Consider the following 54,923-nt stretch of genomic DNA (forward strand, 5'->3'; position numbering starts at 1 on the left):
AATCCATCCGGCCATTCGTCCAGATCACCGAACTCACTTAGCTTCAGAGTGCGCGTCCTCGCGCCCCCACTCTTCGACTCGATGAAGGTGATATCTACATCCGAGGTATCGATACTTCCCTCAGCAGCGCGCCGTCGTATTCGCGTAATGAACGCATCGCTATGCGTTTCGATGATGAGGGAGACGTCAGGGCGCGCCGACAGCATGAAATCAGCGAGCCTCGCCTGCACTGCAGGGTGAAGGTGTAGTTCGGGCTGCTCCACGATGAACACCGAATCGTGCGGTGCGGACAGCAGTCCCACGAGGAGCGGGAGTGTTTGGCTGACGCCAACTCCCACCGATGTGAGGTCTCGAATGTGACCGTCCAAATGAAGCTCGAAGCCCACCCCCAGCTTTCCCCGACTGCGAGCGTTGATACGGTCGCCTATCTGTAGGTACTCAAGCCATCGGTTTACTGCGGTCGAAAGACGGTCGACCGTTCTGGCCTGACCGGGAGGGCAATACTGGACGGCATCGTTTGCCGACCGTGACAATACGGCAGCGCTGAACTCGCCACGCGTGCCCACGGGGAGGCCTCTGGCGAGCTCGTTCCAGTGATTCCACACCACGCGTGGTTCGTCGCGTAGGGGGCCGAGATACTGGACGCGCCGGCTTAACTCGTCCAGGCTGCTGTTCAGCGCACCAAGCGCGTCGAAACTTGTTCCTAGAGCATTGCCTAACGCGCTTTCGAGAAGGCCGACGACTGGTGACCCGTACGCCAAAACGGGTCCCTTTATTGGTAGGAGAGAGTAGGCACGACGTGCACGTTGGGCCGCAACTGCACCAATGGCATCAGACCGCTCGGAGGTCGTTAGATCGCTCCAGACGGAGTCGAACAGGTAGGGATTTCCGGATCGGGCATGACTGAAACGTTTGCTGATGTCGACGAGTTTCTTGTCCTCATGAGCAGCTTCCGCTAGTAGGCGGACGAACTCCCTGGCCACTTGTGGCGTGATGCCAGACCGCTTCATCTCTAACTGCTCGTCGCGACCGCTTTCGCTGAGGATGGACTCGAATTCGGCGCGATAGATGCTCGCGACGCGCTCTGGTGCCATTAGCTGCACGAGCCCGATCGGGCGCAGACCTTGCATTACCGCATATGTGCGTAGCTGCCGCTTGTCACTTCCGAGAAGGGCCTTCACATGGAGTACCTCGCGAGGCCCGAAATGGCGAGTCGCTTGCATCGCGAGTTCTACATCCGATCCGCGGGAATTGGCGCGGGCGAGTTCTAGATCTTGGCCGGGAAAGCTCGGCGAGGTGAACCCGATCCGCTTGGCTCGCAACGAAGAACGATCTTCCGTTGCCACTAGCTCGTACTCGGCACTCAACGGCTCGTCGTGCAGAGCGCCGTCGGTGAGGTGAGTGTCGACGCTGAGCCGTATTCCGATATGACCTGTCGAAGACGACTCTCTGACGAGGTCTTGTGCATCACCGAGTCTGACAAGTGGGCCGTTCAGGACAACCGGTCCCTCGTTGTAGAGGCTTTGTGCAGCAAGGAGAAGGGACTGTAGCGTTGATGACTTGCCACTGCTGTTGACGCCCGTAAGAATTGTGGCCTTGCCAGGGCGAATGTCTAAGTGAGCAGACTCAATACCCTTGAAGTCACTGATTTCCCAAAGCAAGTTTTTCCCTCCGCAGTTCGAACGACAGTAGCAGTGCGTGCGCGTGGGGGCGGCCGATGAGCGGGAGCGGATGAGCTGGATTCTCGACGAAAATCGGGCGCGCGATGCGACCTTCCGGCTAGCAATCAACCGAGGCACGTACGGTATGGCAGCGCGTCACGGCCGACGCGCGGCAGGTACAGATTAGGGCTTGCCCGAATGACGGCCCCTTTATGCCACCGCCGAGCAGTGATGCGTCCCTGCCGGAGGCGCCTCCGGCAGGGGAGCCGCATCCGTTGCGTCGTGCGCGATCTCGCCCGCGACGATCGTGAGGTCGGGGCGCTCCGTGAGGAGCCGGGCGGGATCGGGCTCGAGGTCGTAAAGGTTCATCGACCAGGTCACGAGGTCGGCGCGAGCGCCAACCCGCACGACGCCGAGCGAGTCCGCCGCGTGCCACGCCCAAGCGCCCTCGGCCGTGTAGCCGCGCAACGCCGCGTCCAAGCTCGAGCGCTCCCAAGAAGTCCACGAGGAGCGACCATCGAGACCCGCCCGCGTCAGCGCTGAGTAGAGACCGACCAGCGGGTCCATCTCGCCGACCTGCCAGTCGCTCGACAACGCGACGTGCGCGCCCGACTCGATGAGGGAGCGGAATCGCCAGGCGCGGCTCCAGCGCTGCTCGCCGACGTTGTCCATCCAGGTGCCGCCGACGAGATCGGGGGAGCAGTGGCGAGGCTGCATCGCCGCCGTCACACCGAGCTGCGCGAAACGGGGCAGGTCGTTGGGGTGCAAGCACTCGACGTGCACGATGCCGTGGCGGCGGTCGCGGGTGCCGTTGGTGCGGGCGGCGTGCTCGATGGCGTCGAGGGCGATGCGGATGCCGCCGTCTCCCGTCGCGTGCGTGTGGGTTTGGAAGCCCAGTCGATCGAGCTCGGTCACGATGCGGGTGAGCTCGCCCACCGGCGCGCTCGGGTGGCCGCGGTGGCCCGGACGGTGTCAACTCGTGATTGCGGGGCGGGGTCCGGCATAAACCTCGGAGCGGCGCTGCCAACCAGCAACGTGTCCGGACACATGCCGCGAAGCCCCGGCGACATGACACGACCTTTGATCCAAGGTGACACGCGACTGGGCGCCGTGCGCGAGCGCGTCGACGCGGCATCGGTCGCTCAGGCGACGCAAATCGGTCTCTATCCGGGGTGTTGGAGTTCGATGGTGCCCGAGCACGCAACCGGAATGCTCCCTCCCATGCGAGCGGCGAACCCCTACGGTTGTCGTGTGCGCGCCTGGGTCTACGAACGATACGGTTCCGTCGATGAACTGCAGCTCCGCGAGGTGCCGACGCCGGTGCCCGGCGAGGGCGAGGTTCTCGTGGAGGTCGTCGCGACCTCGGTGAACCTGTCGGACTGGGAGGCGTTGCGGGGCAGCCCCGGCTACGCCCGCTTCGACGGGCTGCGACGCCCCCGAACCAAGATCCTCGGATCCGACATCGCTGGCCGCATCGTCGCGGTCGGCGACGGCGTCACCGGATTCCGGGTCGGCGATGAGGTGTACGGCGACAACATCCGAGGCCGTGGCGGATTCGCCGAGTACGCGGTGATGCCGGTGACGGCACTCTCGCCCAAGCCGCCTGCCTTGACGTTCGCCGAGGCATCGACCATCCCGCAGGCGGGGGCAATCGCCCAGCAGGCCATCGCGACCGGGCGACCGGGGCAGCGGTTGTTGATCAATGGCGCCGGTGGCGGCTCGGGCAGCTTCATGATCCAGCTCGCGGTCGCGAAGGGCATGCACGTCACCGCGGTCGACAACGCGGAGAAGCTCCAATTCATGAAAGGGCTGGGGGCGCACGAGACGATCGACTATCGGCGCACCGACTTCACGCGCACGGGCCCTTACGACCTCATCATCGACCTCGTCGCACGGCGATCGGTGTTCGCGTACAGGCGAGCGCTCGGCAGGCACGGACGATGTCTGATGGTCGGTGGCACCCTGCGCACGATGCTCCGGATGGTCACGGTCGGCACGCTCCTCGGAGCCCTCACCCGTGCACGTTTCGGAGTGCTCTTCGTCCACGAGGGAGCCGGAAACTTCGACCAGCTCGCCGCCCACCGCGCCGCGGGGTCGATCGACATCCACATTGACCGCACGTTCCCGTTCGTGGAAGTGCCCGCTGCTCTCGCCTTCCATGGTGAAGGGAGGGCGCTCGGCAAGGTCGTCGTCATCGTGCGCGACAGCTGAGGCGCCCGGGCCCCTACGCCGCCGCCGAGCAGTGGTGCGTGCCTGCAGGCGGCGCCTACGGTAGAGGCGCGGCATCCGTCGCGCCGTGCACGATCTCACCGGCAACGATCGTGTGGTCGGCGCGCTCGCCCAGTAACCGCGAAGGGCCGGGCTCGAGGTCGTAGAGGTTCGACGACCAGGTGACGAGGTCGGCGCGAGCACCGACGCGCACAACGCCGAGGGAATCCTCGGCGTGGAGATCCGTCGGGCGATACTCGACCAGCAGAGTCTCATTCGCCCTCCGTTCACCTTCCCGTTCACCCGCGTACCGGCGGCGTCAGTAGGTTTCGGCGCATGAGTCGTTCCTTCTCCCGCGCCGTCGCGGCCGTTGCAGCCACCGCCACCGCCACCGTCGGCGCCGCGCTCGCGCTCGCACTGCCCGCCACCGCCCAGGCCGCCGATGCGGCATCCATCAGGATCACCGAATGGATGTACAACCCGGTGAACTCGTCGGGGGAGTACATCGAGTTCACGAACCTCGGCTCGGCACCGGTGAGCCTCGCCGGCTGGTCGTTCGACGACGACAGCAGGGCGCCCGGCACGGTTCCGCTCGACAGCCTCGGCACTCTCGCCGTCGGCCAGTCCGCGATCATCACCGAATCGGCGGATGCCACCTTCCGCAGCGACTGGGCCCTCGGCGCCGACGTGAAGATCCTCGCGGGCAACGTCACCAACCTCGGCCGGGCCGACGAGATCAACCTCTTCAGCGGCACGGATGCCGTCGCGAACCTCGTCGACCGCCTCAGCTACAACGACCAGGGCACCGGCCCCGTGAAGGGACCGCGCACGCAGGGCGTCGCGGGCATCCCGAAAACTGAAGCCGCACTCGGCGCGAACGACGCCTCGCAGTGGCAGCTGTCCGCAGTGGGCGACGCCGAGGCGTCGTGGACGTCGACCACCGGCGACATCGGATCGCCCGGGAAGAGCCGCTTCGCCCCGGCAGCGCCGACGGAGCCGACGGACCCGACGACGCCCGCCGACTGGACCAGCATCCGTATCAACGAGGTCTCCTCCGACAACGGGGCGACCCCCGTCGGCGATGCGATCGAGCTGTACAACAGCGGAGCGACCGCCGTCAGCATCGCCGGCTGGCTGCAGATCGACAGCGGGGCAGCCACGGCGGCGACGGCGTTCTCGGCGAAGCTCGCCGACGGCACGGCGACGACCACGATTCCCGCCAAGGGCTTCGCCTACTTCGGCTCGGGCAAGGGCCTCGGCAGCGGCGGCGACAGCGTGAAGCTCTACCTGCCCGACGGCGCCAACGGCACCGCGGGCACTCTCGTCGACTCGGTCGACTACACCGCTGGCGAGTCTGGTGCCGACGAGGGCAACAACTTCGGCGCCGGCGCCTTCGCGCGCTGCCCCGACGGCAGCGGCGCGTTCGCATCCGTGAAGGACAAGAGCTTCGGCGCCTCCAACGCCGCAGCCTGCGCGACCCAGCTGACCAACCCGGCCGACGTTCCCGCGCCGACCCTGAACTGCCAGCCCGAGGCGCCGTCGGGCACGGGAACCCTGCCGGCGACCGCCCTCACGCCCGCCGCGTGGCCGGGTAACGCATCCGTCGCCGTAGCCGACACGCAGTGCGCCTGGACGACGACGACCGGACCCGAGGGTCGCGACGTCAGCGGCATCATCTTCGACCCGAGCAACGCGAACGTGCTCTACAGCGTCAAGAACAAGAGCTGGGTGTTCCGCATGGTCAAGCAGGGCGAGACCTGGGTGCCCGACACGAGCAACGGATGGGGCGCCGGCAAGGAGATCTTCTTCCCGGGCAGCACCGACGCGGCGACCAACCAGCCCGACACCGAGGGACTCACCATCGGAGCGGATGGCGCCCTCTACGTCACGACCGAGCGCAACAACGCCGCCAACACCATCCCGCTGAACTCGATCCTGCGCTTCGACCCGACTCAGGCCGGCACCCAGCTCGTCGCGACGGACCAGTGGAACCTGACCGCCGAGTTCCCCGAACTGCACGCCGGCAACAAGACCGAGGCGAACCTCGGCTTCGAGGGCGTCACCTTCGTTCCCGACAGCTACCTCACGGGCAACGGATTCGTCGACCAGTCGACGGGCAAGGCCTACAAGCCGATCGACTACCCGAAGCACGGCACCGGCCTCTACTTCGCGGCCCTCGAGAACGACGGCAAGCTCTACGCCTACGCGCTCAACAGCGACCACTCGTTCCACCGGGTGGCTGTCGTCGACACGGGCATGGGCCACGTGATGGATGTGGCGTTCGACGCCGACGCCCAGCGCATCTGGGCTCTCTGCGACAACACCTGCGGGGTGACCTCGACCGTGCTGAAGGTGAGTGCGACCGGTTCGATCGTTCCGGATGCCGCCTACGCCCGCCCTGCCGCCCTGCCGAACAACAACGTCGAGGGCTTCGCGCTGGCGCCGAACTCGAGCTGCGTCGACGGCACCAAGGAGGTTCTGTGGGCCGACGACGGCATCTACGGAGCCGGCTCGGGAACGGCATCCGAAGGTCATGCTCTCTTCAGCGGACGGATCAGCTGCGACCTGCAGCTCGGCGGCCAGGGCGTGCCGAAGCCGGCCGCCTGGGACAAGACGACGGCCTACTCCGCCGGAGACCAGGTGAGCTACAACGGGAAGGTCTTCCGGGCGCTCTGGTACAGCAAGGGGGAGATCCCCGGCAGCAACGCCAACGGCTCCTGGGCCGAGATCGCGATCGCGGCGGACGGGTCGACCCTCTGGACGTCGACGGGAGTCTTCAACGCCGGGGATGTCGTGGTCTACCAGGGCCGCACGTTCAAGGCGCTCTGGTACACGCGCGGCACCACGCCCGGCGGAGTCGGTGGCCCGTGGAGCGAGATCGTCGCCTCCACGACGCCCGGCGGCGTTCCCGCCTGGAGTGCCGCGACCGTCTACACCGGGGGCGAGAAGGTGAGCTACCTTGGCCACGTCTATCAGGCCCAGTGGTACAGCGCCGGTGCGACCCCGAGCCCGACGGCGCTCTACGGCCCCTGGAAGCTCATCAGCTGAGGCGGGAGGCGGGAGGCAGTCGGCTGACGAGGTGGCGGGCTGACTCTGCCCGACGGGCGGCGTATCGTCGGAGGCCATGTGCAGGAGCATCCGCGGCCACTCGGCGGATGCTCGGCCTGACCGCGTTCCGTGCGAACGAGAGGGGTGAAACGGATGACGGACAACGACGACCGCTCGGTGACGGAGTACATCGCCTCGCTCGATGACGAGCAGACCGTGCGCGATAGCGAGACCTTGGTCGAGATGATGCAGCGGATCAGCGGGCGTGAGCCGGAGCTGTGGAATGTCGGCACCATCGGCTTCGGCACGTACCACTACAAGTACGACAGCGGCCGCGAAGGCGACGGCCACACGATCGGCTTCTATCCGAGGAAGGGCAAGCTGACCGTCTACCTGATGGACGGCACGGCACGCCACTCGGAGCTCCTGTCGAAGCTGGGCAAGCACTCCCTGACCGGCTACTGCGTCTACATCAAGCGCCTCGGCGATGTCGATCTGGCGGTGCTCGAGCAGATCGTCGCAGAGTCCTACGAGTTCGTCGAGTCGAAAGCCCAGGAGGGTCCGATACGTCAGATCCTCTGGAAGTCGAACGACTAGACGGATCTCGTCGCCGCACCGGGCCACGTCGCCGCTTGGGGAAGGCCTATCCGCACTCGCCACGACCGCGAGAGCGTGGGAACGTTGACGCATGCACGAGAACCAGCGCGAGACTGTCAGCGCGGCGGGACCTCGACGTTCCACACGCCTGACGCGCCTGCTCTTCAACGCCTACAACACCGAGCACGCGGTGTACGGCATCGTGCTCGTCACCACGCTCGTCGCAGTGGGCTGGCACTTCGACACTGATGGCGAGGTGCTGCTCTTCATCGTCGGCACCGTCGGGGTGTTCTGGCTGACGCACGTCTACGCCGCCGTCGTCGCGAGTCGGAACAGTGCCGAGGGTCGCGCCGTGCCGATCGGGCGGGCCATCGGTCGTGCTGCCCTGCACTCGATCGGGATGCTGCTCGCGATGCTGCTGCCGTCAGTCGCGCTCGCGACGGCGACGTTTGGCTGGGTCGACGAGTACGTCGCGTATTACATCGCCCTCTGGATCGGAGTGGTCACCCTCGCCGTGATCGGCTGGGTGAACTCGGAGCGCAACCACGGCACGTGGCCCATGCGCCTGCTCAGCGCGCTCATCACCACGGCCTTCGGCGGCGCCGTCATCTGGCTGAGCTCGTTGGTGCACTGAGCCCCAGCGAGCATCCGTCCCGATGCACTCCGAACCGCGCGTAGCGTGGGTTGCAGGCGCCGCACTCCGTCAGGCGCGCACAGGAGGAACCGCATGTCGGACTGGAATGACGAGATCATCGAGGAGTTCCGCCGCACCGGCGGCACCGTGGAGAGGGCCGGATTCGGTCGCGATCTCGTGCTGCTGCACCACGTCGGCGCCAGGAGCGGTGAGGTGCGGGTGAGCCCAGTACGGGCGATCCCCACCGACGACGGCTGGCTGATCGCCGCATCGAAGGGCGGGGCTCCCGACAACCCGGCCTGGTTCCACAACCTGGTGGCGCATCCTGATATCGAGATCGAGACACCGGATGACGGCAACGTCGGCGTGCACGCTGTGCGGCTCACCGGAGCCGCTCGTGACGAAGGCTGGGCGCGATTCACCTCGCTGCCCGGCAGCAGCTTCGCCTCGTACGAGGCGAAGACGGATCGCGTGATTCCCGTGCTGGAGCTGCGGCGACGCTAGACCCACTACGCACGCAGCAGGTGCAGATGCGGTCCCGCTCGCTCGCCGTTGCGGGGGTTCGACCGTTCCTTCGAGTGCGCTGGGAACCCTATCGTTCACGGAAGTCGCGATATATCGTTGAGTATCGTTCACGACGTTCGGAGGAGATCATCATGGGCAGTTCATTCCCCGCAGGCGGATTCGGAACCGGCTTCAACGCCGAGGGCATCTGGCAGAAGATGGAGGAGCTGCGCTCGACGTTCGAGAAGCGCGGAGGCACCCGGGTGGGCCGCGGCGATGTGCGCGCGGCCGTGCTCGCGCTGCTCGCAGAGCAGCCCATGCACGGTTACCAGATCATCCGCCAGATCGAGGAGCGCAGCGGCGGCAGCTGGAAGCCCAGCGCCGGCTCCGTCTACCCGACCCTGCAGCTCTTGGCCGATGAGGACCTCATCAGCGCCGAGGAGTCCAACGGTCGCAAGACCTATTCGCTGACGGATGCCGGCCGCGCCGAAGCCGAGGCCGCCAGCGGAGCGGCTCCCTGGGCTGCCACGAGCGATTCCGACGACACCGGATTCTCAGCGCTGCCCAAGGCCGGCCTGCAGCTGGCCCGCGTGGCCGCGCAGGTGAACACCGAGGGGTCGCCGGAGCAGATCCGCGAGGCCGTCTCCGTGCTGGAGGACGCACGCCGCCGACTCCACTCGATCCTCGCCCAGGGCTGACGAGGGTGACGTCGGATCCCCGAAGCGGGGGAGCGGCGGTCGCCGGCACCGGTGAGACCCGCGCCCGCTACAGGCGCATCCTCCGCTTCGCCGGCTGGAACCTCGCGGTCACGTGGTGGTTCGAGCTGTTCCTGCCGCGCATAGGGCTGGGCGCCCTCGCCGCGCGCTCCCGGTCGAAGCGGATGCGGCGGTTCGCGCAGCGCTTCCACGTTCTCGCCGTCGACCTCGGCGGGCTGATGATCAAGGTCGGCCAGTTCATGTCGTCGCGCCTCGACGTGCTGCCGCCCGAGATCACGACCGAGCTGGAGGGCCTGCAGGACGAGGTGCCGCCGGTTCCGTTCCCCGCGATCCGCACGCTCGCCGAGGCCGAGCTGGGCATGCCGCTCGAGCGCGCGTTCGCCGCGGTCGACGAGACGCCCGTGGCCGCTGCATCCCTCGGCCAGGCCCACCGTGCGACGCTCGGACCGCTCGACGCTGAAGAAACCGGGCTGGATGCCGTCGTCATCAAGGTGCAGCGGCCGGGCATCGACGCGATCGTCGAGACCGACCTCGCTGCGCTGCGCAAGGTGGGCGGATGGCTCAGCCGGGTGCGGCTCGTGTCGGACCGGGTCGACGCGCGCGCCCTCGTCGAGGAGTTCGCGCAGACCAGCCGCGAGGAGATCGAGTACCTGCACGAGGCGGCCAGCCTCGAACACTTCGCCGCCGACTTCGCCGACGACGCCCGGGTGGCGGTGCCTGCCATCGTGTGGGAGCGCACCACCCGCCGCGTGCTCACCCTCGAGGACGTCACGGCGATCAAGATCACGGATGCGGATGCCCTCCGCGCCGCCGGCATCGAGCCCGCGCAGGTCGCCCCGGTCTTCGCGGCCGTCATGTTCGACCAGCTCTTCACCCACGGCTTCTTCCACGCGGACCCGCATCCGGGCAACATCTTCGTCACCCCGGTGGCCGACGGCGACGGAGTGCCGGGCGTCTCCGACGGTCAGTCGTGGAAGCTCACGTTCATCGACTTCGGGATGATGGGCGAGGTTCCCGCGGGAACGCGCCGGGGCCTGCGGAAGCTTCTGATCGCGGCGGCCTCTCGGGACGGCAAGGGCCTGGTCGATGCCATCCGCGACCTGGGCGTGCTGCTGCCGTCGGCCGAGACGGCCGAGCTCGAGCGCGCGATGACCCAGCTCTTCGCCCGCTTCGGCGGGATGGGCTTCGCCGAGCTGCGCGAGGTGGATCCTCGGGAGTTCCGCGACTTCGCCGTGCAGTTCGGCGATGTGGTGCGGTCGCTGCCGTTCCAGCTGCCCGAGAACTTCCTGCTCATCATCCGGGCGATGTCGCTCACCTCCGGGGTGTGCAGCGCGCTCGACCCCGAGTTCAACCTCTGGGACTCGATCGAGCCGTACGCTTCGCAGTTGCTGCGCGACGAGCGCGGCAACGTGGTTCAGGATGTCGCCCGGCAGGCTCTCGAGACCGCCGGCCTCGCCTGGCGCCTGCCGAAGCGGCTCGACTCCCTCGTCACCCGCATCGAGGACGGCTCCGTGTCGATGGCGAACCCGGCGCTCGAGCGGCGGGTCGCACGGCTGGAGCGCGCGATGCGACGAGTCGTGTCGGCGGTGCTGTTCGGTGCTCTGCTGGTCGCCGGCGCCGTGGTGCGGCCCGATGACGTGGTGCTCGGCACGGTGCTGATGATCGCCTCGGTCATCCCGCTCCTCGTAGCGATCTTCGCGGGGCGCCGTACGCGCTGAGATGCTGCCCGGGCTATCCGGCAGGCACGTACTGCAGGGCCACCGCGCCGGATTCCAGCTCGAGCCTGCCCACGAGCTTCAGGTCGAGGGGCGTCGACAGGCCGGCGAGCAGGGCTGGACCGTGCCCGACGACCCGCGGATGCACCACGAACTCGTACTCGTCGATCAGTCCCAATTCGACCAGGGCCAGCGGCAGGGTCACCCCGCCCACGAGCAAGCCGTCGCCCGGCTGCTCCTTGAGGGCCCGAATCGCCTCGCCCAGATCGCCACGGATCAGTTCGGAGTTCCAGTCGACGCTCTCGAGGGTGCTCGACACGACGTACTTCTTCGCGGCATCGATGGTCTCGGCGAAGGGTTCGGTCCACGCGGGCATCTCGCCCGACGTCGGCAACCGCCAGGCCGATTCCATCATCCCGTAGGTGACTCGCCCGAAGATGAGGGCGTCGGCCCGTGCGAGGTTCTCCGCCGCATGACGATGCAGTGCCTCGTCGGCGACCCCGAAACGATGGTCGACACATCCGTCCAGAGTGACGTTGATGGAATAGCGAAGTGGTCGCATCCATCAAGGGTAGCCATCGGCGGGCGGCGGTTCCAGAGTCGCTCGCCGAGCGGACCCGGTCAGGATGCCGCTGCGCGAGACAGCGGGGCGGCGAGGGTGGTGAGGGCAGCGCGCACATCCTCCTCGACCAGCTCGGCGTCGAGGCCGGCCCCGGCCATGTTGCCCGCCGCCATCGCGAAGGGCACCGAGGACCGCGCATCCGTCACGTTGCCGGCAGCCCACAGGCCCGGCACACTGGTGCGGCCCATCGGGTCGACGTCGAGCCAGCTCGCTCCCTGACGGTCGACGACCCGCGCGCCGAGACTGCGCGCCAACCCATCGGCGGGCGTCGGAGTCGGGGCCGCGAAGACCGCATCGGCGGGAACGGCGGTACCGTCGGCGAGACGCACGGCCTTCAGAGTGCCGACCGCATCCGACTCGACCCCGGCGACCAGACGATCCTCAACCGCGATCCCGCGTGCCACGAGTGCGGCGTGGGCCTCGTCGGGGAGGTCGCTGCCGTTCACGAGATAGGTGACGTCCTCGGAGAGCTGGCGCATGAGCTGAGCCTGGTGGGTGCTCGCAGCGCCGCCGGCCAGGATCGCGATGCGTCGATCCCGCATCTCCCAGCCGTCGCAGTACGGGCAGACGACGACGCCGCGCCCCCACTGCTCGGCCAGCCCGCTGATGTCGGGCAGCTCGTCGCGCAGGCCCGTGGCCAGCAGCATCCGTCGGGTGCGATGAACAGCTCCGGAGCGGAGCAAGACCTCGAAGCCGTCGTCCAGCGGGGCGGCCGTGACGACCCCGTCGGCGTGCACCGTCACCGAGTCGTAGCGTTCCAGCTCGCGGCGGCCGTCGGCCAGCAGTTCGAGCGGGGAGGTGTGGTCGCGGCCGAGCACTCCGTGCGTGTGGGCGGCGACGCGATTGCGCGGCCGGCCCTCGTCGATGACGAGCACGCGCCGGCGCGAACGGCCGAGCATGATCGCTGCACTGAGTCCGGCGCTGCCGCCGCCGACGATGATGACGTCCCAGGTGGTGTTCATGTGTCGATCCTCACAAAGGCGCTCATAGACTGGCAACCACGTTTGCCGAAACGGCAAGGAGGGCGGTCTTCATGGCGCATACGCACGAGTGGCACGGCACGTCGGGCTCGGACGACTCGGACCCGGATGCCGTCGGCGACGCATCCGCGTCCTTCGAGGTGATGCTCGACCAGGTCGCGCCGCGGTTGCGCGCCCTGCGGCAGCGTCGAGAGCTCACTCTCGCGGACCTCGCCGAGCGCACCGGCATCTCGGTGAGCACCCTGTCACGGCTCGAATCCGGTACTCGGAAGCCTGCGCTGGAGCTGCTCATCCGGCTTGCGGGGGTGTACCGCGTGAGCCTCGACGACCTCGTCGGCGCCCCGCAGATCGCCGACCCCCGGGTGCGTCCGAAGCCGTTCTACCGCAACGGCAAGGCCATCATCCCGCTCACCCGCGACAATCCCGACGTGCACGCATTCAAGATGGTGCTGCCCGGCCACGATCCCGATGCGCCGATCGAGACCAGCACCCACGAGGGATACGACTGGATCTACGTACTCAGCGGCCGCGTGCGGCTGTCGCTCGGCGGCCGGGAGATCGTGCTGGAGGCCGGCGAGGCCGCTGAGTTCGACACTCGAATGCCGCATGGTCACGTGAGCGCGTCGAGGGAGCCGGCGGAGATCCTGAACCTGCTGAGCACGCAGGGGGAGCGGGTTCACCTGCGGGCGCCGTGAGGGTGGCCTCGAGACTCCAGGGCGTGGGCTCGTGCCGTGGTGGGCCAGAATAGGCGACATGCCCCCAGCGCTGACCGCCCTGACCGAGATGCCATCGCCGCAGTACGTGATGTCGGCCGACGGCCTGCGCATAGCGACGTACCAGTGGGGTGAGGACGACGCCCCCACGGTGCTGTGCGTCCACGGCTTCGCGTCGAGCTGCCGCGACAACTGGGTGAGCACCGGGTGGGTGCGCGACCTGACGCGCGCCGGCTTCCGTGTTCTCGGCGTCGACCAGCGCGGGCACGGTGCGAGCGACAAGCCGCACGAGGCATCCGCGTACGGCATGAACGCCTTCGTCGACGACCTGGTGACGGTGCTCGACACCTACCTGCTCGACTCCGTGCTGTACGCCGGCTACTCCCTCGGAGCTCGCGTCGGCTGGCAACTCGCCGTGCAGGTTCCCGACCACGTGGAGCGCGCCGTGCTCGGCGGCATCCCCGACGGACGCCCCCTCGCGCGCCTCCAGATCGAGCAGGCGCGAGCATATGCCGATCACGGCATACCCGTCGAAGACACGGTGACCCAGAACTACGTGACGCTCACCGAGCGGGTCGCCGGCAACGACCTGCGTGCGCTCATAGCGCTCGCTGAGGGTATGCGCCTGGGCGATGCCGACCCCGACGTGGCGCATCCGCCGACGCAGCAGATGCTGTTCGCCACCGGCAGCGACGACGCGATCCTCGAGCGGTCGAAGCTGCTGGCGGATGCCACCCCCAACGGCACCTTCGTCGAATTGCCCGACCGTCACCACTTCAACGCTCCGGGGTCGCGGGTCTTCCGCCAGGCCGCGGTCGAATTCTTCACACAGCGCTGACGGGCAACCGAGGCATCGATGGTCGAGGAGGACCGCGGCATGACGATCTGGTACGGCGGGGACTACAATCCGGAGCAGTGGCCACGGCCGGTGTGGGATGAGGACGTGCGGCTCATGAACCGAGCCGGTGTCTCGCTCGCCACGGTGGGCGTGTTCTCCTGGGCCCGCCTCGAGCCGCGCCCCGGTGAGTACGACTTCGACTGGCTCGACGAGGTACTCGACCTGCTGCACGCTGCGGGCGTGCGTGTCGACCTGGCGACGGCGACGGCGTCTCCGCCGCCGTGGTTGGCGTTGCGGCATCCGGAGACCCTGCCCGTGACCGAAGACGGTGTTCGGCTCGCCGTCGGAAGCCGCCAGCAGTACTGCCCGAGCTCCCCGGTGTACCGGGAGCGGGCTCGCGAGCTGGTCACGCGCATCGTCGAGCGGTACGCCGATCACCCGGCGCTCGAGCTCTGGCACGTGAACAATGAATACGGATGCCACGTCAGCCACTGCTACTGCGAGGTCTCGGCCGCGGCGTTCCGCGCCTGGCTGCAGCAGCGCTACGGCAGCATCGACGAGCTCAACCGGGTGTGGGGCACGGCCTTCTGGTCGCAGCGCTACGACTCCTTCGACGAGGTGCAGCCGCCGCGCACGGCGCCGACCTTCCGGAATCCCACCCAGCTGCTCGACTTCGACCGCTTCTCCAACGACGAGCTGCTCGCGTGCTTCCGCTCCGAGGTCGCCGTCATCCGCGAGCGTTCGACGCTGCCCGTGACCACGAACTTCATGGGCTTCTTCAAGCCCCTGGACTACTGGGCGTGGGCCCAGGAGGTCGACGTCGTGAGCGATGACACCTATCCCGACCCCGCCGATCCTCTCTCGACGCCGTACGCGGCCATGGTGCACGACCTCATGCGTTCGCTCGGCGGCGGAGCGCCGTGGCTGCTGATGGAACAGGCGACGAGCGCGGTGAACTGGCGCCCGCGCAACGCCGTGAAGGCGCCCGGGCAGATGCGGGCCTGGTCGTACCGGGCCGTGGCGCGGGGAGCCGACGGCATCCTGTTCTTCCAGTGGCGTCAGTCGGCCGTCGGCAGCGAGAAGTTCCACTCCGGCCTGGTGCCGCACTCGGGAACGGACACCAGGGTCTGGCGGGAGGTCGAGCAGCTGGGCCGGGAGCTCGCCGCGCTCTCAGCCCTCGACGGCGACGCTGCGATCGTGGGCACCCTGGTGCCGGCCCGAGTCGCGATCGCGCTCGACTGGACCAGTTGGTGGGCCATCGAGCAGCCCGGGTCACCGGCCGAGGTGTCCTACCTGCGCACGATCTTCGCCTGGCACAGCGTCATCACGTCGCTCGGCCTCGCTGTCGACTTCGTACAGGCGGAGGCCGAGTTGTCGGCGTACAGCCTGGTGCTGGTGCCGGTGCACTTCACGCTGACCGACCCCCAGGGCGCGAACCTGGCCGCCTTCGCCGATGCCGGCGGCACCCTCGTCACCGGCTTCGGCACGGGCATCACCGACGAGAACCTGCACGTGCACCTGGGCGGCTACCTCGGTGACGCGCTGCGGCGCGTGCTCGGCATCTGGATCGAGGAGTTCGCCCCGCCAGCTGGCGCTGACCTGGAGGCTACAGGTGCCGGCGAGGCGCCCCCGGTTCCCCTGAAGGGCGAGGTGCTCGGCGGTGCCGCCGACGGTCACGTCTGGGCCGAGTTCGTGCGGGTGACGGATGCCGACACCCTCGCCACCTTCACCGACGGCGCTCTCGCCGGCTGGCCGGCCGTCACACGCCGGGCGTCCGGCAGCGGAAGCGCCTGGTACGTCGCGACCCTCCCCGAACCGTCGGCGCTGCGGCAGCTCGTCGAACAGCTCGTCGCCGATGCCGGCATCGAGGTGCCGGCGCCGGTCGCGACGGGCGAGCAGGTGGAGGTCGTCCGACGCGGTGGGGCGGTGTTCGTCATCAACCACGGCGCCGACGAGGCCGAGGTGCTGGTCGACGGCGTCGACGTGCTCACCGGTGGGGCGGCATCCGGACTCCGACTGCCGTCGCAGGGCGTGGCCATCGTCGTCGGCAGCTCCTCCGGAGAGGCCGCCGGAGGCTGACCCGGAATCGGACCCTTCGCTCGCGGGCTCACGCGGACTAGCGTGGAGGCGTGTCCGCTCCTGCGATCGACGCGCACACCGCCCACGCCGCCGGCGTCGAGCGGCTTCTCGAGAGCTACAGGGCCGTTCCGCCGACGGCGACGGCGCGACTGGCCAAGCCCACCTCGAACCTGTTCCGTTCGCGGGCGAAGGCCGACGCGCCCGGCCTCGACACCTCGGGCCTGACCGACGTCATCGCCGTCGACCCCGAGGCCGGAACGGCAGATGTCGCTGGCATGTGCACCTACGAGGACCTGGTCGCGGCGACCCTCCCGCACGGGCTCGCGCCGCTCGTGGTTCCGCAGCTCAAGACCATCACCGTCGGCGGTGCCGTCACGGGGCTCGGCATCGAGTCGACGTCGTTCCGCAACGGCCTGCCGCATGAGTCCGTGGTCGAGATGGACGTGCTCACCGGTGCCGGCGAGGTGATCACGGTCTCCGCTGACCGGCATCCGGAGCTCTATCGGGCCTTCCCGAACTCCTACGGCACGCTCGGCTACGCCGTGCGCCTGCGCATCGAACTCGAGCCCGTCGATCCGTTCGTCGCCCTCAGGCAGGTGCGGTTCCACTCCATCGACGACCTGGTCGCCGCGATGGACCGCGTCGTCGCGACCGGTGAGTTCGACGGGGTTCCGGTCGATTACCTCGACGGCGTCGTCTTCAGCGCCGACGAGGGTTACCTGAGCCTCGGTACGCGCACGGCAGCGCCCGGAGCGGTCAGCGACTACACCGGGCAGAGCATCTACTACCGCTCGCTGCAGCACGACGACGGCGTGAGCCACGACAGGCTGACCATTCACGACTACCTGTGGCGGTGGGACACGGACTGGTTCTGGTGCTCCGAGGCCTTCGGCGCGCAGCATCCGACGATCCGCAGATTCTGGCCCCGTCGTTACAGGCGCAGCAGCTCGTACGCGACGCTCATGAGGCTGGAGCGACGGTTCGACATCGGCGACCGCCTGGAGCGGCTGAAGGGTCGGCCGCCCCGCGAACGCGTCATCCAGGATGTCGAGATCCCGATCGAGGGCACGGCCGAGTTCCTGCACTGGTTCCTCGAGAACGTGCCGATCCAGCCGATCTGGCTCTGCCCGCTGCGCTTGCGCGGTGCGCACGGCGGGGCCGCTAGCGGCGCCGGATGGCCGCTGTACCCGATCACGCCCGGGCGCAGCTACGTCAACGTCGGCTTCTGGTCGACCGTCCCCGTCGGAGCATCCGACGGCGAGACCAACCGGCGCATCGAGCGGCGGGTGTCCGAGCTCGACGGGCACAAATCGCTGTACTCCGAATCGTTCTACTCGCCCGAGGAGTTCGACGAGCTGTACGGCGGCGACGCCTACAGGGCTGCGAAGGCGCGCTTCGACCCCGATTCCAGGCTCCTCGACCTCTATGCGAAGGCGGTTCAACGACGATGACCACGTTCAAGGAACGCGCGACGGATGCGACGGGTTCGACGGATGCCGCCGGCAGGCCTGACGCACCCGGCCGGTACACCCTCGCCGAGGTCGTGGAGATCCTCGCGGGAGGCAAGCTCCCGCTGCGGTTCACCGCCTACGATGGCAGCTCGTCCGGACCGGCGGATGCCGCCCTCGGCCTCGAGCTCAAGACGCCGCGGGGCACGACCTATCTCGCGACGGGGCGCGGCGACCTCGGACTCGGGCGCGCCTACATCGCGGGCGACCTGGAGATCCACGGGGTGCATCCGGGCGATCCGTACGAGCTGCTCAAGGCCCTGGCCGACGACCTGGTGTTCAGGCTGCCGCCGCCGCGTGTGATGGCCCACATCGTGCGCTCCATCGGGGTCGAGCACCTGAAGCCGATAGCGCCGCCGCCGCAGGAGGCGCCGGCGCGCTGGCGGAGGGTCGCCGGCGGTCTGCGGCACAGCAAGGGCCGCGACGCCGAGGCCATCCATCATCACTACGACGTGTCGAACACCTTCTACGAATGGGTTCTCGGGCCGTCGATGACCTACACCTGCGCCTGTTATCCGCGCCTCGACGCCTCGCTCGACGAAGCGCAGGAGAACAAGTACCGCCTGGTGTTCGAGAAGCTGCGCCTGAAGCCCGGCGACAGGCTGCTCGATGTCGGATGCGGGTGGGGAGGCATGGTGCGCTACGCCGCCAGACGGGGGGTTCACGCCATCGGGGTGACCCTCTCCGAGGAGCAGACGGCGTGGGCGCAGCAGGCCATCGTCGACGAGGAGCTGGGCGAGTTCGCCGAGGTGCGCTACGGCGACTACCGCGACATCGCCGAGACCGGGTTCGATGCCGTGTCGTCGATCGGCCTGCTCGAGCACATCGGGGTGAAGAACTATCCGGCGTACTTCGCCTTCCTGCAGTCTCGGCTGCGCGAGGGCGGGTTGCTGCTGAACCACTGCATCACCAGGCCCGACAACCACTCCGAGCCGTCGGCCCGAGGCTTCATCGACCGCTACGTGTTCCCCGACGGGGAACTCACGGGGTCGGGCCGCATCATCACCGACGCTCAGGATGCCGGTCTCGAGGTTCTGCACGAGGAGAACCTGCGCCAGCACTACGCACTGACCCTGCGCGACTGGTGCGCGAACCTGGTGGAGCACTGGGACGAGGCCGTGGCCGAGGTGGGCCTGCCGACGGCGAAGGTGTGGGGGCTGTACATGGCCGGGTCGCGGCTCGCCTTCGAGGTGGGCGGCATCCAGCTGCACCAGGTGCTTGCTGCTCGACCGGACGAGCATGCCGGGATCGGTGATGGCCTGCCGCTACGTCCGTGGTGGACGCCGTAACGGCCGAGGCTGATAGCTTCAGCGTCAAGAGTGGTGCTGATCGGCGCCGGTCTCCGAGGAAGGACGCCGGGATGAAGGTCGTAGCCGTGTACAGCACGAAGGGCGGCGTCGGGAAGACGACCGCTGCGGTCAACCTGGCGGCCGAGGCGGCCGCCGACTTCAGGGTGCTGCTGTGGGACCTCGACCCGCAGGGAGCCGCGACCTACCTGCTGCAGGTGAAGCCGAAGCTGAAGGGCGGGATCGACGCGCTCGTCGCCGGCGAGAGCAAGGTGCGCGGCGCCATCCGCTCGACGAGCATCCGCGGACTCGACGTGCTTCCGGCCGATGCGGGCTATCGCGACCTCGACCTGGTGCTGGATCACGCGAAGAAGTCGGAGCAGCGCATCGCCAAGATCCTGGAGCACGTCGAGCGAGACTACGACGTGGTCATCCTGGACTGCCCGCCCGGTGCCTCGATCGTCTCGGCGAACGCCGTGTACTCCGCCGATGTCGTCGTCGTTCCACTCGTGCCGTCGCCGCTCGCGATGCGTTCCCTGGAGCAGGTCACGGAGTTCGTCGCCGATTCGGTGTCGAAGGCTCCGATCCTCGCGTTCCTCTCGATGGTGGATCGGCGCAAGACCGTCCACCGCGAGACCGTGCGCGATCTCCCTCGCAGCAACAAGGCCGTGACCAACATCGTGGTGCCGGCCACAGTGCTCATCGAACGGATGGGCGCGGCGAGGGCTCCGGTCTCCAGCTACGCCCCGAACACCGAGGCCGCGCGCTCGTTCGGCGAGCTGTGGGTGCGCGTGGCGACCGTGGTGAAGGCCAAGCCGCGGAAGCGCAAACGCTGACAGCGCGCACCCCCGCCTCGGGTTCGATGATGCGACGTCGGCTGTAGGCTCCCAACGTGAGAGAGCCCGATGACGAGGTCGACCTGATCATCGATGCATGGTCTCGGCGCCTGCCCGATGTCGACCTGACTCCGCTCGACGTCATGTCGCGACTGCGGCGCGTGTCGAAGCGGCTCAGCGTGCTGCGCGCCGATGCCTTCAGCGGTGCCGGCCTCGCCGCGTGGGAGTTCGACGTGCTGGCCGCCTTGGGGCGAGCGGATGCCCCGCACGAACTCAGTCCCGCCCAGTTGATCGAGGCGACCATGATCGGCAGCGCCGCGATGACCAATCGGCTCGACAACCTGTCGCGCCGCGGCCTCGTCGACCGTCGCCCGCATCCGCGGGACGGACGGAGCGTGCTGGTGCGACTGACGCCGGAGGGGGCCGCCCTGGTCGACGACGCCATGCGCACCCTTGCCCAGCGCGAGGCCGAGGAGTTGCGCGGTCTCAGTCAGGAGGAGCAGGCGACTCTCGCGGGCCTGCTGCGCCGGCTGGCGGCGTCGGACTGAGAGGCCGCGACCTCACCAGGGCGCGACCTCACCAGGGTGACGGGCGATCGTTGTCGCGGGTGCTGTCATCGGGGAGATGCGGGAGTTCGCCTCCGCCGGCTCGGATGCACAGCCAGCGCAGCTGCTCCGGGGAGTCCGGCATGCAGCGCCAGGTGCGCCACACGCCCTGCCCGACGCGCACGACAGAACCGGGGCCGACGTCGACCACCTCGTCATCGATGCCCATCTGGCCGCGGCCCGCGAGGAACACGTACGCCTCCTCGATGCTCGAGTGGGCGTGCCAGTAGCCCGCCTCCTCACCGGGCTTGAAGGCGTTGGCCGTCATGCCGATGTACTGCATCGTGAGTTCGTGGTCGATCACCCGCCGGCCGTCGCGGGAACTCTCGGGCCTGAAGCCGCCGAAGTGGTCGCGCCAGGCATCGAGGGCGCCCAGTTCGACGATGTCGTAGTCGTCACTCATGCGGCCATCGTATGGGGGAGGGTGGGTCGGGCGCCGCCGGTGAGCCTCGGCGCCGTTCACGCAGCGGTGCTGGCTGCGACGTAGCGCGAGGCGAGCTGCGGGCTCTGGCCGTGGAACGCCGCGACGTCGGCGGTGAAGACCGTCTCCAGCAGCGCGTAGTCCTCGACGCCCGGCGCGATGACGACCTCGCCGAGTCCGATGCCAGCGAGGGTGGCGGAGACCACGTCGTCGGCCGACATGCGCGGGAGAGCCGAGAGGTCCATGCCCTGCACGGTGTGGAACTCGGTGGCCACGATGCCCGGGCACACGACGTGCACGTCGACGCCGGTGCCGGCCAGTTCGGCCTGCAACGCCTGCGTGAGAGCGACCGTATGCGCCAGCGTGCCGGTGTAGACGACGCGGCCGCCCTGCGGTGCCGGCGCCTCGGCCGGGCCCGAGAAGGCGATCATGCCGGCGACGTTGACGATGGTGCCTGCCCCGCGAGCGATCATGCCGGTGACGGCGGCGCGGGTGAGCAGCGTCGGCGCGACGACCTTCACGTTGAGCAGCTCGAGAGCCTTCTCGACGGGCAGATCGGCCAGCGGCATGTAGTGCGCGACGCCGGCGTTGTTGACGAGCAGGCTCACGGGCCGGCTCGCGGCCACGTCGGCGACGGCGGTGATGCCCGCGATGGTCGAGAGGTCGGCTTCGACGACCTGCACCGCGACGCCCGGCACCGAGGCGGCAAGGGCGTCGAGGCGATCGCGGCGGCGTCCGACGACGACGAGATCGTAGCCGAGCCCGGCCAGCCGCTCGGCGAAGGCGCGGCCGATGCCGGAGGAGGCGCCGGTCACGAGGGCGAGTGGCGCCATGGTGGTCGAGGGGGCGGGCGAGGAGGAAGGTGCGTTCGTCATGGCTCCAGCATCCGCCTGCCGGATACCGATAGGCAGTCGTTCCGTTGTCGTAGGACCACCAGGGCTAGGACACGAGGGGCCCGGGCGCGCACACTGGGGGGATGGACTGGGAATTCGGACGGATGCTGCGCCGCTGGCGCGATCGCGTGACGCCCGAGAGCGCGGGCGTGCCTCTCGGCGGCCGGCGTCGGGCGTCGGGCCTGCGGCGGGAGGAGCTCGCCGCGCTCGCCGGGATCTCCACCGACTACCTGACCCGACTCGAGCAGGGCCGGTCGACCTCGCCGTCGGCCCAGGTCGTCGAGGCGCTCGCCCGGGGCCTGCGGTTGTCGGATGCCGAGCGGGAACTGTTCTTCCAGTTGGCCGGCCATGCGGCGCCGGGACTCGATGTCGTTCCGACGCGGATTCCGCCGAGCGTGCAGCGCCTGCTCGATCGGCTGGCGAACACGCCCGTCGCCGTCTACGACGCCACCATGACCCTGATCGTCGCCAATGCTCCGTACGACGCTCTCATGGGCGACACCTCGCTGCTGCGCGGCATCGAGCGGAACGCCGTGTGGCGCAACCTCGTCGGACCGGGCAACCGCGCCGTGCAGACCCCCGAGGAGACGGCCGAGCTGGAGGCTCGGCTCGTCAGCGACCTGCGGCTGACGGCGTCGCGGTATCCCGCCGACCGCGCGGTCGGCCGCCTCATCGGTGAACTCAGCGCGCAGAGTCCTCGGTTCATCGAGCTCTGGGAGCACGGCGAGCTCGAGAAGCCGCGCGAGTCGGCGAGGCGCAAGGTGGTCGATCACCCCACCGTCGGGCACATCACCCTCGACTGCGACACCCTCGTCGTCGCCGCGGACGACCTGCGGCTCATGGTCTACACGGCCGAGCCGGGCACGGCGGATGCCGAGAAGCTCGCGCTCGCGGTGGTGCTGGGCACGCAGGCGCTGGTCGAGTAGCGCGTTCCTCGGGGCGCTTCGACGGCGCTATTCGACGAGCGGCCTCGTCGCACGCCGATGCCAGGGCAGCGCCAACAGGACGCCGACCACGAGGAGCACAGCGCCGAACGCCGCCGCGTACCACGGCGTCGACGTGGGGATCTCGAGGTACACGGTCAGACCCAGGATGCGCGACAGGCCCCACGGCAGCAGCGCCATCTGGTCGTTCCAAGCTGTGAGGGCCGACTCGAGGCCGACGACGCCGAGGAAGCCGCCGAGCAGCACGAGCACGAGGCCGCTCGAGCCCAGTACAGTGCCCGTCGCCCGGCGACCGCCGAGCTGGCCGGCGAGCGACCATCCGGCCGCCACCAGCACCCACGCGAAGAGGGCGAAGGCCAGCGTGATGTACAGGGTGCGGGCGACCGGATCGGTCCAGAACCCGAACCAGTAGTAGCCGGGGCCGCGCACGGCGAGCACCGCGAGGAGCAGCACGACGCGCAGCAGGATCGCCCCGCCCACGGCGGCGATGATCGGCCACGGAGACAGCTTGCGCATCACGAGGGCGATGCCGGCGGCGAAGACGAGCCACGCGGCCAGCGTGAAGAGCAGGTGCGTCGGGGCGATGAACCAGGTGAGGATGCCGCGGCTGACCACGAGGAGCGCTGCCGGCACGGCCACGAGGAGTACGCGGGAGGATCGGGAGAGCCCGGCCACGGCATCCGCCGCCCGCCAGGGGCGTGTTCCGGCGAGCCAGAGCGCACGTGCCGAGGCGGCGCCGGGCCAGCCGGCGAAGCGCTGTCGGCTCGCGAGGATGCCGAGGGCGAGCCAGAGCACGAGCAGCACCAGCACCCCACGCGCCAGCCAGGCCATCGGCAGGTCGAGGCTCGCCCGCTCGGTGCCGAGGCGGGCGGCGGTGAGGTTGTAGGCCGGCAGGTCGACGTCGCCGCTGTAGCGGGCCTCGTGCTCGGCGGCGAAGCCCTCGAACGCCGTCTTCGCCTGCGCCCACTCGTCGTAGGCGGCATCCGACCCCGTATCCAGCCACTGGGCGTGACGCAGCACCATGGTGCGGTACGAGCCGAGGGTCTGGAACAGGTTCACCTGGTAGTCGAGGGTGTCGACGAAGTGCTGCCGCAGCGCGTCGTCCTTCCACGTGCCGCCGTCGGTCGCGGCGATGGTGTCGCGCATCGACTCGGCCGTCGCGACGGCCTCATCACCCTCGGCGATGGCCTGCTCGAGGTCGGGCTTGCTCACGTGGTAGATCACGTCGAGGACGGCGCTGTCGCCCGTGAGGATGTCCCACTCGAAGATCCACATCATGGGCGGCGGCTCGAGACCGAGGGCGCGCACGCGCTGGCTGGCGAACGGGCCGATATAGAGGCCTCCGGTGACGGCCTCGCGCGAAGAAGCCATCGCGGTTCCGATCGCCTCGACCGTCGCCGGGTCGTCGGAGAACCACTGGCGGATCCAGTCCGCCGTGAGCTCGGCCGGATCGGCCTCCGGGTCGCGGGCGAGGCTGACGGCCAGTCTGGTGTTGAGCTCGTAGAGCTGCCAGAACCCCGTCGTCAGCTCCAGCGTCATCGGACCGGCGCGCCAGGGGCCGCCGTCCTGAGTCCACGTCCAGATGCCCTCGACGTTCGGGTTCGCGGCGATGAACCGGGTCAGCGCCTCCTGGTAGAGCACGCCGAGGTCGTTGGGCAGCGCGCCGAACGCCTCGAACTCGCGCCGACTCTGGAACTCGACGATGCGCCTCTGCGAGCCGGACTCGAGCGTGGTGTTGAGCGGGAGGTAGCTGTAGAAGTCGCCGAGACTGTACTTCGTCGACACGACGAGGGCGGGGGAGTCGATGCCGTCGAGCACCTCCGCGTACGAGGCCGGGTCGGTGTGCATGTCGCCGACGGCGCCGACGCCGACGCTCCACGAGCGGAAGATGACCTCTCGGCCCGCGGCCTCGGCCTGGTCGCTGAAGGTCGTGAGCATCGCGCGAACGGATGCGACCGAGGTGACCGCCAGTTCGGAGTAGTAGTCCCAGCCGGGCAGGTCGTAGACGCGACCGGCCTCGCCGATGCGCACGACGACGCCGTCGACCGATGGCATGGCTGTGTAGAGCTCGTCGAGTCCGGCGCGGTACACGTCCCAGAAGGCCGGGTCCTCCGTGGCCAGGCCGCCGAAGGTGCGCTCGAAGTAGTCCTCGAGCGGCGTGGTGAGTGCCAGCATGTCGGTGCGGAAGTAGACCTTCATGCCCAGGTCGTGGGCGTAGTCCAGCATCGGTGAGAACGCGGCCCGCATGGCCATAGCCCTGGCGCGGTGAGGATCGTCGGCCGCGTACACCTCGGTGCCGTCGCCGACGCCGTCGAAGGTGAGGTACTCGATGAAGCCGGGCACGGCGATGGCGTTGTAGCCGAGGGCGAGGGTGTGTCGCACGTACTCCTCGAAGCCCGTCGTGGCGACAGCGAGGGCGGCGTCGTCGATGTAGGGCGCATCCGACAGGATGACGTCCTTGAAGGCGTTGGAGTTGTGCGAGTAGTCGGTGCCGGCCGCGTACGCGTCGGCATCCGGCTCCACCCCGACCGCTCCGAGGTCGACCATGCGGAACGGCAGTTTCGAGTCGACCGTGTGGCCGAGGTTCTCGGTCACCGGGCGCCCGGCCCGCACCGCGGCCGCGAGATCGTAGACGCCGAGCACGGCTCCGCTCCGCGACGCGGCCGAGATGCTGATGGCGTCGGCCGTGCCCGAGACGGAGTAGCTCTCACCGGATGCATCGGCACTGTCGAAGCGCACCGTGAGGGTCGCGGTTCCCGAGGTGCCCCCGGCATCCGCGACGGCGTCGCGCAGCTCGTCGACGGCAGTGGAGACGCGCAGGTCGTCGGGGGCGTCGATCGCCGTGAAGTCCGGCGGGAGCACGATGGCCGTGGCCGGTGCGACGGTGAGGTTCTCCGCGGGAATGCCGACCGACGGCTCGCTCTGGAGTCCGAGGGCATCGGAGACCTGGGATGCCACGCCGGCGCCGAGAGCGAGGAGGGCGAGGGAGACGCCGATGAGCGTCAGACGTCGCCGCGATGCGATTTTCACTGCGTCAGAGTAGCCCGGATCCGATCACCCGATTGACCGGGTGGGCCTGTTGGCCCCTGCACTGGGTGAGCCTCGGCCGAAGGCGCCGCAGGCGCCGCAGGCGCCGACGGTGGCTCAGAGCACGGCGTCGAGGCTGTCGCTCACGATCTGCAGGCCGCGGGCCAGCTCGTCGTCGGTGATGGTGAGGGCCGGCAGGAACTTCAGCACCTCGTCGTGGGCGCCCGAGGTCTCGATGATGAGGCCGCGCGTGAAGGCCTCCTTCGAGATGCGTCCGGCCAGCGTGCGATCGCCGTCGACGGCGAAGCCGTACATGAGGCCGCGCCCGCGCACGACGGCACCGAGCGACGGGTGCGCGGCGGCGAGGCGCTCGAGCTCGGCCTTCAGCACGGCCGACTTGGCCTTCACGCCATCGGTGAGGGCGGCATCCGTCCAGTACTCCTCGAGGGCGACCCGAGCCGAGACGAAGGCGAGGTTGTTGCCGCGGAAGGTGCCGGTGTGGGCTCCGGGCTTCCAGACGTCGACCTCGGGCCGCAGCAGCACGAGCGACATCGGCAGGCCGGATCCGGAGATCGACTTCGACACCGTGACGATGTCGGGAACTATGCCCGACTCCTCGAAGGCGAAGAACGATCCGGTGCGACCGATGCCCGACTGGATCTCGTCGAGGATGAGCAGGATGCCGTTGTCGGCGGTGAGCTGACGCAGGCGCTGCAGCCACGCCGAGCTCGCGACATTGATGCCGCCCTCGCCCTGCACGGCCTCCACGATGACCGCTGCCGGCAGGTCGAGACCGCTGCCGGGGTCGCCGAGCATCTTCTCGAACAGGTCGAGAGTGTCGACGCCCTCGCCGAGGTAGCCGTCGAACGGCAGCCGCGTCACGTTGTCGAGTGCGATGCCGGCGGCCTCGCGGTAGTGGCTGTTGCCCGTGGCAGCGAGTCCGCCGAGGCTCAGGCCGTGGAAGGCATTGGTGAACGCGACGACGTTCGCCCGGCCCGTGGCCTGGCGGGCGACCTTGAGGGCCGCCTCGACGGCGTTGGCGCCCGTGGGGCCGGTGAACTGCAGCTTGTAGTCGTAGCCGCGCGGCTCGAGCACCAGCTTCTCGAAGGCCTCGATGAAGCCCTTCTTGGCGCTGGTGGCCATGTCGAGGCCGTGGATGATGCCGTCGTGCTCGAGGTACTCGATGAGCGCGCGGGTGAAGGCCGGGTTGTTGTGGCCGTAGTTCAGAACGCCGGCACCGGCGAAGAAATCGAGGAACTCGCGGCCGTCAGCGGTGTGCAGCACCGATCCGCGGGCGCTGTCGAAGACCACGGGGAAGGAACGGATGTAGCCCCGCACCTCCGACTCCCGTCGGTCGAATGTCTCCAAGGACGAGACGTCGCTCACGTCGCACCACCTTCAGTTCTGTCGAATACGCGCTCCTATGAGGGTACGGTGCCGCCCGGAAGTTCCGAGAACCGGGGGTGCGCGCGCCGACGACGGATCTACGATGGCAGGGTCCCGCCTCGGATGGAGAGCCGCCATGAAACAGGTTCGCGTACTCGGCGTCGCGCTCGATTCCGCGATGCAGCACATGGTGCTGCTGAAGCCGATCCTCGAGGAGCCCGGGGAGGGCCGCGTGCTGCCGATCTGGATCGGACCGCAGGAGGCGACGTCCATCGCCATAGCCATCGAGGACGAGGTGCCTCCGCGTCCGCTCACTCACGACCTCATGAAGACTCTGCTCGACACCGTCGGCGCCCACGTCACCCGGGTCGATGTGACCCGCATCGACGACGGCACCTTCTACGCCGAGATCTCCGTGACCACGCCGACGGGCTCCCTGGTGCTCGACGCCCGGCCGTCGGATGCCGTGGCCCTGGCCGTGCGGGCCGACGCCGCCATCTGGGTCGCCGAGGGCGTGCTCGACGAGGCGGCGATCCCGGCCGAGATGGTGTCGCTCGAGGGCGACGAGGAGAAGCTCGACGAGTTCAAGAAGTTCCTCGACGAGGTCGATCCCGAGGACTTCCAGGGCTGAGGGGCTCAGCGCTGATGGTCGTCAGCGCGTCGCGCGCACGGCGGCGATGACGTCGGTGAGCTGGGAGCGCAGCCGTTCGAGCTCCTCGAGCTCGACGCCGAGGCGGGCGACGACCTGGGGCGGAACGCCGAGGGCCTGGTCGCGGAGGGCGGCACCGGCATCCGTCAGCGTGATGTTCAATGCCCGCTCGTCGTCGGGGTTGCGATCGCGAGCGACGTAGCCCTGCGTCTCTAGGCGCTTGAGCAGCGGTGAGAGGGTCGCGGGCTCGAGCTGGAGGGCGTCGCCGAGGTCGCGCACGGTGCGGGGGCTGCGCTCCCAGAGGGCGAGCATGACCAGGTACTGCGGATGCGTGAGACCGAGAGGCTCGAGGATGGGCCGGTACAGCCCGATGACCCCGCGCGCGGCGACGGCCAACGCGAAGCAGACCTGGTTCTCGAGGGCGAGCACGTCGGGTTCCGCTGTGGCGGCGGATGCTGGAACGCTCATGTCGTCCAGAGTACCTGCTACCCTAATGATTAGTACACGAACGAAATGGGGCAGACGCGATGGGCGACAGGTTCTGGCGCTTCTACGAGAAGGCCAACGACGTTGTGCGCACCTTCACCGGTCCGGCGCAGGTGGGCATCGGACGCCCGGAGGGGCCCGACATCCGTCCTGCCGACCCGTCCTGCCCGCTGTGCCGCCAGCCGATGTCGCTGCACCGCATCGAGAGGTCGGCCGACCAGCGCGTTCCGACGCAGTTGTACTGCCCGAGCGCCTGATCGCTTGAGCTCCTGAGCGCCCGAGCTCAGCCGGCGTTGGCCGGATTCGACGCCGCACCGTCGAGCCACAGTGTGTCGCTCGGATCGCTGTGCGCCGTGCCGGTGTTCACGTGCTTCTGGCTGATCTGCGGCCCCTTCGTGATCACGTGGACCAGCGCCATGCCGTGGCCCTTACCGAGCTGGTAGTCCTCGGCGAGCCACGCCAGGATCGGCCCTGCCTTCGTGCTCTCGTCGAAGCCCTTCTCGTGGGCGAGTTCGAGGAACTGCCGTGGGGTGAGCCCGGTCTTGGCCTCGATGTTGTCGAGGTAGGCCTGGAACGTCATCTGGTTCTCCTTCGGCGGATCGTTGCCGTGGTGGGTTGCTGGGTGGTTTGGGGTGTTCGGATGCCCGGACTCAGTCGGCCCAGGTCTGGATGATGGTGTCCGACGCGTGGATGCAGAGTATCCGCAGGCGGCCCGGTCCCGCGTTCGTGAAGCCGTGCCACACGCCGGCGGGCACGGTGGCGGTGTCTTCGGCGTTGGCGATGATGGTCGCGGTGCCGACGGTGATGCGCGCGGTGCCCTCGATCACGAACCAGGTCTCCGTGTACGGATGCCAGTGCAGGCCGGGCCCATCGCCGGGATCGGCGTCGACGAAGAAGTAGGAGATGCCGGCCCCGTGCTCGCGGCCGATGAAGCGGCGCGTGCCCTTCGAGCCGATCAGCAGCGCTGCGGCCGGGATGACCTCCGGGGTGACCGATGCCGCCTCGCTGGGCTGCATCGTGATCTCGGCTGGGCTGGTGGAGACGGGCATGACGGCCTCGATTCTCGGATCGTCGGCAGGAGCGGCCGGATGCCGCTCGGACTGATGCCAGCATGGCACCGACCCCTGTCGCTGGAGTAGTGCCAGCTGCCACTCGGCCAGCGGCCTACTCGACGAGCTCCAGCGTCGTCAGCGGCAGCGACGGGTCGGCGCTCCATTCCTCGAGCGAACCGTCGTAGACCCGCACCGAGCGGATGCCGGCGTGCGCCAGGGCGAGTGCGTTCGCCGTGGCCGAGATGCCGCCGCCGCAGTACAGCAGCAGCTCCGCGTCGAGGTCGGCGCCGGCCGCCAGGTAGCGCTCCCGCACCTCTGCTGGGGCGAGAACGCGCCCGTCGGCGTCGAACAGGCCGCGCGCCGGCACGTTCACGCTCCCGGGGATGTGACCGCGCCGCGAGTACCGCGTGGGCTCCGCGCCGGCGAATGCCGCCGCGCTCAGCCCGCAGACGAGGGTGCCGTCGGCGGAGGCCAGCTCGACCTCGTCGCGTTCCACCCAGGCATCGCGGGTCACCGTGGGCCGCCACCGCGCAGCCGGCGCGGTAGCCGGCGCGGCATCCGAGGCGGCATCCGGCCCGGTGCCGACGGCCACTGGCAGACCCGCTGTCCGCCACGCCCGCAACCCGCCGTCGAGCACGCTCACCTCGACGCCGATCCAGTCGAGCAGGTACCAGAGCCGTGCCGCCCACAGGGTTCCGACGCTGTCGTAGACGACCACCCGGGTCTGCTGGCCGACGCCGAGCTCCGCCAGCCGATCCGCTATGCGCTGCGGCTGCTCGTGGTGGTCGTGGGTGACGTGAGGCGCCGAGAAGTCGGTGTCGATCGCGACGTGATGCGACGAGGGGATGTGCGCCGCCAGCCAGCGCTCGCGCCCGCTCTCGGCGCTGAAGTCGCCGTCGAAGCGGGGCTTGTGCAGCACGAGGGTCGCATCGAGCACGACGGGCGGTCGCTCCGTGGCGAGCTGCTGCGCCAGCGTGCCGGCGTCGACGAACGCGGGTGCGCTCATGCCGCAGACACCTCGAGGTCGGTGAGCGCGCCGTCGGCGAGGGTGCGACGCCAGCCCGCGGCATCCGTGATCAGTCCGTGGGAGGTCATCCACTCGGCATACGGGTCCATGGCGCCGGCACGGATGCCGCCCCACCGACCGTCGTGGAACCAGGTGGGCGCTATGGCCTCCAGCGAGCTTGAGAGCACCTCTCGGCTGAAGTACGGCGTGACTGTGGAGAACAGGTCGGTTGTCGCCTCGGGGTGGGACGCCGCGTGGGCGAAGCCGCGGGCCGTGACGGCGAGGAACGCGTCGACGACGTCCGACGGCAGCGCGGCTGCGGCCCGGCCGCCGCCGAGGAGGTAGCTGTGGTAGCCGATGCCCAGCTCCTCGTCGACGCGCCAGGTGCGCTCGGGAACATCGGGGCGCTCGCTCAGCAGGATGTCCCAGGCCCAGTAGGAGCCGAAGGTGGCATCGGCCTCGCCGTTCAGCAGGTCGTCGGCGGTGAGCTCGCGCACGCCGGCATCCACGAGCTCGACGCGATCGAAGTCGCCGCCGGCCCGCTGCACGAGGTCGCGCACTATGGCCAGGCCGCGCGGCGTCGGGTTGAGGGCGAGGCGCCGGCCCTCGAGATCGGCCAGGCTCCGGATGCCGCTCTGCTCGAGCGTGCGCACGGTCTCGAGGCCGCGCTGATTGACCGCACTGAGGGCGTGCAGCTGCTCGCCGCGTTCGGCACGCACGAGCAACCGGTTGGTCGGGAACACGGCGAGGTCGGCGTGGCCGCGCACGACGTGCTCCAGGCTGTCGCCGATGCCGGGGTCGACGGTGCGGATCTCGAGGTCGATGCCCTGCTCGGCGTACCAGCCGGCCTGGCGCGCGACGTAGAACCCGGCGGAGTTCGGCCACGGGTGGAAGTACTCGAGCACGAGGGTGATGGGGATGGTCATGGGGTCCTTCCGGTCTCCGTGAGCTGGAATCCGTCTGCGGTGGGCACGGCGATGATGTCGGCGAGGGTGCTGGGGTCGTCGGCGAGCAGGAAGAGCTCCTCCTGGGCGGCCCAGCGATCCCAGTGCGGGGCGTAGGTGTCGCCGTCGCGGGCGAGCGCACGCGCCTTGCGGTCGGCATCCGGACTCTCCAGCCAGACGGCGACGTCGGCCAGGGCGCGGTTGGCGGCCGTGAGTGCGCCGACCCCTTCGATGATGAGCGGACGATCAGGGTCGACCGGATGCCGCCCCGCGGCGGATCCGCTGGTCCAGTCCCACTCCTGCCACGAGGCCGCCAGCCCCAGCGCTCGCGGCTCGAGCACGTCCGTGCGCAGGTGCTCACTCGCCCAGGCGAGGCCGTCCCAGCCCGGGTAGATCGAATCGAGGCGCACCAGAACGGCCTGCGGCCAGGCAGCGGCGACTCCGGTCGCGAAGGTGCTCTTGCCCGAGCCCGAGCGCCCGTCGATGAGCACGGTTCGCACTGTGCCGGCGGCGGCCCCCGCGGCGAGGGCGCCCACGAGGTCAGCGAGCTCCAATGAAGTTCCAGCTTCCCGTGGCGACGGCCACGCCGATGGCGATGGCGCTGATGAGGATGCCGACGGTCACGAGGACGGCATCCGGAGCCCCCAGGGTCGACTCGCGCGCCCACGTGCGGGCGGGGTAGGCGCCGAAGCCGCGGGCCTCCATGGCCGTCGCGAGCTTGGCGCCACGGCGCACGGCGAACACGAGCAGCGCGAAGGCCTGTCCGGCCCATCGGCGCAGGCGCCCGTGGTCGGCCACGCCGCGGGCGCGTCGCGCATAGCCGAGGTACTTCCAGTCCTGGCCCAGCAGGCCGATCAGCCTGAACCCGGCGAGGGCGCCGAGCACGAAACGGGCCGGCAGCCTGAGGACCTGGGCGAGCCCGTCGGCGAGCTCGGTGGGGTCGACATCCGTGAACAGCATGATCGACGGCAGCGCTATGGCGAGCACCCGCAGGAAGGTGGCGAGAGCCAACTCGATGGAGCCGTCGCTGACCACCATGAGGAGGAACTGCAGGTGGACGCGGCCGCTGACGGCGCCGTAGAGCAGGATCGTGAGAGCCGTGAAAGCTGCAGCGATCACGACGGGCAGGCTGCGCTTGGCGAACTGACGGAGCGGGATGCCCGTGCCGGCCAACACGATGATCTCGAGGGTGAGCGCCACGAGGCCCGACACCCAGTCCACGCTGAACACCAGGGCGACGGCGATGATGAGGGCCGTGATCAGCCGCGCGACGGGGTTCGCGCGGGTGACGTCGAGCCGGACCGCGGTCATGGGGTCACCTCGGCGAGGCGGGTCGGTGAACCGGCCTCGGGCTCCCAGGCCGGGAGTTCGAGCACGTCGTCGGCGAGCAGTGACACGAAGTCCTCGTCGTGGCTGACCGCCACGACGGCCGTGCCGGCATCGACGATCTCGGCGATGAGCCTCACGAGCTCCTCCCAGGTGCGTCGGTCCTGGCCGAAGGTCGGCTCGTCGAGGATGATCAGCTCGGGCTGCGTGGCGAGCACCGTCGCCACAGACAGGCGTCGCTTCTCTCCACCCGAGAGCGTGTAGGGGTTCGCGTCGGCGAGGTGCTCGAGTCGGAGCCTCGCCAGCAGTTCGTCGGTGATGTCCGTGGTGGTCTGCGGATCGCGCTTGAGCGCGCGTGGCCCGATGGCGAGTTCATCGCGAACTGATGCCGCCAGGAACTGGTGCTCGGGGTCCTGGAAGACGCTGCCGATGCGCGTGAGCAGTTCCTTCGAGCGCCAGCGGATCGGCTCGAGGCGGGGCGGCTCGAGACGGCGCGCGTCGGGAGCGAAGTCGGCGGCCGCCTCGAGGCTGCCGCCACCCGGAGGGAGTAGCCCGCCGAGGGTGAGGGCGAGGGTGGACTTGCCGGCTCCGTTGGGGCCGACGACGGCCGTGGTGCGTCCGCGCCTGATGGCGACGTCGATGGTGGAGGCGGCCCGGGTTCCGGCGCGGCCCACGGAGAGGTCGCTGGCGGCGAGAAGGATGCCGGTATCGGTGCTGCGGGAGCGCTCGAGCTGCGGCATCCGTGCCCCGGGAATCCAGACCCCGGCCTCGAGGAGTCGGGCGCGCTGGCGCTCGATGACCTGAGCGGGGTCGCCGTCGCCGATGACGCCGGAGCGATCCATGACGATGACGCGGTCGACGACGGGCAGCCAGATCTCGGTGCGGTGCTCGATGACGATGAGGGTGGCACCGGTCTGTGCCGCGACGTCGGCGATGGCGTCGCGCACCTCGCGCACGCCGACGGGATCGAGGTTGGCCGTCGGCTCGTCGAGCAGGATGAGGCCGGGATTCATGGCGATGACGCCGGCGAGGGCGAGGCGCTGCTTCTGGCCGCCCGAGAGCTCCGAGGTGTCGTGGCCGAGCGGCGTGGTCAGGCCCACCCGGGCGAGAGCCCTGGAGACGCGCTGCCAGATGTCGGCGCGGGGGACCCTCAGGTTCTCCATGCCGAACGCCACGTCGTCGCCGACCCGCGACAGGATGACCTGCGAGTCGGGGTCCTGCAGGACCATGCCGATGCGGTCGCGCCGCCGGTTCGGGCGGGCACCGTCCACGAGGAGTCGGCCGTGCTCGTCGCCGTCCTCGCTGCCGCCGAGCACACCGGCCAGGCCGTGCAGCAGGGTGGACTTGCCCGCGCCCGACGGCCCGAGCAGCAGCACGCGCTCGCCGGGTTCGATGGCGAGCTCGAGCTCGCTGACCGCCCAGTCGGTGCGGCCGGCGTGACGCCACGACCAGCCATCGGCGCGCACTGCCGCGCCGCGCCGACTGGCGCCGTGGCTCGCGCCGTGTGGAGCATCCGTCATGGTCAGGCCTTGCGCGTGCGTGCCTCGCGACCGGAGGCGAACCGGCTGAGGGCGCCGGTGCGGGCGAGTCCGCGAACCACCAGCCAGGAGAGCAGGCCGGCCACGATGGCACCCGAGAGGATGGCCGCGACGATGTAGATGGTGGAGAACGCCGAGCCGGAGCCGGGGTACCAGAGGATGAGGTCGTTGATGGCCAGGGCGAGGCCGCTCACGGCGCCGGCGAGGATGGCGACGGGCAGGTTCCAGCGGCGGTAGAGGAACAGGGCGAAGACCAGTTCGGCGCCAAGGCCCTGCACGAGGCCGGACTCCAGCGTGAGCGGACCCCACTGGTTGCCGACGAGGGCGGACACGGCCGCGGCGACGAGTTCGCCGAACACGGCGGCGCCCGGCTTGCGGATGACGAGGGCCACCAACACGCCGGCGAACAGCCAGCCACCGCCCACGAGCGCCTGCAGGCCGGGAAGCAGCACCGCGAGAGGCGCGCTGATCGGGTTCGAGACGATGTTCCAGAGCACGAAGACCAGTCCGGCTGCGACGCCGAGCACGCTGGCCACGACGATGTCGATGACACGCCAGCGGTAGGGCGAGGTCGGCTTCTCGGTGTCGGGGGTGAGGGTGTCGTCGGTGGCGACGGCGCTCTGCTGGCTCATGCTGTGCTCCTCGGGAGATGAACGCGTGTTGCGGACTTCGACAACTATGAGGGTTCGGGAGACGCGGTGTGCGAGTCTTGCTGAAGATGTACTTTGCGTATACATCCATGCACGATCCGTACACGTCCGATCCGTGCTCCGCAGCCCCGAGTCGAGGAGAGCCGATGTCGCGAGCGCCCCTGCACGTGCAACTGCGCGAGGACCTGCTGGAGGGGCGGTTCCCGTGGGACGAGCCTCTCGTCGAGGGCAGGCTCACGGAGCTCTACGGGGTCTCGCGCACGCCCATTCGCGAGGCGCTGAATCGCCTCGAGCAGGAGGGGCTGATCGTGCGGTCGCTGCGTGGGTACCGCATCCAGTCCGGCACGCCCGAAGACGTCATCGACATCTACGACGTGCGCATAGCCCTGGAGCGGGCGGCGGCCGAGGCTGCCGCGATCCGCCGGACCGAGCTTCAACTGGCCGAGCTGACCCAGCTCCAGCGCGAGGCCGAGCAGGAGGAGGACCCCGCGGTGGCCCGGCGACTGCACGCGCGCTGGCACGAACTGCTGTGGGCGGCATCCGGCAACACGACTCTGATCACCCTGCTGGAGGGGCTCATCGTGCGGCTGCGCATCTTCGACCAGGACGCCATGCACCGGCAGGACGTGCACGAGAGCATGCTCGAGCACGCGGCCGTGCTCGACGGCATCCGCACGCGGAATGCCGACGCCGCCGGTGAAGCCATCGCGGCGCACCTGCGGCGCACCAAGCGCGAGCGCCTCGAGACCTTCGCCAGGCGGAGGTTGGGGGCCGAGCGAGCCTAGGCTGGGCCTGTGAACCCAGCCATCGACGGCCTGCATTCAGGCCCGCGCGCCGAGCTCGCCGCGCTGTGCGGGCGTCCGCTCGACTGGCACGCCGACATGCAGCGCGCCATGCTCGACTCGGCGACGCTGCGACCGGCTGCGGTACTCGTGCTGTTCGGGGTCCTCGACTCCGAGCCGGCGCGGGCGACGGGTCCGGTGCGCGGCGACCTCGACGTGCTGCTGCTGCGTCGGGCCGCGACCCTCCGCACGCATGCGGGGCAGATCGCGTTCCCGGGTGGCCGACTCGAGGCATCCGATGACGGTCCGATCGCCGGCGCCCTGCGGGAGGCGGCCGAGGAGACCGGACTCGACCCCGACGGCATCGAACCTCTCGGCACGCTGCCCGAGTTCCCGGTGCCGGTGAGTCGCCATCTCGTGACACCGGTGCCGGCGTGGTGGGCCAGACCGTCGGAGGTCGCCGCCGTCGACCACGACGAGTCCGTCGACGTGTTCCGGGTGCCCGTGGCCGAGCTGCTGCAACCGGCGAACCGCGCGATCACGGCGCACCGGGTGGGGGGAACGACGTATCGATCGCCGGCCTTCACCGTCGACGGCCGGCTGATCTGGGGCTTCACGGCCATGGTGCTCTCGCGCATGTTCGACGAGCTCGGCTGGGCCGAGCCCTGGGATGCGGAGCGGATCGTCGTGCCCGAGGATCTGAGCTCAGACCCTCGAATCGATTGACAAACGATAGAAATCGCGCGTTAATCGGTGTATGCGCACTATCGATCGGGTCGTCCTGCCCCTCCGCATCCTTCTGGTCGTCGTCTTCGCGGGCCTGCTCATAGCGCAGACGCTGAGTCTTCCGGGAACCTTCAGGTACCTGGCCGAGCAGAACCCCGAGCTGGGCGCCGTGCCGTGGTTGCTGCTGGCCTTCGCGATCTTCGAGGTGCTGTGCGTGCAGGTCGTGATCGTCTGCACCTGGCGACTGCTCACGCTGGTTCGGGCGGACCGCATCTTCAGTGACGAGTCGTTCGGCTGGGTGGACGGCATCGTCTGGGCACTGCTGCTCGGTTGGGTGGCGCTCGCGGTCGTCAGCGCCGCGATCGTGGCGGTCATCTACGTCACGCCGGAGCTGCGTGATCCCGGAACCCCGATCCTGCTGATCGGGATCGTGCTGATCGGGGGAGTCGTCGTGCTCACGATGGTGGTGATGCGCGCGCTGCTCCGGCAGGCCGCCGTGCTCCGTGCCGACCTGGCGGATGTGATCTGATGATCGTGGTGCGCATCGACGTCGAACTCGCCAAGCGCAAGATGAGCGTGGGGGAGTTCGCAGAGAAGGTCGGGTTGACGCCGGCGAACGTGGCCGTGCTGAAGAACGGGCGGGCGAAGGCTGTGCGCTTCAGCACCCTCGACGCCATGTGCCGAGTGCTCGAGTGCCAGCCCGGGGACCTGCTCGAGTACGTCGACGCCGACGAGCGGGCCGGACTCTAGCGGCGACCGTTCAGTCGAGGGCGCGGTTCATCGCCTCGAGCACCCGGATGGCCGCCTGCACATCGGATGCCGCCGGCGCGGGCAGCGTCGACGAACGGGCCTCCTCGTAGAGGGCGTCGCCGCGCCGCACCAGCGAGGTCCCGGCGGGAGTCAGGCTCAGCACGTTCTCACGTCGGTTCCGCGGACTCGGCTGCACGGTCATGGAGCCCGCAGCCACAGCCTGCTCGATCTGCCGACTCACCGTTCCCTTGGTGAGCCCCAGCCGATCAGCGATGGCCTGCTGGTTGAGCGGCCCCGGATGCGCATCGACGACGCTCAGCACCAGGAACTGCGCCAGGGAAATGTCGAGCTCGCGCCGGAACAGCGCGTCTCCGCTGCGGTCGAGGAGTCCGGCAACGCGCCGGATCAGGTACCAGAGCTGCGCGTGCTCGTCGGGCAGTTCGACGTCGTCCATGCTGGGCATCCTATCAATTCGTTTGACAAGCGACTGTTGAGCATGCAACCGTTGTGGTATCAACTCAAGCAGTGAGGCATCCGTCATGCGAATCATGTTCATCGTCGACCACCCCTACGGCATCGAGTCGGCCGCCGACATCCCCCACCGGCGCAGCTTCACCGCGGCTGTCGCTGCTGCCGCCATCCGCGGGGCGGAACGCGCGGGACACGAGATCGACCTCGTCGACCTCGCCGCCGACGGGTTCGACCCGGTGATGAGCCGTGACGACCTCGTGGCCTGGCGGCTGACGAGCGTGGTCGATCCGCTCGTCGCCGACTACCAGCGCCGGCTCATGCTGGCCGATCACGTGGTGTTCGCGTTCCCGGTCTGGTGGGAGTCGATGCCCGCGTCGACGAAGGGCTTCCTCGACAGAGTGCTCACCAAGGGCATCGTCTTCGAGGAGATCGCCGGCGCGAAGGGCAATCCCTTCCGCAACCTCATGACGCGCCTCGGCGGTGTGACCGTGTTGTCGGTCATGACGACGCCCGACAAGGTCTACCACTGGTGGTTCGGGGACCCGCTGACGAAGGTCGTCTTCAGGGGCACCTTCGGCAAGATCGGCGTGAAGGACCTGAGGTGGGTGAACTTCGCCTCGATCACGGAGAAGACGGATGCCGAACGCGCGGCCCTGCTGCTCCAGACCGAGGAGCGATTCGCGGCCATGGGGTCGGCTCGCCGCTTGAGGCCGCTCGGGTTCTCGTCACTCGGCCGCAGGTGGCGAGCGGGTGTTCTGGGAGCGGCCGCAGGCGGCGGGTGAGGAATTCGCACTCGGATGTCGATTCCCCATCGCGCCGTTCGACCTTGGGGTGAGAGGGTCGAAGAGCGACCTTACGAACAGGGAGAATCACGATGGCCAAGTACATGCTGATCATGCGCTCGACGGACGAGGCGGCAGCGAAGTTCGCCAGCACCGACTTCAACGAACTCCTCGACGCCATGGGGCGTTTCAACGACGAACTCATCCGCGCCGGCGTGCTGCTCGCCGCCGAGGGACTGGAGGACCCGAGTTCCGGCGTGGTCGTGGACTTCACCGGAGAGAACCCCGTCGTGAGCGACGGCCCCTACGGCGAGACGAAGGAACTGTTCAACGGTTTCTACATCCTCGACGTCGCCTCGCAGCAAGAGGCTGTGGAGTGGGCCAAGCGGATGCCCTACATGGAGGGCAGCAAGGCCGAGATCCGACGGGTGCCGTCGATCGACGAGTTCCCGCAGGACAACGAGTGGGTTCAGAAGGAGCGCGCCTGGCGTGAGCAGACCGGGCAGCTCTGATCGCCCGGTGAGAGTCGCGGCCATCGCATGGTGAGCACGACCGAGGCGAGGCGCGCCGTCGAGGCCGTGTGGCGCATGGAGTCCGCACGCATCGTCGGCGCCCTCGCCCGGTACACCGGCGACTTCGCGCTCGCCGAGGACCTCGCCCAGGAGGCGCTCGCCGAGGCTCTGGTGTCCTGGTCCGTCGACGGCATCCCGAACCGGCCGACAGCATGGCTGCTCACGGTGGGCCGGCGCCGGGCGATCGATGCGTTCCGTCGCCGGTCGGCACGCGACGAGCGCTACGCCGTGCTCGCCCGCGACCTCGAGGAGGCGACGCCCGGGGCCGACGTGCTGTTCGACCCCGACGCCGTCGACGACGACGTGCTCGCGCTGATGTTCATCGCCTGCCACCCCGTGCTGTCGAAGGAGTCGCGGCTCGCGCTCACCCTCCGGGTCGTCGGGGGTCTCACCACCGATGAGATCGCCAAGGCGCTGCTGGTGCCGGTGCCCACCGTGCAGGCGCGCATCACCCGCGCCAAGAAGACCCTGGCCGCCGAGCGGATCCCGTTCGCGGTGCCGGATGCCGCCGAGAGGCCGGAGCGCCTCGGCTCGGTGCTGCAGGTGCTCTACCTGGTCTTCACGGAGGGGTCCTACGCCTCGGGCGGTGACGCGTGGATGCGCTCCGAGCTCGCGAGCGAGGCGCTCCGGCTCGCTCGGGTGCTGGTGCACCTGCAGCCCGACCCCGAGGTCTTCGGCCTGCTCGCGCTGATGGAACTGACCGCAGCGCGCTTTCCGGCCAGGCTCGATGCATCCGGTGATCCCGTGCTCCTCGAGGACCAGGACCGCGGCCTCTGGGACCGGGCCGCGATCCGGCGGGGACGAGCGGCGCTGGCTCGAGCGGCGAGTCCGGGCGGCGGGTTGCGCGCCTACGGGCTCCAGGCATCGATCGCGGAGTGCCATGCCGTTGCTGCATCCGTCGGCGAGACGGACTGGCAGCGCATCGTCATCCTGTACGAGGCTCTCGGCCGGCTGACGCCGTCGCCGATCATCGAACTCAACCGGGCCGTGGCCGTCGCGATGGCATCAGGACCCGCGGAGGGGCTGGCGGTGATCGATGCCATCGTTGAGCGCGGCGAACTCGCCGATTCGCACCAGCTTCCCGCTGTGCGCGGGGAGCTGCTGCTGCGGCTGGGGCGTCGGGACGAGGCGCGGGCTGCTCTCACCGAGGCGCTCGAGCTGTGCACGAATGCCGCCGAGCGGGCCGTGCTGGAACTGAAGCTGATAAACTGACTGCTCGTCCGGCATCTTCGTCGGAGTGGTCGCGTCACCGATTCAGGGGCGTGATCCGGGCTGGAAACCCCGTGATCACGCAGTGCAATCGGAAAGCTGGCCACGCCTATGTCTTCGTCCACCTCTCGTCGCTGGTGGGTGCTCGTCACCCTCGCGCTCACGCAGCTCATCGTCGTGCTCGACGGCACCATCGTGAACATGGCGCTGCCGCAGGCGCAGCAGGAGCTCGGGCTGACCGACTCCGAACGCCAGTGGGTCGTCACCGGTTACGCTCTCGCCTTCGGTACGCTGCTGCTGCTCGGTGGCCGCATCGCCGACTACTGGGGCCGCAAGCGCACCTACCTCGTCGGCATGGTCGGTTTCGGCATCGCCTCCGTCATCGGCGGCATCGCCCAGAACGGCACGGAGCTCATCCTGGCCCGAGGCCTGCAGGGCGTGTTCGCCGCCCTCATGGCTCCGGCGGCGCTGGCGCTGCTCACAGTGACCTTCCCGACCGGCCGCGACCGCAACAGGGCGTTCGCCGTCTTCGGTGCCGTCGCCGGTGCCGGTGCCGGCATCGGGATGCTGCTCGGCGGCCTGCTGACCGAGGTCGCCGACTGGCGCTGGTGCCTGCTCGTGAACGTGCCGGTGGTCATCGTCGCCTTCATCGCCGGCGCCATCCTCGTGACCGAGAGCCGCGCCGAAGGCGAGAACCGCTACGACATCCCCGGTGTCATCACGGTGACCCTCGGCCTCGGCTCGCTCGTCTACGGCTTCACCCTCGCCGAGGAGAGCTGGACGTCGGTCGGCACGGTCGGCTTCATCGCGGCCGGCGTCGTGCTGCTCGTGGCCTTCGTCTGGATCGAGTCGCGCGTCGGTCAGCCCCTGCTGCCGCTGCGCATAGTGCTCGACAAGGTGCGGGGTGGCGCCTTCCTGCTGCAGGCCATCGCGGGCAGCGTGATGATCGGTGCGATGGTGTTCCTCACCTTCCACCTGCAGATCGTGCTCGGCCTCTCACCGCTCGTGGCCGGTTTCGCCACGCTCCCGCTTCCTGTCGTCATCTCGCTGTGCGCGCCGCTCGCGACCAAGGTGCTCTCGACCTGGGGCCCGCGCCCGCTGATGATCGGCGGCACGCTGGTCGCTGCTGCCGGACTCGGCTACCTGAGCCTCATCACCGTCGACGGCAGCTACGCCGTGCAGGTGCTGCCCGCGCTCGTGCTGCTCGGCATCGGCATGGCGATGCTGTTCATCCCGATGCAGAATCTGGCTCTCGCCGGTGTCGCCCCGCACGATGCCGGGGCCGCGAGCGCCACGGCGAACGCCGCGATGCAGATCGGCGGATCGATCGGCCTCTCGATCTTCGCGACCGCCTACGCCGCCGCCGTGCGCGACGCGTCGGTGCCCGGCTCGATGGACGCCCTCGTCGACGGGTACTCGGTCGCGTTCCTGTGCTCGGCGATCGCCATGCTCGTGGGCACGGTGATCGCGATCGCGCTCATCCGTCGGCCGAAGGAGCCGGCGGTGACGGATGCTGCCGAGGTCAGCGACGAGGCCCCGACGGGCTCGGTGCCGGTCACGGCCTGAGCCCGCCAGCGGGGATTCAGGGAGCGAGCGGCCCCCGGCCAGCGGGGTTTCAGCGATCGGGGACTGAACGGATGCGGTCCCTGCTGCTCGGGACCGCATCCGTCACCCGCTGCCAGCTCTCCCCGTGCTGCACCTCGTAGGCGCTGAAGGCGCAGGGGATGCCGTGCGCCTGGAGCAGGTCGGCCGAGTCCATCAGCTGGAAGTGCAGGTGCGGCGAGGTGGAGTTGCCCGTGTGGCCGACTCGGCCGAGCAGCTCTCCGGTGCGCACGCGCTGGCCGGCGGAGACGCTCACGCTGCCCGGTTGCAGGTGGGCGAACCCGGCGAAGACGTCGCGGGCGGCATCCGTCGATCCTGCCCCGCGTGGACTCGCATCGAGCTTCAGCAGCACGTGGTTTCCCATGATGGCGCCGAGCCTGGCTGGGGTGAACGTGAGGCCGTTCCACGTCATGCGCGTGAACTCGCGCACGGGGTGGATCCACTCGCGCTCGGCCATGCCGTCCACCGCTCGCACGACGACGCCGTCGCAGGGTGCGTGTACCGGCGCTCCCCACGCGTAGCAGTCGCGCGCCCGCACTCCGACGAGGTTGCCGCGCAGGCCGCCCGCCGGGCTGACGTGCCCGCCCGGCCGCCCGTCGACCTGGAGGAAGTCATAGGCGTAGGTCTGCCCGAGCACATCGACGCCGTGGCTCGGCACGCGGGTGGCCGGCGTCGTGACCGCGAGCCACCCCTCGCCGCGCAGCGGGAAGTCCACGACGACGGGGTCGTCGAGGGAGTACTGCGCGTGACCGGCGGCACCCATGGGCTCGACGTCAGCCGCGCCCCGCCCACGGGTCGTAGTCGACCTCGAGTGCTGCCTGCTCCGGGCGCATCGCCTCGGGAACGTGCTGGAGGTTCACGCGGATGCGGTACCAGAGCGAGCTCGATCCGCGCATGCCGTCGACGAGCTCATCGGCGGGCTCGAGATGGGAGACGACCTCCGGATGCCGCGACTTCCACGCCTCGAGACCGGCGAGAGCCTCCTCCCTGGTCTTCGCCCGGGCGATCTCGATCAGCGGCATCGATGACTGTCGACGGCCAGAGCCGTCGGGCCCGGGTTTCGCGGATGCCGGAGCCTTCTCGGCCGGACCGAGCTTCTCGGCCAGTGCCAGCAGGCCGTCGAGGCTGCCCGCAGCGTCGTCGATGCCGGCCGCGACGTCACCGCGCTCGGCGAACCGCGTGAGCATGGTCGAGACCGTGAACTCCTCGGGCCGTCGATCACGCACCTCGTCCCAGGTGAGCGGGGTCGAGACGCGAGCGTCGGGCAGGGCGCGGATCGAGTACGCCGACGCGACGGTGCGGTCCTTCGCGTTCTGGTTGAAGTCGACGAACACACTCGCTCCCCGCTCCTCCTTCCACCAGTGGGCACTGGCCAGTCCCGGAGCCCGGTTCTCCACCTCGCGGGCGAGGGTCTCGGCGGCGAGACGCACCTCGCGGTAGGTCCAGCTCGGCTCGATCCGCACATTGATGTGCAGGCCGCGCGATCCGCTGGTCTTCGGCCAGCCGACCAGTCCGCAGTCCGCCAGCACGTCGCGGGCGACGAAGGCGACGTCGACGATCTGCGCCCAGTCGACTCCGGGCATCGGGTCGAGGTCGATGCGCAGTTCGTCGGGGTGATCGAGATCCCACGCGCGCACCGGATGCGGGTTCAGATCGATGCAGCCCAGGTTGATCACCCACGCCAGGGAGGCTGCATCCGTCACCACGACCTCCTCGGCTGACGTGCCGGAGGCGTAGTGCAGGGTGGCGGTATCGATCCAGGGCGGCCTCGACTCGGGGGCCCGCTTCTGGAAGAACGCCTCCTTGTCGATGCCCTTCACGAAGCGCTTGAGCACCATGGGACGGTCGGCCGCCCCGCGCAGCGCACCGTCGGCGACGGCGAGGTAGTACTGCACGAGGTCGAGCTTGGTGAGCCCCGGATCGGGGAAGACGACCTTGTCGGGATGGCTGACGCGCACCTCCCGACCCTCGATGTCGAGGGTGGTCGCGTCGTCCTTGGCCGCGCTCATGCTGGCGATGCTACGCGCGCGTTCCGACCGGCGCGAGGAATCTCCGCGATGGTGAGCCGGTTGCAACCGTCATGAGAGCAATCGCATACACCTCGACAGGCGACTCGTCAGTGCTCGGGGCGACAGAGCGCGAGATCACCGAGCCGGGGCCGGGGGAGATCAGGGTGCGCGTCGTGGTCTCGGGCGTGAACCCCACCGACTGGAAGTCACGTCGCGGTTCCAATGCGGCGCCGAGCGGCGTCGAGAGCGTTCCGAACCAGGACGGAGCCGGCATCGTCGACGCGGTCGGCCCCGACGTCACGCAGTTCGCGGTCGGTGATCGCGTGTGGCTGGCGATCTCGGCATGGCAGCGGCCGGCATCCGGAACCGCACAGGACTACACGATCACCCTGGCATCCCGGGCATTCCCGCTGCCGGATGGCGTGAGCTTCGACGAGGGCGCGAACTTCGGCGTCCCGGCGGTGACGGCCCATCGCGCGCTGACGGTGGCCGAGGACGGGCCCGCGCAGCTCGCACCCGGCGCTCTGGACGGACGCATCGTGCTCGTCGCCGGGGGAGCCGGAGCAGTCGGGCACGCGGCCATCCAGCTCGCGCGCTGGGCGGGGGCGACCGTGATCACGACTGTGAGCGGAGCGGACAAGGCGGCGCTCGCCGCGGCCGCCGGAGCGCAGCACGTCGTGAACTATCGCGACCCCGATGCCGAGCAGCAGATTCGCGCGCTGGCTCCAGACGGGGTCGACCTTGTGGTGGAGGTTGCCGCCGGAGCCAACGCCGCGCTCGATCAGGCCGTGACCCACCCGCGGTCCACCATCGCCAGCTATGGGAACGACGGCGGCGTGCCTCTGACGATCGATTTCGGTCGGGCGATCTCACTCAACCTGCGCTACCAGTTCGTGTTGATCTACACGATGGGCACCGCGGCCTGGACCGCAGCGGGTGCGGCCGTGACAGCAGCTGCGGCTGATGGGGCTCTGGGCCTCGGCGACGAGACAGGGCTGCCGGTGCACCGCTATCCGCTCGAGCAGACGGCCGCCGCCCACGACGCCGTTGAGGGCGGCGTGGTCGGGAAGGTGCTGATCGAGGTGGCGCCGGAGCTCGCCTGACGGTGGCTCCGGGCTAGGCCGTGAGTGTTCGCAACTCGGCGAGCACGGCGTCGGTGCAGTCGGTGAAGTCGGGGGCCGCGGCATCGGCCACCCAACGTTCGAAGGCGAGCTTGAAGACTGTCATGGCGGCCTCGGCGGCGACGGCGGCCGGGGCAGCCGCCACGCCCCGAGCGCGCAGCGCCTCGGCGACGGCAGCGGTGAGGGTCGCGAGCTTCAGCAGCTCGCGCTCCTGGAGGCTGGGATTGCCGGCGATGGCAGCCGCACGCTTCACGGAGAAGTCCCGGATGAAGTTGGATCCGCCGGCCGCGAGGGCGCCGCACGCGACGTCGAGCGGTGACAGCTCGGCGGATGCCGCCGCGATGGACTCGACGACGGCCGTCTGCAGGTCGTTCGTGCCGGCGAACAGCACCTCGCGCTTGTCGGCGAAGTGGCGATAGAACGTGCGCTCGGTGACGCCGGCACGGTCGGCGATGTCGGCCACGGTCGTCTGCTCGAAGCCGCGCTCGGCGAACAGCTCGAGGGCGGCCCCCTGCATGCGCCCGCGGGCATCCGCGATCCAACGTCCCATGTGGAACAGTCTAGTGATGACAGATACTGACATCAGGTGTATCGTCAGTCATGACAGGAACTGACATCACTTGCCCGCGGACTCCCTCCGAGCTGCCGGGCCCGAAGGAGACATCATGCGCGTATTCGTCACCGGAGCATCAGGCTGGATCGGCTCGGCCACCATTCCCGAGGTGCTGGCCGCAGGTCACGAGGTGATCGGCCTCGCCAGGTCGGACGACGCAGCCGCTGCAGTACGAGCCGCCGGCGCCGAGGTTCTGCGCGGCGACCTCGACGACCTCGACATCCTGAGGAGGGGAGCCGCCGAGGCTGATGCCGTCATCCACCTCGGCTTCAAGCACGACTTCTCGGACTACGCGGCATCGGGTCGCACCGAGCGAGCTGCCGTCGCGACCATGGCCGACGCGCTCGTGGACTCGGGGCGCGCCTTCCTGTTCGCCTCGGGGCTGGCGGGTCTCGCACCGGGTCGTACGGCGACGGAGAACGACGCCAACCCGATGGTCGGCCCGGATTCGCCGCGCGGCGGCGCCGAGAACTTCGCCCTCGAGTACGTCGATCGCGGGGTGCGCGTTGTTCCCCTGCGCTTCGCCCCGACCGTTCACGGCGAGGGCGACCACGGCTTCACCGCGACCCTGGCGAACATCGCCAGTCAGAAGGGCGCGGCGGGCTACGTCGCCGACGGCTCGAATCGCTGGGCCGCAGCCAACCGCCTCGACGTCGCACGCATGATCGCGCTGGCGCTCGAGAAGGCGCCGTCGGGAGCACCGATGCACGGAGCGGGCGAGGAGGGCATCGCCACCCGCGAGATCGCCGAGGCGATCGGTCGCCGACTCGGTGTGCCTGCGGTGTCGATCGACCCGGCGGATGCCGCCGAGCACTTCGGGTGGATCGGGATGTTCTTCGGCATGGAGGCGTCGGCCTCGAGCACGATCACTCAGGAGACTCTGGGCTGGACTCCGACGCATCCGACCCTCATCGAAGACATCGAGGCGGGGTACTACACGCCCGCTCTGGCAGAACGCGGCTAGGTGTCCTCGGCCGGTACCGTGGAGCGATGTCAGCGTCCTCGGCAGCACTCCCCGCGCTGATCGACGTCCCCGCTGGCGTGATCGAACTGCGTGATGCGCGTTCCGGATCGGTGCGCACTGTCGAGCTCACCGCTTTCCAGATCGGACGCACGGCTGTGACGGTGGGCGAGATCAGTGGTGGTGCGGGTGCGGGTGCCGGTGTCGATGCCCGTGTGCCCGCGCACCCTGTCACCTGGTTCGGCGCCGTTGCGAGCTGCAATGCGATGACCGATGCCGCAGGCCTGCGCCGCGCCTATCAGATTCGTGATCGCAGCGTCACGTGGGATGTCAACGCCGACGGATACAGGCTGCCGACTGAGGCGGAGTGGGAGTTCGCGGCTCGAGCAGGTTCGACGGCGCCGAGGTATGGACCGCTCTCCGACGTCGCGTGGTCGGCCGCGGACGAGGTCGACGGACCGCAGCCCGTTGCTGGCAGGGCTCCGAACGCCTTCGGACTCTTCGACACCCTCGGCAACGTCTGGGAATGGTGCTGGGACTATGCCGACACCGCGCGCTATGGCGACTATCGCAGCCTGCGCGGCGGGGGATGGGCCGACCGGGAGTGGAGTCTTCGCGCGTCGGTTCGCCGGGGCAGTGCTCCGGATGCCGTGCTCGATGACGTCGGCTTCAGGGTCGCTCGCGGTGCGGTCGGTGCGGCCGGCGCGCTCGGTGCCGATGCGGCGCAGGGCTGGTCGGATCGCGCCGACCGCGAGCGCGCCGCTGTACGCGGCCCGCGCCCGATCGGGTGGACGCCGTTGCGGGTCGACGACTAGACGGGCTGCTGGAGGTGGCCGCTCAGAACGGGGCCGGCCCGGTGGTCACGGAATAGCCAGTGGGCGTGGTGATGGTGACCCGGCCGTCCGGTCGGCGTTCGTAGTCGATGCGGCTGAGGTTCTTCCTCCTGTTGCCCGTCTCGCAGAGCGGGAAGAGATTGTCGTCGTTCGTGCCGCCGGCGTCACGGGCCCACTCCTCGAGATGATCGAGGTCGGTGTCATCGACAGGTCGGCTGCACGTCGGGTCGATGCAGTCCTCGAACCTGATGGCCACCCAATCGCGTTGAGCTCTCGTCGGCCGGTACCGGGTGCGATCGTAGGCGAGCTTCTCGCCGTTCACCGGGTCAGTGACGACCCGTCGGAACGAGGGGGCCACTGCGAAGAGCCTGGCCGCCGACGCGCGATCGATCGGCCCGTAGCCGCGAAGCTCGATGGGCTCGCTCCCGTGGCCGATCATGCTCAACAGCGGGATCAGCAGGACGGGACGCACCCTCGCGGCGGTCGGCGTGCCGTCGCCGGCGAGCCATCCCGCGGCAAGGTCGGCGCGGATCTGATCGCGAGTGCGCCAGGCGCTGTCGGCCCTGGTGGTGTTCTTCTGTTCCGCGCGAGCGGTGGCGTTGAGGCGTGCCACGATGCGGATGGCGTCGGGAGCCGAGACGAGCAGATGGATCCAGGCCATGCCGTCGTCGACGGGTTCCAAGTCCACCCGCCGTCTGGTGAAGGCGCGAGCATGCAGGGCTTCGGCTGGTTCGGGGAACAGGGTGCCCTTGAGGCGGCGGGCTCGACGCCGGTACATCGCCACGGTCTGGGTAGCGGCCGTGTCGGCGAGCTCCCGGTCGAAGAGGGCGATCGCGTCATCGTCATCCCAGCCCACGAGGAGGTCGAGGGCGGCGGTGACGTGCCCGATCGTGGTGATCCCGGCGGTGAACGCAGCCTGCAGCAGCGGCATCCGGTCTTCGAGGGTCTGAGCACGATGGGCGATGTGGCGCACCTGTCCCGTGCTCAGATTCAGACGCAGTCCAGCGTCGTAGGCGGCCGCGTCTTCGGCGAACTCGAGGACGTCGCGGTGGGTGATGCCTGCGGTGCGGAGGTACACGTGCGGATTCGCCCGCGCCAGGCGCATCAGTTCCGCCAGCGCCGTCCACATGCGCGCCTGCGCCCGGCTCTCCGCGGTGCGGGCATCCACAGCCTCGTCGAGTCTGTCGACGATCAGGTCCAGGCCGGTCGCGACAGCGTTGCCCGGAACAACGGGGCGGCCCGACGGAGCCGGCGCGTCGTCGGGCGGCCTCAGCATGGCCGCTTGGTTTCGTCTCGGGTGACGTGCGAGCGCATTCGTGACTCCAGATTCTCTCCAGGCACGAGCGCGACGTGAGTCCATTATAGTACATGATGACGATAAAACGTCAGAACTCACCACACATCTTTCGTTTTTATCTCCGAGACATCGGCGCGGGCTTCGTGTATCTGCGGAAGGCCGCCGAAGGCGATTCCAAGGGAAAAGGCCCACGAGTGAGGCGGCCGATGTCGACGATCCGGTGAACTCGAGCCGAACGCCCCCGGTGAATCCAGTCGATCCCATAGCGAGGGCGGCGCAGACAGGAGAGGGTGGGAGGACCAACACGCGAAGGAGTTCGGCATGCCCTACATCACGACATCTGACGGTACGGAGATCTACTACACCGACCAGGGGGCCGGCCAGCCGGTGGTCCTGAGTCACGGCTGGCCGCTGAGCTCGGATGCCTGGGCGGTCGAGGTCAAGCTCCTCGCCGACAACGGCTACCGCGCCATCGCCCACGACCGTCGGGGGCACGGCAAGTCGTCGCAGCCGTGGCAGGGCAACGACATGGACACCTATGCGGCCGATCTCGCCGCTCTCATCGAGGCCCTCGACCTGCACGACGTCATCGTCATCGGCCACTCCACGGGCGGCGGCGAGGTCGTGCGCTACGCGGCGCAGCACGGCAAGGGCCGGGTGGTGAAGGTCATCACGGCCGGTGCGGTCCCTCCCATCATGGTGAAGTCCGACGCGAACCCCGAAGGCACTCCGATCGAGGCCTTCGACGGCATCCGAGCCGGAGTGCTGGCCGACCGCTCGCAGTTCTACAAGGACCTCTCCGAGCCGTTCTTCGGCGCCAACCGTGAGGGCGCCGAGGTCTCGCAGGGCGCGAAGGACGATTTCTGGCGTCAGGGCATGCTCGTGGGACTCCAGGGTGCCTACGACTGCGTGAAGGCCTTCTCGGAGACCGACTTCACCGAGGACCTCAAGGCCCTCGACGTGCCGATCTTCATCGCCCACGGAGGCGACGACCAGATCGTGCCCATCGGGGCCGCTGCCGAGAAGTCGATCGACCTGGTCGCGCACGGCACCCTGAAGGTCTACCCCGGTGCCCCGCACGGCATCTACGGCGCCTACCAGGCCGAACTCGACAAGGACATCCTCGAGTTCATCAGGAGCTGAGACCGCGCGGATGCAGTGAGCCTCGCCGGGGCCCGGATGTCACATCCGGGCCCCGGCCGGTGTCTTCATGTCACCAGTGACGAATCCGCGAGGAGAGAAGACATGAACGACGCACGAGTGCCGGCGACCGAGATCCGTGGTGCCTACGGGGCGATGGTCAAGATGGTGATGCGCAAGATGGTGGGGAACGTGCCCGACTCCGTCGGCGTTCTGTGGAACAACCCGCGAGTCTTCAAGGACATGATGGGCTTCAACCGCCGGGCGGAGAAATGGCGCGACCTCGATCCCGACCTGGGCTCGTTCGCCAACATGGCTGCAGCCGCGGCTGTCGGATGCAGCTTCTGCCTCGACCTGAAGTACTTCATGGCGCACAACCGGGGCCTCGACGAGGCGAAGGCCCGGGAGGTGCCCGCTTGGCGCACGTCCACGGTGTTCACGCCACTGGAGCGCTCCGTCATGGAGTACGCGGATGCGATGAGTCGGACGCCGGTTGCTGTCACCGACTCGATGTCGGCCTCGTTGCTCGAGCAGATCGGGGCGCCCGCGCTCCTCGAGCTCACAGCACGGGTCGCCCTGATGAACACCAGCGCTCGCTCGAACATCGCGCTCGGCATCCATTCGGCGGAATTCGCGGATGCCTGCGGACTGCCACCGCTGGCGACGGCGACCCATCTGGTGGCGAACGCGACGGCCGACGTAGTGTCGACGGCATGAGCGACGACCCGTTCCTCACGCACCGACGGCTGCTGTTCACCGTCGCCTACGAGATGCTCGGCTCTGCGGCCGATACCGAGGACGTGCTGCAGGAGTCGTGGCTGCGATGGTCGGAGGTCGACGCGTCGCAGGTGCGCGACCCCCGCGCCTACCTCGTGCGCGTGGTCACCAGGCAGACCCTCAACCACCTCCGCTCGCAGGCGCGGCGGCGGGAGGACTACATCGGCGAATGGCTGCCGGAGCCGCTGCTCACGACGCCCGACGTGGCCGACGACGTCGAACTCGCGGAGAGCGTCTCGATGGCCATGCTCACGGTGCTCGAGACGCTCGTTCCGACGGAGCGTGCCGTGTTCGTGCTGCGCGAGGTCTTCGACGTGCCCTACGAGGAGATCGCCGAGGCCCTCGGCAAGGAGCCGTCCGCTGTGCGCCAGATCGCGCATCGCGCCCGGGATCACGTGGCCGCGCGTCGACCGCGTGTCAGCGTCGACGCGACCGAGCAGCACCGGGTCGTCGAACGATTCGTGGCCGCCCTCAACACCGGCGACCTGCAGGGCGTGCTCGCTGTGCTCGCACCCGACGTCGTGCTCGTCGCCGATGGGAACGGACTGATCGGCGCTGCGCGGAAGCCGATCGTCGGTGCCGAGATGCTCGCGACCTACCTGGTCAACGGCGCGGCACGGGTGCGGTTCGTCGGCGTTCCGGTGTCGCTCAACGCGACCTCCGGAGCGCTCTTCGACGTGAACGGCGAGCTCGCTGCGGCCGTCAGCATGGTGGTGGTCGACGGCCTGATCACCCGGTTGTACTCGGTCGTCAACCCCGACAAGCTCGCGCGACTCGATGCGGCGGTGACCCTCACGCGTTGAGCGGCGGATGCCGTCGGCCTAGCCGCCGCCGCCCGGCCGGGCCGCTGCGGCCCGCTCCGCCGACTGGATGACGGCCTCGACCCCCAGAGTGAACAGGGCGACGTCCTCGAGGTCGGTGAGTTGGGTGTTGTACTCCGTGATGAGCGGGTACTTGCGCGGATCCGCGAGGATCGGCCCTTCGAACCATGGCCCGGCGCCGTTCTCGGGGTCGCGCTCGCCGCGGCCCCGTGCGATGCCGGCGGCGCTCGAGAGCACATGTGTGGCGAGCAGGGCGTAGTGGCGAACGAGGTCGTCGCCTGACAGGCCGGCCTCGGCGAAGGCCTGAAGCATGAACTCGATGGCGTCGAGTTCGCCCGGCCCGTGCGTCGTGAGGACGATGGCCTCGGCGCCGACGGCCGGGTAGATGACGTACTGGGCGAGTGTCGCTGCCGCGAGCTGCCGGAGCCGCTCCTTCCAGTCGGCGGGATCGGCCGTCACCTCGGCCAGGCTGCGTGCCGTGAGTTCATCGAGGAGAGCCTGCATGAGGTGCTCCTTGCTGCGGAAATGCCTGTAGATCGCCGTCGGATCCGCCCCGAGATGGGTGCCGAGCTCCCGCACGGAGATCGACGCCGTGCCAGACCCCGCCGCGAGCTCGAGTCCGGCGGCGATGATCGTGTCGCGGTCGAGTCGGGCACGACCACTCGATGAACCGGCATCGCGTCGCCGTGCAGCGTCTCCAGCAGTCGCCATGATCCCTCTTCCTCGCCGGTCAGCTCAATCGTGCCATGAGGCCGCCACGCGCACGCGCGACGAGCGCGACGAGGCGACTGAGCCGCCAGTGTAACGCTTGTGTAAACACTGATGTCAACGCTGTTGACATCACCGTGAACGCATGGTTGTCTCGCCTCACCGACCCAGTCACGAGGAAGCGAGGGGTGCTGTGCCAGCTGTCGACCTGTTGTTCACCGGAGGAGCCGTCTTCACGGGAGTGGGTGCGCCGTTGTCCGGGCATTCCGTCGGCGTGATCGGAGACCGGATCGCCGCGGTGGTGCCGGATTCCGAAGCCGGCGGCATCACGGACGAGCACACCCGGATCGTGCACCTCGACGGCGCCCTGCTGAGTCCGGGCTTCCAGGATGCCCACGTGCATCCGGTCGGTGCCGGGGTCGAGATGCTCCTCTGCAACCTCACCGGTGCCGAGGACGCCGACCGGGCCGTCGCGACTGTCGCGGCCTACGCCGAGGCGAACCCCGCGGAGCCCTGGATCCTCGGAGGCGGCTGGTCGATGGACCACTTCGCCGGCGGAGCCCCCACCCGTGCCCTGCTGGACGCCGTCGCCCCCGATCGTCCGGTGCTGCTGTCGAGCCGGGACCACCACAGTGCCTGGGCGAACACCGCGGCCATCGTGGCGGCCGGGCTCGACGCATCGACAGCGGACCCATCCGACGGCCGGATCGAGCGCGAGCCCGACGGCTACCCGGCCGGCACCTTCCACGAGGGTGCCGAGCGCCTCTTCGACGTCGCGCGGCCGGGAATCGGTGCCGAGCTCGCCTACGCCGGTCTGCTGCGAGCCCAGGACGAGCTCCTGGCGCTCGGCATCACCGGCTGGCAGGACGCGATGATCGGCAGTCTCTCCGGCGTCGAGGACATCGACGCCGCCTACAGGCGCGCCCTGGCTGAGGACACGCTCCGCGTGCACGTGGTCGGCGCCCAGTGGTGGGAGCGCGACGGCGGCATCGAGCAGGTCGCCGAGATGGTCGAGCGGCGGGACGCGCTGGCAGCCACGGGCGCCTCGGCACGCTACGAGCTCGGCACGACGAAGATCATGGTCGACGGCGTCGCCGAGAACCAGACCGCAGCCATGCTCACGCCCTACCGTGACGGGCACGGCCACGACACCGAGAACAGCGGCCTGTCCTTCATCGATCCCGAGTTCCTCAAGCAGGTCGTCACGCAGCTGGATGCCGCGGGCATGCAGGTGCACTTCCACGCCCTCGGCGATCGGGCGGTGCGCGAGGCCCTCGACGCCGTCGACGCTGCACGGGAGGCGAACGGCGCCACCGACGGGAGGCACCACCTCGCCCACCTGCAGGTCGTCGAGGAGGTCGAGACCGCCCGCTTCGCCGAGCTCGGCGCCGTGGCCAACATCCAGGCGCTGTGGGCGACCCACGAGGACCAGATCGACGACCTCACGCTCCCGTTCCTCCGCGACGGCGCCGAGGAACGGCACTATCCCTTCGGCGATCTCGTGCGCCACGGAGTGCGGCTCGCGGCAGGAAGCGACTGGCCGGTCTCCAGCGCCGACCCCATGGACGCCATCCACATCGCCGTGAACCGGATCGTGCCGGGCGAGGACTACGAGCCCCTCGGCGGTGCCGGCCAGCGACTCGACCTCGCCACGGCGATGGCCGCCTACACATCGGGGACGGCCTTCGTGAACCACCGCGACCATGACACCGGCAGCATCCGACCGGGGTACCTCGCGAATCTCGTGGTGCTCGACCCCGACCCGTTCGGCCTCCCCCCGGAGGAGATCCACCTCTCCACGGTGACCTCGACGTGGATCGAGGGCGCACCGGCCTACTCCCGCACCGCCTGAACCGAGGAGCAACGACCATGTCCCGATCGACCACCACCACTGCACGCCGGCGCCGGCGCGCCGCCGTCGTCATCGCCGGCGGACTGAGCGCCGCCATCGCCCTGAGCGGATGCACGCCCCCCGCGCCGCAGAGCACCGCCCCGGCCGACTGGGAGCTCACCGCGCAGACCGATGCGCCGTCGGGCGACATCGACTCCTTCACCTGGGCGAGCTACGCCGAGCCGTACTCGCTCGACTACGCCTACGCCTTCGACTACGCCGACAACCAGGTGCTGTCCAACGTCTGCGAGTCCCTCCTCCGGCTGAATCCCGACTACACCCTGTCGCCGGGCCTGGCCGAGTCGTTCTCACATCCGACGCCGACCACCTGGGTCTACGAGATCCGCGACGGCGTGACGTTCCACGACGGGACCACCATGACCGCCGCCGATGTCGTGGCATCGATGAACCGCCACCTCGACCCCGAGGTCGGCTCGTCGTGGTACTCCGTCTACCAGAACGTCACCTCGATCGAGCAGACCGGCGACAGCGAGGTCACCGTGACCGAGGCGTCGCCGGACTCCCAGTTCAACCTCGCCATGGGCGGATCGGCCGGGGTCGTCGAGTCCGCCGCCACCCTCGCCGAGAAGGGCGCCGACTACGGCAACTCCACCGGAGGCGTCAACTGCACCGGCCCGTTCAGCTTCGGCGAGTGGAAGTCGGGAGAGAGCATCACGCTGGAGCGCTACGACGGGTACTGGGACACCGCGAACGCCGCCAAGTCGGGCGAGGTCACCTTCCTCTTCATGACCGATCCGAACGCGCGCAGCAACGCCCTGAAATCGGGTGAGGTCGATGGCGGCTGGATGATCCCCGCGGATGCCGTGCCGCAGCTGCGGTCCTCAGACGAGGGCGACATGCTCTTCGGCCTCAACACCGCCGTCTCGAGCCTCATCGTGTCGAATCTCGACGGACCGCTGGGCGACCTGCGCGTGCGCAAGGCGCTGCTGATGGCGCTCGACAGGCAGGGCATCGTCGACGCCGCA

General features: G+C 69.3%; 57 protein-coding genes (2 of these 57 running past the window's edge). 33 read left to right on the plus strand and 24 right to left on the minus strand.

What is annotated here, in order from left to right; genetic code table 11:
- Together ASF30_RS18135 and ASF30_RS18140 are read right to left on the minus strand one after the other, a co-directional pair.
- On the minus strand, positions 1 to 1,661 hold the 5' portion of the coding sequence (locus ASF30_RS18135) for an AAA family ATPase (RefSeq protein WP_157497491.1). 79 nt of this gene lie to the left of the window's left edge; the window shows 1,661 of its 1,740 coding nt (coding positions 1-1,661); its start codon is at positions 1,659 to 1,661; its stop codon lies beyond the left edge, outside the window.
- A 210-nt stretch (positions 1,662 to 1,871) separates the two neighbouring features.
- Entirely contained in the window at positions 1,872 to 2,597 is a 726-nt protein-coding gene (locus tag ASF30_RS18140) for an amidohydrolase family protein (protein WP_200918476.1), read from the minus strand.
- Positions 2,598 to 2,729: 132 nt separating this feature from the next.
- Here ASF30_RS18140 and ASF30_RS18145 point away from each other — a divergent pair, with 132 nt between their 5' ends.
- On the plus strand, positions 2,730 to 3,872 hold the full coding sequence (locus ASF30_RS18145) for an NAD(P)-dependent alcohol dehydrogenase (protein ID WP_235480386.1): 1,143 nt from the start codon (positions 2,730 to 2,732) through the stop codon (positions 3,870 to 3,872).
- A gap of 55 nt (positions 3,873 to 3,927) precedes the next feature.
- Here the strand turns inward: ASF30_RS18145 and ASF30_RS22880 are convergent, their stop codons facing one another.
- Positions 3,928 to 4,083: a hypothetical protein gene (locus tag ASF30_RS22880; protein WP_200918477.1), complete on the minus strand. Its 156-nt coding sequence runs from the start codon at positions 4,081 to 4,083 to the stop codon at positions 3,928 to 3,930.
- Positions 4,084 to 4,205: 122 nt separating this feature from the next.
- Here ASF30_RS22880 and ASF30_RS22370 point away from each other — a divergent pair, with 122 nt between their 5' ends.
- From ASF30_RS22370 to ASF30_RS18175, 6 genes are all read left to right on the plus strand, one after another.
- Entirely contained in the window at positions 4,206 to 6,917 is a 2,712-nt protein-coding gene (locus tag ASF30_RS22370) for a lamin tail domain-containing protein (protein ID WP_082468039.1), read from the plus strand.
- A 153-nt stretch (positions 6,918 to 7,070) separates the two neighbouring features.
- Positions 7,071 to 7,514 carry a DUF1801 domain-containing protein gene (locus ASF30_RS18155; protein WP_055909944.1) on the plus strand — a complete coding sequence of 148 codons (444 nt, stop codon included), beginning with the start codon at positions 7,071 to 7,073 and terminating at the stop codon, positions 7,512 to 7,514.
- Between the two features lie 91 nt (positions 7,515 to 7,605).
- Positions 7,606 to 8,148, plus strand: coding sequence for a hypothetical protein (locus ASF30_RS18160; protein ID WP_055909948.1), 543 nt, complete (start codon positions 7,606 to 7,608; stop codon positions 8,146 to 8,148).
- A 93-nt stretch (positions 8,149 to 8,241) separates the two neighbouring features.
- Complete coding sequence (locus ASF30_RS18165) at positions 8,242 to 8,652, plus strand: nitroreductase/quinone reductase family protein (protein WP_055909952.1); 411 nt, start codon at positions 8,242 to 8,244, stop codon at positions 8,650 to 8,652.
- 152 nt (positions 8,653 to 8,804) lie between these two features.
- Entirely contained in the window at positions 8,805 to 9,350 is a 546-nt protein-coding gene (locus ASF30_RS18170) for a PadR family transcriptional regulator (protein WP_055909955.1), read from the plus strand.
- Positions 9,351 to 9,355: 5 nt separating this feature from the next.
- Positions 9,356 to 11,086 (plus strand): ABC1 kinase family protein, encoded by a 1,731-nt coding sequence (locus ASF30_RS18175; RefSeq protein WP_055909958.1) that lies wholly within the window; start codon positions 9,356 to 9,358, stop codon positions 11,084 to 11,086.
- A gap of 13 nt (positions 11,087 to 11,099) precedes the next feature.
- On the opposite strand, the gene ASF30_RS18180 is transcribed toward ASF30_RS18175, so the two are convergent.
- Positions 11,100 to 11,645, minus strand: a complete 546-nt coding sequence (locus ASF30_RS18180; protein WP_055909961.1) for a dihydrofolate reductase family protein — start codon at positions 11,643 to 11,645, stop codon at positions 11,100 to 11,102.
- A 59-nt stretch (positions 11,646 to 11,704) separates the two neighbouring features.
- Positions 11,705 to 12,667 (minus strand): NAD(P)/FAD-dependent oxidoreductase, encoded by a 963-nt coding sequence (locus ASF30_RS18185; RefSeq protein WP_055909964.1) that lies wholly within the window; start codon positions 12,665 to 12,667, stop codon positions 11,705 to 11,707.
- Between the two features lie 71 nt (positions 12,668 to 12,738).
- Here ASF30_RS18185 and ASF30_RS18190 point away from each other — a divergent pair, with 71 nt between their 5' ends.
- The 7 genes from ASF30_RS18190 (at position 12,739) to ASF30_RS18220 (ending at position 20,493) form a co-directional block, all read left to right on the plus strand.
- Positions 12,739 to 13,380: a helix-turn-helix domain-containing protein gene (locus ASF30_RS18190; RefSeq protein WP_082468041.1), complete on the plus strand. Its 642-nt coding sequence runs from the start codon at positions 12,739 to 12,741 to the stop codon at positions 13,378 to 13,380.
- A gap of 58 nt (positions 13,381 to 13,438) precedes the next feature.
- On the plus strand, positions 13,439 to 14,236 hold the full coding sequence (locus ASF30_RS18195) for an alpha/beta fold hydrolase (protein WP_055909968.1): 798 nt from the start codon (positions 13,439 to 13,441) through the stop codon (positions 14,234 to 14,236).
- A 39-nt stretch (positions 14,237 to 14,275) separates the two neighbouring features.
- Positions 14,276 to 16,315: a beta-galactosidase gene (locus tag ASF30_RS18200; RefSeq protein ID WP_082468105.1), complete on the plus strand. Its 2,040-nt coding sequence runs from the start codon at positions 14,276 to 14,278 to the stop codon at positions 16,313 to 16,315.
- 50 nt (positions 16,316 to 16,365) lie between these two features.
- Entirely contained in the window at positions 16,366 to 17,766 is a 1,401-nt protein-coding gene (locus ASF30_RS18205) for an FAD-binding oxidoreductase (RefSeq protein WP_055909974.1), read from the plus strand.
- Positions 17,763 to 19,112 (plus strand): class I SAM-dependent methyltransferase, encoded by a 1,350-nt coding sequence (locus tag ASF30_RS18210; RefSeq protein ID WP_055909976.1) that lies wholly within the window; start codon positions 17,763 to 17,765, stop codon positions 19,110 to 19,112. The genes ASF30_RS18205 and ASF30_RS18210 overlap by 4 nt, the downstream gene beginning before the upstream one ends.
- A 71-nt stretch (positions 19,113 to 19,183) precedes the next feature.
- Positions 19,184 to 19,945 carry a ParA family protein gene (locus ASF30_RS18215; protein ID WP_055909978.1) on the plus strand — a complete coding sequence of 254 codons (762 nt, stop codon included), beginning with the start codon at positions 19,184 to 19,186 and terminating at the stop codon, positions 19,943 to 19,945.
- A gap of 56 nt (positions 19,946 to 20,001) precedes the next feature.
- A complete protein-coding gene (locus ASF30_RS18220) occupies positions 20,002 to 20,493 on the plus strand; it encodes a MarR family winged helix-turn-helix transcriptional regulator (RefSeq protein ID WP_055909980.1) in 492 nt (163 codons plus the stop codon).
- A 28-nt stretch (positions 20,494 to 20,521) separates the two neighbouring features.
- On the opposite strand, the gene ASF30_RS18225 is transcribed toward ASF30_RS18220, so the two are convergent.
- Both ASF30_RS18225 and ASF30_RS18230 read right to left on the minus strand, forming a co-directional pair.
- Positions 20,522 to 20,953 (minus strand): cupin domain-containing protein, encoded by a 432-nt coding sequence (locus tag ASF30_RS18225; protein WP_055909982.1) that lies wholly within the window; start codon positions 20,951 to 20,953, stop codon positions 20,522 to 20,524.
- Between the two features lie 56 nt (positions 20,954 to 21,009).
- The gene (locus tag ASF30_RS18230) at positions 21,010 to 21,846 is read right to left on the minus strand and encodes an SDR family NAD(P)-dependent oxidoreductase (protein WP_235480387.1); all 837 of its coding nucleotides are present in this window, start codon (positions 21,844 to 21,846) and stop codon (positions 21,010 to 21,012) included.
- A 101-nt stretch (positions 21,847 to 21,947) separates the two neighbouring features.
- Here ASF30_RS18230 and ASF30_RS18235 point away from each other — a divergent pair, with 101 nt between their 5' ends.
- A complete protein-coding gene (locus tag ASF30_RS18235) occupies positions 21,948 to 22,790 on the plus strand; it encodes a helix-turn-helix transcriptional regulator (RefSeq protein WP_055909988.1) in 843 nt (280 codons plus the stop codon).
- Positions 22,791 to 22,817: 27 nt separating this feature from the next.
- Here ASF30_RS18235 and ASF30_RS18240 read toward each other — a convergent pair whose 3' ends face one another.
- Positions 22,818 to 25,838 carry a hypothetical protein gene (locus tag ASF30_RS18240; protein WP_055909991.1) on the minus strand — a complete coding sequence of 1,007 codons (3,021 nt, stop codon included), beginning with the start codon at positions 25,836 to 25,838 and terminating at the stop codon, positions 22,818 to 22,820.
- A 114-nt stretch (positions 25,839 to 25,952) separates the two neighbouring features.
- Entirely contained in the window at positions 25,953 to 27,221 is a 1,269-nt protein-coding gene (gene ectB / locus ASF30_RS18245; RefSeq protein WP_055909995.1) for a diaminobutyrate--2-oxoglutarate transaminase, read from the minus strand.
- Between the two features lie 136 nt (positions 27,222 to 27,357).
- Here ectB and ASF30_RS18250 point away from each other — a divergent pair, with 136 nt between their 5' ends.
- A complete protein-coding gene (locus tag ASF30_RS18250) occupies positions 27,358 to 27,852 on the plus strand; it encodes a bifunctional nuclease family protein (RefSeq protein ID WP_055909997.1) in 495 nt (164 codons plus the stop codon).
- A 21-nt stretch (positions 27,853 to 27,873) separates the two neighbouring features.
- Here ASF30_RS18250 and ASF30_RS18255 read toward each other — a convergent pair whose 3' ends face one another.
- Positions 27,874 to 28,338 (minus strand): MarR family winged helix-turn-helix transcriptional regulator, encoded by a 465-nt coding sequence (locus tag ASF30_RS18255; RefSeq protein ID WP_055909999.1) that lies wholly within the window; start codon positions 28,336 to 28,338, stop codon positions 27,874 to 27,876.
- Between the two features lie 59 nt (positions 28,339 to 28,397).
- On the opposite strand from ASF30_RS18255, the gene ASF30_RS18260 reads away from it, so the two are divergent.
- On the plus strand, positions 28,398 to 28,613 hold the full coding sequence (locus ASF30_RS18260) for a hypothetical protein (protein ID WP_055910001.1): 216 nt from the start codon (positions 28,398 to 28,400) through the stop codon (positions 28,611 to 28,613).
- A 26-nt stretch (positions 28,614 to 28,639) separates the two neighbouring features.
- Here ASF30_RS18260 and ASF30_RS18265 read toward each other — a convergent pair whose 3' ends face one another.
- The 8 genes from ASF30_RS18265 to ASF30_RS18300 all read right to left on the minus strand — a co-directional run bounded on the left by ASF30_RS18265 (position 28,640) and on the right by ASF30_RS18300 (position 34,854).
- The gene (locus ASF30_RS18265; protein ID WP_055910003.1) at positions 28,640 to 28,936 is read right to left on the minus strand and encodes a DUF4287 domain-containing protein; all 297 of its coding nucleotides are present in this window, start codon (positions 28,934 to 28,936) and stop codon (positions 28,640 to 28,642) included.
- 70 nt (positions 28,937 to 29,006) lie between these two features.
- Positions 29,007 to 29,405: a cupin domain-containing protein gene (locus ASF30_RS18270; protein WP_235480388.1), complete on the minus strand. Its 399-nt coding sequence runs from the start codon at positions 29,403 to 29,405 to the stop codon at positions 29,007 to 29,009.
- Between the two features lie 115 nt (positions 29,406 to 29,520).
- The gene (locus tag ASF30_RS18275; RefSeq protein ID WP_055910005.1) at positions 29,521 to 30,414 is read right to left on the minus strand and encodes a sulfurtransferase; all 894 of its coding nucleotides are present in this window, start codon (positions 30,412 to 30,414) and stop codon (positions 29,521 to 29,523) included.
- Positions 30,411 to 31,340, minus strand: a complete 930-nt coding sequence (locus ASF30_RS18280) for an ABC transporter substrate-binding protein (RefSeq protein ID WP_200918478.1) — start codon at positions 31,338 to 31,340, stop codon at positions 30,411 to 30,413. The genes ASF30_RS18275 and ASF30_RS18280 overlap by 4 nt, the downstream gene beginning before the upstream one ends.
- Entirely contained in the window at positions 31,337 to 31,912 is a 576-nt protein-coding gene (locus ASF30_RS18285) for an aminobenzoate synthetase (RefSeq protein WP_055910007.1), read from the minus strand. The genes ASF30_RS18280 and ASF30_RS18285 overlap by 4 nt, the downstream gene beginning before the upstream one ends.
- Positions 31,899 to 32,669, minus strand: coding sequence for an energy-coupling factor transporter transmembrane component T family protein (locus ASF30_RS18290; protein ID WP_055910010.1), 771 nt, complete (start codon positions 32,667 to 32,669; stop codon positions 31,899 to 31,901). The genes ASF30_RS18285 and ASF30_RS18290 overlap by 14 nt, the downstream gene beginning before the upstream one ends.
- Entirely contained in the window at positions 32,666 to 34,204 is a 1,539-nt protein-coding gene (locus ASF30_RS18295) for an ABC transporter ATP-binding protein (RefSeq protein WP_055910013.1), read from the minus strand. The genes ASF30_RS18290 and ASF30_RS18295 overlap by 4 nt, the downstream gene beginning before the upstream one ends.
- A 2-nt stretch (positions 34,205 to 34,206) precedes the next feature.
- Positions 34,207 to 34,854 (minus strand): ECF transporter S component, encoded by a 648-nt coding sequence (locus ASF30_RS18300; RefSeq protein ID WP_055910015.1) that lies wholly within the window; start codon positions 34,852 to 34,854, stop codon positions 34,207 to 34,209.
- Positions 34,855 to 35,018: 164 nt separating this feature from the next.
- Between ASF30_RS18300 and ASF30_RS18305 the strand changes: the two genes are divergently transcribed.
- The 4 genes from ASF30_RS18305 to ASF30_RS18320 all read left to right on the plus strand — a co-directional run bounded on the left by ASF30_RS18305 (position 35,019) and on the right by ASF30_RS18320 (position 37,130).
- Complete coding sequence (locus ASF30_RS18305; RefSeq protein WP_055910017.1) at positions 35,019 to 35,657, plus strand: GntR family transcriptional regulator; 639 nt, start codon at positions 35,019 to 35,021, stop codon at positions 35,655 to 35,657.
- Positions 35,658 to 35,753: 96 nt separating this feature from the next.
- The gene (locus ASF30_RS18310; RefSeq protein ID WP_082468107.1) at positions 35,754 to 36,380 is read left to right on the plus strand and encodes an NUDIX hydrolase; all 627 of its coding nucleotides are present in this window, start codon (positions 35,754 to 35,756) and stop codon (positions 36,378 to 36,380) included.
- Between the two features lie 31 nt (positions 36,381 to 36,411).
- Positions 36,412 to 36,909: a DUF2975 domain-containing protein gene (locus tag ASF30_RS18315; RefSeq protein WP_055910023.1), complete on the plus strand. Its 498-nt coding sequence runs from the start codon at positions 36,412 to 36,414 to the stop codon at positions 36,907 to 36,909.
- The gene (locus tag ASF30_RS18320) at positions 36,906 to 37,130 is read left to right on the plus strand and encodes a helix-turn-helix domain-containing protein (protein ID WP_055910026.1); all 225 of its coding nucleotides are present in this window, start codon (positions 36,906 to 36,908) and stop codon (positions 37,128 to 37,130) included. The genes ASF30_RS18315 and ASF30_RS18320 overlap by 4 nt, the downstream gene beginning before the upstream one ends.
- 10 nt (positions 37,131 to 37,140) lie before the next feature.
- Here ASF30_RS18320 and ASF30_RS18325 read toward each other — a convergent pair whose 3' ends face one another.
- Positions 37,141 to 37,584: a MarR family winged helix-turn-helix transcriptional regulator gene (locus ASF30_RS18325; RefSeq protein WP_055910029.1), complete on the minus strand. Its 444-nt coding sequence runs from the start codon at positions 37,582 to 37,584 to the stop codon at positions 37,141 to 37,143.
- 85 nt (positions 37,585 to 37,669) lie between these two features.
- Between ASF30_RS18325 and ASF30_RS18330 the strand changes: the two genes are divergently transcribed.
- The 4 genes from ASF30_RS18330 to ASF30_RS18345 all read left to right on the plus strand — a co-directional run bounded on the left by ASF30_RS18330 (position 37,670) and on the right by ASF30_RS18345 (position 41,730).
- Entirely contained in the window at positions 37,670 to 38,383 is a 714-nt protein-coding gene (locus ASF30_RS18330) for an NAD(P)H-dependent oxidoreductase (protein ID WP_082468046.1), read from the plus strand.
- 92 nt (positions 38,384 to 38,475) lie between these two features.
- Positions 38,476 to 38,895 (plus strand): YciI family protein, encoded by a 420-nt coding sequence (locus tag ASF30_RS18335; protein WP_055910032.1) that lies wholly within the window; start codon positions 38,476 to 38,478, stop codon positions 38,893 to 38,895.
- A gap of 30 nt (positions 38,896 to 38,925) precedes the next feature.
- Positions 38,926 to 40,167, plus strand: a complete 1,242-nt coding sequence (locus tag ASF30_RS18340) for an RNA polymerase sigma factor (protein ID WP_442914986.1) — start codon at positions 38,926 to 38,928, stop codon at positions 40,165 to 40,167.
- Between the two features lie 108 nt (positions 40,168 to 40,275).
- Positions 40,276 to 41,730 (plus strand): MFS transporter, encoded by a 1,455-nt coding sequence (locus ASF30_RS18345; protein ID WP_055910037.1) that lies wholly within the window; start codon positions 40,276 to 40,278, stop codon positions 41,728 to 41,730.
- A gap of 49 nt (positions 41,731 to 41,779) precedes the next feature.
- On the opposite strand, the gene ASF30_RS18350 is transcribed toward ASF30_RS18345, so the two are convergent.
- Positions 41,780 to 42,529, minus strand: coding sequence for a M23 family metallopeptidase (locus tag ASF30_RS18350; RefSeq protein WP_055910039.1), 750 nt, complete (start codon positions 42,527 to 42,529; stop codon positions 41,780 to 41,782).
- Positions 42,530 to 42,539: 10 nt separating this feature from the next.
- Positions 42,540 to 43,775, minus strand: a complete 1,236-nt coding sequence (gene ligD, locus ASF30_RS18355; RefSeq protein WP_055910041.1) for a non-homologous end-joining DNA ligase — start codon at positions 43,773 to 43,775, stop codon at positions 42,540 to 42,542.
- Between the two features lie 71 nt (positions 43,776 to 43,846).
- Between ligD and ASF30_RS18360 the strand changes: the two genes are divergently transcribed.
- Positions 43,847 to 44,878 carry an NADPH:quinone reductase gene (locus ASF30_RS18360; RefSeq protein ID WP_055910044.1) on the plus strand — a complete coding sequence of 344 codons (1,032 nt, stop codon included), beginning with the start codon at positions 43,847 to 43,849 and terminating at the stop codon, positions 44,876 to 44,878.
- Between the two features lie 13 nt (positions 44,879 to 44,891).
- Here the strand turns inward: ASF30_RS18360 and ASF30_RS18365 are convergent, their stop codons facing one another.
- A complete protein-coding gene (locus ASF30_RS18365) occupies positions 44,892 to 45,446 on the minus strand; it encodes a TetR family transcriptional regulator (RefSeq protein WP_055910046.1) in 555 nt (184 codons plus the stop codon).
- Between the two features lie 115 nt (positions 45,447 to 45,561).
- On the opposite strand from ASF30_RS18365, the gene ASF30_RS18370 reads away from it, so the two are divergent.
- Together ASF30_RS18370 and ASF30_RS18375 are read left to right on the plus strand one after the other, a co-directional pair.
- Positions 45,562 to 46,473 (plus strand): SDR family oxidoreductase, encoded by a 912-nt coding sequence (locus ASF30_RS18370; RefSeq protein ID WP_055910048.1) that lies wholly within the window; start codon positions 45,562 to 45,564, stop codon positions 46,471 to 46,473.
- Between the two features lie 26 nt (positions 46,474 to 46,499).
- Entirely contained in the window at positions 46,500 to 47,285 is a 786-nt protein-coding gene (locus ASF30_RS18375) for a formylglycine-generating enzyme family protein (RefSeq protein WP_055910050.1), read from the plus strand.
- A 22-nt stretch (positions 47,286 to 47,307) separates the two neighbouring features.
- On the opposite strand, the gene ASF30_RS18380 is transcribed toward ASF30_RS18375, so the two are convergent.
- A complete protein-coding gene (locus ASF30_RS18380; RefSeq protein ID WP_055910053.1) occupies positions 47,308 to 48,579 on the minus strand; it encodes an HNH endonuclease signature motif containing protein in 1,272 nt (423 codons plus the stop codon).
- A gap of 342 nt (positions 48,580 to 48,921) precedes the next feature.
- On the opposite strand from ASF30_RS18380, the gene ASF30_RS18385 reads away from it, so the two are divergent.
- The 3 genes from ASF30_RS18385 to ASF30_RS18395 all read left to right on the plus strand — a co-directional run bounded on the left by ASF30_RS18385 (position 48,922) and on the right by ASF30_RS18395 (position 51,320).
- The gene (locus tag ASF30_RS18385; protein WP_055910055.1) at positions 48,922 to 49,743 is read left to right on the plus strand and encodes an alpha/beta fold hydrolase; all 822 of its coding nucleotides are present in this window, start codon (positions 48,922 to 48,924) and stop codon (positions 49,741 to 49,743) included.
- Between the two features lie 102 nt (positions 49,744 to 49,845).
- The gene (locus ASF30_RS18390; protein ID WP_055910057.1) at positions 49,846 to 50,457 is read left to right on the plus strand and encodes a carboxymuconolactone decarboxylase family protein; all 612 of its coding nucleotides are present in this window, start codon (positions 49,846 to 49,848) and stop codon (positions 50,455 to 50,457) included.
- Positions 50,454 to 51,320 carry an RNA polymerase sigma-70 factor gene (locus tag ASF30_RS18395; protein WP_055910059.1) on the plus strand — a complete coding sequence of 289 codons (867 nt, stop codon included), beginning with the start codon at positions 50,454 to 50,456 and terminating at the stop codon, positions 51,318 to 51,320. Before ASF30_RS18390 ends, ASF30_RS18395 begins: the two co-directional genes overlap by 4 nt.
- Before the next feature lie 18 nt (positions 51,321 to 51,338).
- On the opposite strand, the gene ASF30_RS18400 is transcribed toward ASF30_RS18395, so the two are convergent.
- Complete coding sequence (locus ASF30_RS18400) at positions 51,339 to 52,049, minus strand: TetR/AcrR family transcriptional regulator (RefSeq protein WP_055910061.1); 711 nt, start codon at positions 52,047 to 52,049, stop codon at positions 51,339 to 51,341.
- 190 nt (positions 52,050 to 52,239) lie between these two features.
- On the opposite strand from ASF30_RS18400, the gene ASF30_RS18405 reads away from it, so the two are divergent.
- Together ASF30_RS18405 and ASF30_RS18410 are read left to right on the plus strand one after the other, a co-directional pair.
- Positions 52,240 to 53,898 carry an amidohydrolase gene (locus ASF30_RS18405; RefSeq protein WP_235480389.1) on the plus strand — a complete coding sequence of 553 codons (1,659 nt, stop codon included), beginning with the start codon at positions 52,240 to 52,242 and terminating at the stop codon, positions 53,896 to 53,898.
- A gap of 17 nt (positions 53,899 to 53,915) precedes the next feature.
- Positions 53,916 to 54,923 carry the 5' portion of an ABC transporter substrate-binding protein gene (locus ASF30_RS18410; protein ID WP_055910075.1) on the plus strand. 648 nt of this gene lie beyond the right edge of the window, so 1,008 of the gene's 1,656 nt are visible here — the first part of the coding sequence; the start codon lies at positions 53,916 to 53,918; its stop codon lies off the right edge, out of view.

It is taken from the genome of Leifsonia sp. Leaf264 (assembly GCF_001422325.1).
GTDB lineage: Bacteria > Actinomycetota > Actinomycetes > Actinomycetales > Microbacteriaceae > Orlajensenia.

Bases quoted from the DNA above. Each gene is read 5' to 3' on its own strand.
- ASF30_RS18155 (WP_055909944.1), top strand. From the start codon at position 7,071: ATGACGGACAACGACGACCGCTCGGTGACGGAGTACATCGCCTCGCTC.
- ASF30_RS18295 (WP_055910013.1), bottom strand. From the start codon at position 34,204: ATGACGGATGCTCCACACGGCGCGAGCCACGGCGCCAGTCGGCGCGGC.
- ASF30_RS18385 (WP_055910055.1), top strand. From the start codon at position 48,922: ATGCCCTACATCACGACATCTGACGGTACGGAGATCTACTACACCGAC.
- ASF30_RS22370 (WP_082468039.1), top strand. From the start codon at position 4,206: ATGAGTCGTTCCTTCTCCCGCGCCGTCGCGGCCGTTGCAGCCACCGCC.
- ASF30_RS18145 (WP_235480386.1), top strand. From the start codon at position 2,730: ATGACACGACCTTTGATCCAAGGTGACACGCGACTGGGCGCCGTGCGC.
- ASF30_RS18215 (WP_055909978.1), top strand. From the start codon at position 19,184: ATGAAGGTCGTAGCCGTGTACAGCACGAAGGGCGGCGTCGGGAAGACG.
- ASF30_RS18265 (WP_055910003.1), bottom strand. From the start codon at position 28,936: ATGACGTTCCAGGCCTACCTCGACAACATCGAGGCCAAGACCGGGCTC.
- ASF30_RS18325 (WP_055910029.1), bottom strand. From the start codon at position 37,584: ATGGACGACGTCGAACTGCCCGACGAGCACGCGCAGCTCTGGTACCTG.
- ligD (WP_055910041.1), bottom strand. From the start codon at position 43,775: ATGAGCGCGGCCAAGGACGACGCGACCACCCTCGACATCGAGGGTCGG.
- ASF30_RS18280 (WP_200918478.1), bottom strand. From the start codon at position 31,340: ATGACCATCCCCATCACCCTCGTGCTCGAGTACTTCCACCCGTGGCCG.
- ASF30_RS18270 (WP_235480388.1), bottom strand. From the start codon at position 29,405: ATGCCCGTCTCCACCAGCCCAGCCGAGATCACGATGCAGCCCAGCGAG.
- ASF30_RS18400 (WP_055910061.1), bottom strand. From the start codon at position 52,049: ATGGCGACTGCTGGAGACGCTGCACGGCGACGCGATGCCGGTTCATCG.
- ASF30_RS18350 (WP_055910039.1), bottom strand. From the start codon at position 42,529: ATGGGTGCCGCCGGTCACGCGCAGTACTCCCTCGACGACCCCGTCGTC.
- ASF30_RS18235 (WP_055909988.1), top strand. From the start codon at position 21,948: ATGGACTGGGAATTCGGACGGATGCTGCGCCGCTGGCGCGATCGCGTG.
- ASF30_RS18365 (WP_055910046.1), bottom strand. From the start codon at position 45,446: ATGGGACGTTGGATCGCGGATGCCCGCGGGCGCATGCAGGGGGCCGCC.
- ASF30_RS18190 (WP_082468041.1), top strand. From the start codon at position 12,739: ATGGCGCATACGCACGAGTGGCACGGCACGTCGGGCTCGGACGACTCG.
- ASF30_RS18305 (WP_055910017.1), top strand. From the start codon at position 35,019: ATGTCGCGAGCGCCCCTGCACGTGCAACTGCGCGAGGACCTGCTGGAG.
- ASF30_RS18390 (WP_055910057.1), top strand. From the start codon at position 49,846: ATGAACGACGCACGAGTGCCGGCGACCGAGATCCGTGGTGCCTACGGG.
- ASF30_RS18185 (WP_055909964.1), bottom strand. From the start codon at position 12,667: ATGAACACCACCTGGGACGTCATCATCGTCGGCGGCGGCAGCGCCGGA.
- ASF30_RS18170 (WP_055909955.1), top strand. From the start codon at position 8,805: ATGGGCAGTTCATTCCCCGCAGGCGGATTCGGAACCGGCTTCAACGCC.
- ASF30_RS18310 (WP_082468107.1), top strand. From the start codon at position 35,754: ATGCAGCGCGCCATGCTCGACTCGGCGACGCTGCGACCGGCTGCGGTA.
- ASF30_RS18260 (WP_055910001.1), top strand. From the start codon at position 28,398: ATGGGCGACAGGTTCTGGCGCTTCTACGAGAAGGCCAACGACGTTGTG.
- ASF30_RS18335 (WP_055910032.1), top strand. From the start codon at position 38,476: ATGGCCAAGTACATGCTGATCATGCGCTCGACGGACGAGGCGGCAGCG.
- ASF30_RS18200 (WP_082468105.1), top strand. From the start codon at position 14,276: ATGACGATCTGGTACGGCGGGGACTACAATCCGGAGCAGTGGCCACGG.
- ASF30_RS18360 (WP_055910044.1), top strand. From the start codon at position 43,847: ATGAGAGCAATCGCATACACCTCGACAGGCGACTCGTCAGTGCTCGGG.
- ASF30_RS18375 (WP_055910050.1), top strand. From the start codon at position 46,500: ATGTCAGCGTCCTCGGCAGCACTCCCCGCGCTGATCGACGTCCCCGCT.
- ASF30_RS18315 (WP_055910023.1), top strand. From the start codon at position 36,412: ATGCGCACTATCGATCGGGTCGTCCTGCCCCTCCGCATCCTTCTGGTC.
- ASF30_RS18250 (WP_055909997.1), top strand. From the start codon at position 27,358: ATGAAACAGGTTCGCGTACTCGGCGTCGCGCTCGATTCCGCGATGCAG.
- ASF30_RS18160 (WP_055909948.1), top strand. From the start codon at position 7,606: ATGCACGAGAACCAGCGCGAGACTGTCAGCGCGGCGGGACCTCGACGT.
- ASF30_RS18345 (WP_055910037.1), top strand. From the start codon at position 40,276: ATGTCTTCGTCCACCTCTCGTCGCTGGTGGGTGCTCGTCACCCTCGCG.
- ASF30_RS18255 (WP_055909999.1), bottom strand. From the start codon at position 28,338: ATGAGCGTTCCAGCATCCGCCGCCACAGCGGAACCCGACGTGCTCGCC.
- ASF30_RS18210 (WP_055909976.1), top strand. From the start codon at position 17,763: ATGACCACGTTCAAGGAACGCGCGACGGATGCGACGGGTTCGACGGAT.
- ASF30_RS18380 (WP_055910053.1), bottom strand. From the start codon at position 48,579: ATGCTGAGGCCGCCCGACGACGCGCCGGCTCCGTCGGGCCGCCCCGTT.
- ASF30_RS18230 (WP_235480387.1), bottom strand. From the start codon at position 21,846: ATGACGAACGCACCTTCCTCCTCGCCCGCCCCCTCGACCACCATGGCG.
- ASF30_RS18180 (WP_055909961.1), bottom strand. From the start codon at position 11,645: ATGCGACCACTTCGCTATTCCATCAACGTCACTCTGGACGGATGTGTC.
- ASF30_RS18290 (WP_055910010.1), bottom strand. From the start codon at position 32,669: ATGACCGCGGTCCGGCTCGACGTCACCCGCGCGAACCCCGTCGCGCGG.
- ASF30_RS18225 (WP_055909982.1), bottom strand. From the start codon at position 20,953: ATGAGTGACGACTACGACATCGTCGAACTGGGCGCCCTCGATGCCTGG.
- ASF30_RS18370 (WP_055910048.1), top strand. From the start codon at position 45,562: ATGCGCGTATTCGTCACCGGAGCATCAGGCTGGATCGGCTCGGCCACC.
- ASF30_RS18195 (WP_055909968.1), top strand. From the start codon at position 13,439: ATGCCCCCAGCGCTGACCGCCCTGACCGAGATGCCATCGCCGCAGTAC.
- ASF30_RS18395 (WP_055910059.1), top strand. From the start codon at position 50,454: ATGAGCGACGACCCGTTCCTCACGCACCGACGGCTGCTGTTCACCGTC.
- ASF30_RS18165 (WP_055909952.1), top strand. From the start codon at position 8,242: ATGTCGGACTGGAATGACGAGATCATCGAGGAGTTCCGCCGCACCGGC.
- ASF30_RS18330 (WP_082468046.1), top strand. From the start codon at position 37,670: ATGCGAATCATGTTCATCGTCGACCACCCCTACGGCATCGAGTCGGCC.
- ASF30_RS18275 (WP_055910005.1), bottom strand. From the start codon at position 30,414: ATGAGCGCACCCGCGTTCGTCGACGCCGGCACGCTGGCGCAGCAGCTC.
- ASF30_RS18300 (WP_055910015.1), bottom strand. From the start codon at position 34,854: ATGAGCCAGCAGAGCGCCGTCGCCACCGACGACACCCTCACCCCCGAC.